57 protein-coding genes, 1 other RNA gene and 1 riboswitch (2 of these 59 running past the window's edge) are annotated in these 55,544 nt (G+C 58.1%); of the genes, 31 read left to right on the forward strand and 27 right to left on the reverse strand.

What is annotated here, in order from left to right:
• Positions 1–771, forward strand: the 3' portion of a protein-coding gene (rarD, locus tag AC2FIP_RS13570) for an EamA family transporter RarD (RefSeq protein ID WP_496703334.1). It extends 132 nt beyond the left edge of the window; 771 of the gene's 903 nt are visible here — the last part of the coding sequence; its start codon lies beyond the left edge, outside the window; it ends in the stop codon at positions 769–771.
• On the opposite strand, the gene AC2FIP_RS13575 is transcribed toward rarD, so the two are convergent.
• Both AC2FIP_RS13575 and AC2FIP_RS13580 read right to left on the reverse strand, forming a co-directional pair.
• Positions 762–1,478, reverse strand: coding sequence for an SGNH/GDSL hydrolase family protein (locus AC2FIP_RS13575; RefSeq protein WP_496786838.1), 717 nt, complete (start codon positions 1,476–1,478; stop codon positions 762–764). The two genes, rarD and AC2FIP_RS13575, sit on opposite strands and share 10 nt — an antisense overlap.
• Positions 1,475–1,885, reverse strand: a complete 411-nt coding sequence (locus AC2FIP_RS13580; protein WP_496692498.1) for a nuclear transport factor 2 family protein — start codon at positions 1,883–1,885, stop codon at positions 1,475–1,477. Before AC2FIP_RS13580 ends, AC2FIP_RS13575 begins: the two co-directional genes overlap by 4 nt.
• 60 nt (positions 1,886–1,945) lie before the next feature.
• Here AC2FIP_RS13580 and AC2FIP_RS13585 point away from each other — a divergent pair, with 60 nt between their 5' ends.
• Positions 1,946–2,629: an RluA family pseudouridine synthase gene (locus AC2FIP_RS13585; protein WP_496786875.1), complete on the forward strand. Its 684-nt coding sequence runs from the start codon at positions 1,946–1,948 to the stop codon at positions 2,627–2,629.
• 2 nt (positions 2,630–2,631) lie between these two features.
• Here the strand turns inward: AC2FIP_RS13585 and AC2FIP_RS13590 are convergent, their stop codons facing one another.
• A complete protein-coding gene (locus AC2FIP_RS13590) occupies positions 2,632–2,817 on the reverse strand; it encodes a hypothetical protein (protein WP_496786840.1) in 186 nt (61 codons plus the stop codon).
• A gap of 103 nt (positions 2,818–2,920) precedes the next feature.
• Between AC2FIP_RS13590 and AC2FIP_RS13595 the strand changes: the two genes are divergently transcribed.
• The 4 genes from AC2FIP_RS13595 (at position 2,921) to AC2FIP_RS13610 (ending at position 5,898) form a co-directional block, all read left to right on the forward strand.
• Positions 2,921–3,613, forward strand: coding sequence for a helix-turn-helix transcriptional regulator (locus AC2FIP_RS13595; protein WP_496703342.1), 693 nt, complete (start codon positions 2,921–2,923; stop codon positions 3,611–3,613).
• A 117-nt stretch (positions 3,614–3,730) separates the two neighbouring features.
• Positions 3,731–4,402 carry a YiaD family glycine zipper/OmpA-like lipoprotein gene (locus AC2FIP_RS13600; RefSeq protein WP_142637036.1) on the forward strand — a complete coding sequence of 224 codons (672 nt, stop codon included), beginning with the start codon at positions 3,731–3,733 and terminating at the stop codon, positions 4,400–4,402.
• A 115-nt stretch (positions 4,403–4,517) separates the two neighbouring features.
• Positions 4,518–5,060, forward strand: coding sequence for an NADPH-dependent FMN reductase (locus AC2FIP_RS13605; protein WP_496786842.1), 543 nt, complete (start codon positions 4,518–4,520; stop codon positions 5,058–5,060).
• Between the two features lie 49 nt (positions 5,061–5,109).
• Positions 5,110–5,898: an HTD2 family dehydratase gene (locus tag AC2FIP_RS13610; protein ID WP_496786844.1), complete on the forward strand. Its 789-nt coding sequence runs from the start codon at positions 5,110–5,112 to the stop codon at positions 5,896–5,898.
• Here AC2FIP_RS13610 and AC2FIP_RS13615 read toward each other — a convergent pair.
• Positions 5,890–6,369 (reverse strand): GNAT family N-acetyltransferase, encoded by a 480-nt coding sequence (locus AC2FIP_RS13615; RefSeq protein WP_496786845.1) that lies wholly within the window; start codon positions 6,367–6,369, stop codon positions 5,890–5,892. The genes AC2FIP_RS13610 and AC2FIP_RS13615 overlap by 9 nt on opposite strands.
• Positions 6,366–7,406, reverse strand: a complete 1,041-nt coding sequence (locus AC2FIP_RS13620) for an NAD(P)/FAD-dependent oxidoreductase (RefSeq protein ID WP_496786846.1) — start codon at positions 7,404–7,406, stop codon at positions 6,366–6,368. The genes AC2FIP_RS13615 and AC2FIP_RS13620 overlap by 4 nt, the downstream gene beginning before the upstream one ends.
• Positions 7,407–7,455: 49 nt before the next feature.
• On the opposite strand from AC2FIP_RS13620, the gene mnmC2 reads away from it, so the two are divergent.
• Positions 7,456–8,121, forward strand: coding sequence for a tRNA (5-methylaminomethyl-2-thiouridine)(34)-methyltransferase MnmC2 (gene mnmC2, locus AC2FIP_RS13625; protein WP_496786847.1), 666 nt, complete (start codon positions 7,456–7,458; stop codon positions 8,119–8,121).
• On the forward strand, positions 8,118–8,987 hold the full coding sequence (locus AC2FIP_RS13630) for a DMT family transporter (RefSeq protein WP_281973084.1): 870 nt from the start codon (positions 8,118–8,120) through the stop codon (positions 8,985–8,987). Before mnmC2 ends, AC2FIP_RS13630 begins: the two co-directional genes overlap by 4 nt.
• Here the strand turns inward: AC2FIP_RS13630 and AC2FIP_RS13635 are convergent.
• Complete coding sequence (locus tag AC2FIP_RS13635; RefSeq protein ID WP_496786849.1) at positions 8,961–10,925, reverse strand: lytic transglycosylase domain-containing protein; 1,965 nt, start codon at positions 10,923–10,925, stop codon at positions 8,961–8,963. The genes AC2FIP_RS13630 and AC2FIP_RS13635 overlap by 27 nt on opposite strands.
• Positions 10,926–11,058: 133 nt before the next feature.
• Between AC2FIP_RS13635 and dapA the strand changes: the two genes are divergently transcribed.
• Positions 11,059–11,931, forward strand: coding sequence for a 4-hydroxy-tetrahydrodipicolinate synthase (gene dapA / locus AC2FIP_RS13640; protein WP_496750408.1), 873 nt, complete (start codon positions 11,059–11,061; stop codon positions 11,929–11,931).
• A gap of 99 nt (positions 11,932–12,030) precedes the next feature.
• On the opposite strand, the gene AC2FIP_RS13645 is transcribed toward dapA, so the two are convergent.
• The 6 genes from AC2FIP_RS13645 to pdxR form a co-directional block, all read right to left on the reverse strand.
• A complete protein-coding gene (locus AC2FIP_RS13645) occupies positions 12,031–12,903 on the reverse strand; it encodes a dimethyl sulfoxide reductase anchor subunit family protein (RefSeq protein WP_496706771.1) in 873 nt (290 codons plus the stop codon).
• Entirely contained in the window at positions 12,903–13,652 is a 750-nt protein-coding gene (locus AC2FIP_RS13650) for a 4Fe-4S dicluster domain-containing protein (protein ID WP_496786850.1), read from the reverse strand. Before AC2FIP_RS13650 ends, AC2FIP_RS13645 begins: the two co-directional genes overlap by 1 nt.
• Positions 13,649–16,462 carry a molybdopterin oxidoreductase family protein gene (locus AC2FIP_RS13655; protein ID WP_496786851.1) on the reverse strand — a complete coding sequence of 938 codons (2,814 nt, stop codon included), beginning with the start codon at positions 16,460–16,462 and terminating at the stop codon, positions 13,649–13,651. The genes AC2FIP_RS13650 and AC2FIP_RS13655 overlap by 4 nt, the downstream gene beginning before the upstream one ends.
• Positions 16,463–16,549: 87 nt before the next feature.
• Complete coding sequence (gene pta / locus AC2FIP_RS13660; protein ID WP_496697652.1) at positions 16,550–17,563, reverse strand: phosphate acetyltransferase; 1,014 nt, start codon at positions 17,561–17,563, stop codon at positions 16,550–16,552.
• A gap of 5 nt (positions 17,564–17,568) precedes the next feature.
• A complete protein-coding gene (gene xsc, locus AC2FIP_RS13665) occupies positions 17,569–19,347 on the reverse strand; it encodes a sulfoacetaldehyde acetyltransferase (protein ID WP_142637005.1) in 1,779 nt (592 codons plus the stop codon).
• Positions 19,348–19,473: 126 nt separating this feature from the next.
• Positions 19,474–20,934 (reverse strand): MocR-like pyridoxine biosynthesis transcription factor PdxR, encoded by a 1,461-nt coding sequence (gene pdxR, locus AC2FIP_RS13670; RefSeq protein WP_282021956.1) that lies wholly within the window; start codon positions 20,932–20,934, stop codon positions 19,474–19,476.
• Between the two features lie 135 nt (positions 20,935–21,069).
• Between pdxR and AC2FIP_RS13675 the strand changes: the two genes are divergently transcribed.
• On the forward strand, positions 21,070–21,378 hold the full coding sequence (locus AC2FIP_RS13675; RefSeq protein WP_282021955.1) for an ArsR/SmtB family transcription factor: 309 nt from the start codon (positions 21,070–21,072) through the stop codon (positions 21,376–21,378).
• A complete protein-coding gene (locus tag AC2FIP_RS13680; RefSeq protein ID WP_282021954.1) occupies positions 21,371–22,402 on the forward strand; it encodes a permease in 1,032 nt (343 codons plus the stop codon). The genes AC2FIP_RS13675 and AC2FIP_RS13680 overlap by 8 nt, the downstream gene beginning before the upstream one ends.
• Before the next feature lie 42 nt (positions 22,403–22,444).
• Here AC2FIP_RS13680 and AC2FIP_RS13685 read toward each other — a convergent pair whose 3' ends face one another.
• Both AC2FIP_RS13685 and AC2FIP_RS13690 read right to left on the reverse strand, forming a co-directional pair.
• The gene (locus AC2FIP_RS13685; RefSeq protein ID WP_142636997.1) at positions 22,445–22,834 is read right to left on the reverse strand and encodes a hypothetical protein; all 390 of its coding nucleotides are present in this window, start codon (positions 22,832–22,834) and stop codon (positions 22,445–22,447) included.
• Between the two features lie 51 nt (positions 22,835–22,885).
• Positions 22,886–23,644 (reverse strand): DUF1013 domain-containing protein, encoded by a 759-nt coding sequence (locus tag AC2FIP_RS13690; protein WP_142636995.1) that lies wholly within the window; start codon positions 23,642–23,644, stop codon positions 22,886–22,888.
• 130 nt (positions 23,645–23,774) lie between these two features.
• Between AC2FIP_RS13690 and AC2FIP_RS13695 the strand changes: the two genes are divergently transcribed.
• The gene (locus AC2FIP_RS13695; protein WP_496692574.1) at positions 23,775–24,404 is read left to right on the forward strand and encodes a ribonuclease T2 family protein; all 630 of its coding nucleotides are present in this window, start codon (positions 23,775–23,777) and stop codon (positions 24,402–24,404) included.
• A 141-nt stretch (positions 24,405–24,545) separates the two neighbouring features.
• On the opposite strand, the gene AC2FIP_RS13700 is transcribed toward AC2FIP_RS13695, so the two are convergent.
• The 4 genes from AC2FIP_RS13700 to AC2FIP_RS13715 form a co-directional block, all read right to left on the reverse strand.
• Entirely contained in the window at positions 24,546–25,085 is a 540-nt protein-coding gene (locus AC2FIP_RS13700) for a thermonuclease family protein (RefSeq protein WP_496786853.1), read from the reverse strand.
• A gap of 121 nt (positions 25,086–25,206) precedes the next feature.
• Positions 25,207–25,800, reverse strand: a complete 594-nt coding sequence (gene recR / locus AC2FIP_RS13705; RefSeq protein WP_142636989.1) for a recombination mediator RecR — start codon at positions 25,798–25,800, stop codon at positions 25,207–25,209.
• Positions 25,801–25,864: 64 nt separating this feature from the next.
• A complete protein-coding gene (locus AC2FIP_RS13710; RefSeq protein ID WP_496692484.1) occupies positions 25,865–26,209 on the reverse strand; it encodes a YbaB/EbfC family nucleoid-associated protein in 345 nt (114 codons plus the stop codon).
• A 223-nt stretch (positions 26,210–26,432) separates the two neighbouring features.
• Entirely contained in the window at positions 26,433–28,184 is a 1,752-nt protein-coding gene (locus AC2FIP_RS13715; RefSeq protein WP_496786854.1) for a DNA polymerase III subunit gamma/tau, read from the reverse strand.
• Positions 28,185–28,340: 156 nt separating this feature from the next.
• Here AC2FIP_RS13715 and AC2FIP_RS13720 point away from each other — a divergent pair, with 156 nt between their 5' ends.
• Complete coding sequence (locus AC2FIP_RS13720; protein ID WP_496786855.1) at positions 28,341–28,841, forward strand: protein-tyrosine phosphatase family protein; 501 nt, start codon at positions 28,341–28,343, stop codon at positions 28,839–28,841.
• A 1-nt stretch (position 28,842) separates the two neighbouring features.
• On the opposite strand, the gene AC2FIP_RS13725 is transcribed toward AC2FIP_RS13720, so the two are convergent.
• On the reverse strand, positions 28,843–29,247 hold the full coding sequence (locus tag AC2FIP_RS13725; protein ID WP_496694146.1) for a hypothetical protein: 405 nt from the start codon (positions 29,245–29,247) through the stop codon (positions 28,843–28,845).
• 83 nt (positions 29,248–29,330) lie between these two features.
• A riboswitch (cobalamin riboswitch) is annotated at positions 29,331–29,550 on the reverse strand.
• A 139-nt stretch (positions 29,551–29,689) separates the two neighbouring features.
• Between AC2FIP_RS13725 and AC2FIP_RS13730 the strand changes: the two genes are divergently transcribed.
• A complete protein-coding gene (locus AC2FIP_RS13730; protein ID WP_496786856.1) occupies positions 29,690–30,547 on the forward strand; it encodes an alpha/beta hydrolase family protein in 858 nt (285 codons plus the stop codon).
• A gap of 24 nt (positions 30,548–30,571) precedes the next feature.
• Here the strand turns inward: AC2FIP_RS13730 and rsgA are convergent, their stop codons facing one another.
• From rsgA to AC2FIP_RS13745, 3 genes are all read right to left on the reverse strand, one after another.
• Complete coding sequence (gene rsgA / locus AC2FIP_RS13735) at positions 30,572–31,600, reverse strand: ribosome small subunit-dependent GTPase A (protein WP_496786858.1); 1,029 nt, start codon at positions 31,598–31,600, stop codon at positions 30,572–30,574.
• A 158-nt stretch (positions 31,601–31,758) separates the two neighbouring features.
• Positions 31,759–31,857, reverse strand: an RNA gene (gene ffs / locus AC2FIP_RS13740) — signal recognition particle sRNA small type.
• Between the two features lie 39 nt (positions 31,858–31,896).
• Positions 31,897–33,756, reverse strand: a complete 1,860-nt coding sequence (locus AC2FIP_RS13745; RefSeq protein WP_496786860.1) for a 5'-nucleotidase C-terminal domain-containing protein — start codon at positions 33,754–33,756, stop codon at positions 31,897–31,899.
• Positions 33,757–33,933: 177 nt separating this feature from the next.
• Here AC2FIP_RS13745 and nudC point away from each other — a divergent pair, with 177 nt between their 5' ends.
• Genes nudC through AC2FIP_RS13760 form a run of 3 tightly spaced genes read left to right on the forward strand, consistent with a single transcriptional unit; the run spans position 33,934 to position 35,914 of the window.
• On the forward strand, positions 33,934–34,914 hold the full coding sequence (nudC, locus tag AC2FIP_RS13750; RefSeq protein ID WP_496697668.1) for an NAD(+) diphosphatase: 981 nt from the start codon (positions 33,934–33,936) through the stop codon (positions 34,912–34,914).
• 40 nt (positions 34,915–34,954) lie between these two features.
• On the forward strand, positions 34,955–35,422 hold the full coding sequence (locus AC2FIP_RS13755) for an SRPBCC family protein (protein WP_142636970.1): 468 nt from the start codon (positions 34,955–34,957) through the stop codon (positions 35,420–35,422).
• Positions 35,423–35,446: 24 nt separating this feature from the next.
• A complete protein-coding gene (locus AC2FIP_RS13760) occupies positions 35,447–35,914 on the forward strand; it encodes a GNAT family N-acetyltransferase (RefSeq protein ID WP_496786861.1) in 468 nt (155 codons plus the stop codon).
• A gap of 1 nt (position 35,915) precedes the next feature.
• Here AC2FIP_RS13760 and AC2FIP_RS13765 read toward each other — a convergent pair whose 3' ends face one another.
• Entirely contained in the window at positions 35,916–36,749 is an 834-nt protein-coding gene (locus tag AC2FIP_RS13765) for a prephenate dehydratase (RefSeq protein WP_271949791.1), read from the reverse strand.
• 119 nt (positions 36,750–36,868) lie between these two features.
• Between AC2FIP_RS13765 and AC2FIP_RS13770 the strand changes: the two genes are divergently transcribed.
• The 5 genes from AC2FIP_RS13770 (at position 36,869) to AC2FIP_RS13790 (ending at position 43,233) form a co-directional block, all read left to right on the forward strand.
• The gene (locus AC2FIP_RS13770) at positions 36,869–37,378 is read left to right on the forward strand and encodes a c-type cytochrome (protein WP_496750441.1); all 510 of its coding nucleotides are present in this window, start codon (positions 36,869–36,871) and stop codon (positions 37,376–37,378) included.
• Positions 37,379–37,552: 174 nt separating this feature from the next.
• Positions 37,553–39,457 (forward strand): extracellular solute-binding protein, encoded by a 1,905-nt coding sequence (locus AC2FIP_RS13775; protein ID WP_496697671.1) that lies wholly within the window; start codon positions 37,553–37,555, stop codon positions 39,455–39,457.
• A 9-nt stretch (positions 39,458–39,466) separates the two neighbouring features.
• Positions 39,467–40,552: a microcin C ABC transporter permease YejB gene (locus tag AC2FIP_RS13780; RefSeq protein WP_142636962.1), complete on the forward strand. Its 1,086-nt coding sequence runs from the start codon at positions 39,467–39,469 to the stop codon at positions 40,550–40,552.
• A complete protein-coding gene (locus AC2FIP_RS13785) occupies positions 40,553–41,659 on the forward strand; it encodes an ABC transporter permease (protein WP_142636960.1) in 1,107 nt (368 codons plus the stop codon).
• Positions 41,656–43,233, forward strand: a complete 1,578-nt coding sequence (locus AC2FIP_RS13790) for an ABC transporter ATP-binding protein (RefSeq protein WP_496709407.1) — start codon at positions 41,656–41,658, stop codon at positions 43,231–43,233. The genes AC2FIP_RS13785 and AC2FIP_RS13790 overlap by 4 nt, the downstream gene beginning before the upstream one ends.
• Before the next feature lie 19 nt (positions 43,234–43,252).
• Here the strand turns inward: AC2FIP_RS13790 and AC2FIP_RS13795 are convergent, their stop codons facing one another.
• Together AC2FIP_RS13795 and hemN are read right to left on the reverse strand one after the other, a co-directional pair.
• Positions 43,253–45,181, reverse strand: a complete 1,929-nt coding sequence (locus AC2FIP_RS13795) for an elongation factor G (RefSeq protein ID WP_496786862.1) — start codon at positions 45,179–45,181, stop codon at positions 43,253–43,255.
• A gap of 207 nt (positions 45,182–45,388) precedes the next feature.
• Positions 45,389–46,744: an oxygen-independent coproporphyrinogen III oxidase gene (gene hemN, locus AC2FIP_RS13800; protein WP_496786864.1), complete on the reverse strand. Its 1,356-nt coding sequence runs from the start codon at positions 46,742–46,744 to the stop codon at positions 45,389–45,391.
• Between the two features lie 61 nt (positions 46,745–46,805).
• Between hemN and fnrL the strand changes: the two genes are divergently transcribed.
• Both fnrL and AC2FIP_RS13810 read left to right on the forward strand, forming a co-directional pair.
• A complete protein-coding gene (gene fnrL, locus AC2FIP_RS13805) occupies positions 46,806–47,549 on the forward strand; it encodes a transcriptional regulator FnrL (protein WP_281973102.1) in 744 nt (247 codons plus the stop codon).
• 73 nt (positions 47,550–47,622) lie between these two features.
• Complete coding sequence (locus tag AC2FIP_RS13810; protein WP_142636950.1) at positions 47,623–47,877, forward strand: GlsB/YeaQ/YmgE family stress response membrane protein; 255 nt, start codon at positions 47,623–47,625, stop codon at positions 47,875–47,877.
• Positions 47,878–47,905: 28 nt separating this feature from the next.
• Here the strand turns inward: AC2FIP_RS13810 and AC2FIP_RS13815 are convergent, their stop codons facing one another.
• On the reverse strand, positions 47,906–48,745 hold the full coding sequence (locus AC2FIP_RS13815) for a universal stress protein (RefSeq protein ID WP_142636947.1): 840 nt from the start codon (positions 48,743–48,745) through the stop codon (positions 47,906–47,908).
• A gap of 195 nt (positions 48,746–48,940) precedes the next feature.
• Between AC2FIP_RS13815 and ccoN the strand changes: the two genes are divergently transcribed.
• The 4 genes from ccoN to ccoP are packed head-to-tail and all read left to right on the forward strand — an operon-like array spanning position 48,941 to position 52,375.
• Positions 48,941–50,548, forward strand: coding sequence for a cytochrome-c oxidase, cbb3-type subunit I (ccoN, locus tag AC2FIP_RS13820; RefSeq protein ID WP_142636945.1), 1,608 nt, complete (start codon positions 48,941–48,943; stop codon positions 50,546–50,548).
• Positions 50,549–50,562: 14 nt separating this feature from the next.
• Positions 50,563–51,291, forward strand: coding sequence for a cytochrome-c oxidase, cbb3-type subunit II (gene ccoO / locus AC2FIP_RS13825; protein WP_142636943.1), 729 nt, complete (start codon positions 50,563–50,565; stop codon positions 51,289–51,291).
• Between the two features lie 11 nt (positions 51,292–51,302).
• Positions 51,303–51,515 (forward strand): cbb3-type cytochrome oxidase subunit 3, encoded by a 213-nt coding sequence (locus tag AC2FIP_RS13830; RefSeq protein ID WP_142636941.1) that lies wholly within the window; start codon positions 51,303–51,305, stop codon positions 51,513–51,515.
• Positions 51,512–52,375 (forward strand): cytochrome-c oxidase, cbb3-type subunit III, encoded by an 864-nt coding sequence (gene ccoP, locus AC2FIP_RS13835; protein ID WP_496702629.1) that lies wholly within the window; start codon positions 51,512–51,514, stop codon positions 52,373–52,375. Before AC2FIP_RS13830 ends, ccoP begins: the two co-directional genes overlap by 4 nt.
• 103 nt (positions 52,376–52,478) lie before the next feature.
• Here ccoP and AC2FIP_RS13840 read toward each other — a convergent pair whose 3' ends face one another.
• Entirely contained in the window at positions 52,479–52,661 is a 183-nt protein-coding gene (locus AC2FIP_RS13840; RefSeq protein ID WP_496697681.1) for a hypothetical protein, read from the reverse strand.
• A gap of 100 nt (positions 52,662–52,761) precedes the next feature.
• On the opposite strand from AC2FIP_RS13840, the gene AC2FIP_RS13845 reads away from it, so the two are divergent.
• From AC2FIP_RS13845 to AC2FIP_RS13855, 3 genes are all read left to right on the forward strand, one after another.
• Positions 52,762–53,637: a LysR family transcriptional regulator gene (locus tag AC2FIP_RS13845; protein WP_496709410.1), complete on the forward strand. Its 876-nt coding sequence runs from the start codon at positions 52,762–52,764 to the stop codon at positions 53,635–53,637.
• A gap of 100 nt (positions 53,638–53,737) precedes the next feature.
• A complete protein-coding gene (gene ccoG / locus AC2FIP_RS13850) occupies positions 53,738–55,165 on the forward strand; it encodes a cytochrome c oxidase accessory protein CcoG (RefSeq protein ID WP_281973105.1) in 1,428 nt (475 codons plus the stop codon).
• Between the two features lie 2 nt (positions 55,166–55,167).
• Positions 55,168–55,544: the 5' portion of a FixH family protein gene (locus AC2FIP_RS13855; protein ID WP_496697684.1), read on the forward strand. Its footprint extends 82 nt past the window's final position; only the first 377 of its 459 coding nucleotides appear in the window; the start codon lies at positions 55,168–55,170; the stop codon falls past the right edge of the window.

Raw genomic sequence — 55,544 nt, forward strand, 5'->3', positions numbered from 1 at the left:
GTAGCGCATCGGATCATCTGGTCTGTACCCGTTGCCGGACTATTGCTGATCGCACTGGGGCGGACGCGGGATCTGAAGTCAGCTTTGCGCGATCCCAAGATGCTGGGCATGGCCTGTCTGACGGCTGCATTGATATCGGTGAACTGGGCGATCTATGTCTGGGCGATTGCCAGTGGGCATGCGCTGGACGCAGCGCTGGGCTATTACATAAATCCGTTGTTCAGTATCGCGCTGGGCGCGGTGCTGCTGCGCGAACCTTTGAACCGGACGCAGCTGATTGCTGTTGGGTTGGCCGCAGCCGGGGTGGTGGTTCTTGTTGTAGAGGCCGGAAGCCTGCCTTGGGCGGCGCTGGGGCTTATGTTCAGCTGGGGGTTCTACGCCTTCTTCAAACGCTCACTCCCCATCGGGCCAAATCAGGGGTTCTTGCTGGAAGTGCTGATCCTGCTGATCCCCGCATTGGTTTATGTGACTTGGCTGGGGGTCAACGGCACGGGGCATTTCGGGCTGGTCGCAACCGACACCATGCTGCTGGCCGGGGCAGGGGTGGTGACCGCAGTGCCGTTGCTGATCTATGCCAATGGTGCCAAACTGGTGCGCCTGTCGACGATGGGCATCCTGCAATACATCGCGCCGACCATGATTTTTGTGACTGCCATCGCGGTTTTTGGAGAGCAGATTGACCGTGGCCGCATGATTGCGTTTCCGCTGATCTGGGCCGCACTTGTGGTCTATTCGATCCCGATGATCCGGCAGATACGCGCTCAGGTCTGACGCAGCAATTCGGCGGCCTTCTGCGCCCAGATCGCATAGGCTTTGGGGCTCGGATGATAGCCGTCCGGTGCGGCCAACGCCGGATCATCGGGTAAATCAATGGACAGATGGCGGATTTGCGGGAAGCCGGTCGCAATCTGTTGCAGGCCTTGGTCCAGGCGGGCTGCCTGACGCCCCAGCACCCAGGCAAGCGGTTGAGGCAAGGCGGGAAACCGACCCATCTGGGGAACGGCCGTTACAATGACACGCCGGGCTCCAAGCTGGTCGGTGATCAGGTGCATCAGACGGGATTGGTTTTCGACAAACCGCTTTTTAGTGACGCCACGGGTGACGTCATTGACGCCAAGCGCCGTAATGGCCGCATCAAATTGATCTGTCAGACCGTCAAGGCGTTTCAGCGTATCCAGCGTTGTATGCCCTGTCATAGCCTCGAGCCGCCATTCGACACTGTGGCTTTTTGCTAGCTGTGCGACCAACTGCCCGGACAAAGCCTGCGCCTGGGTGCCAGCGCCAACACCTGCTGCCGAGCTGTCGCCTGCGATTAGCAACCGCAAACGCGGGCCGCGCCCTTCACGGCCTTCGCGCGGCCCGGTCGGTTCGGGCAGGAACCGCGCCTGTCGTCGAACTGAAATCCCCTGTGCCGCCAATAGTGGCAACAGCGGTAGTCTCAGAAACTGATCAGCTCCGATCCGGGCAGGCTTGGTCAACCCAAAGCGTCCTTAAAATTGATAAAGCGAGGGTCTTTTGCCACGCGTGCCATCATCTCGGTGCGCAGGGCTGCAATAGTTTTAAGTGGGCGCATGACCACTTCGAACTTTTCGATCAAGCCTTCATCATTCAGCCGGATCAAGTCCACACCAACCGCATCCAGATCACCAACCTTGCACTGAAATTCCAGCGCCCAGTCTTTGCCGTCACCCATGATCCGACGATAGCTGAAGTCCGAGAATACCTGCCCCACATGCCCTAGCAGAGCCGCCACGGGTTCGCGCCCGGCCCAGGTGCTGTAGTAGGTCGGCGGCAGAAAACGCACGTCTTCGGCCAGAAACTCGTGAATCAGACTGTCATCGCCTTTTGTGATGACATCTTTGAGTTGTTCGATTGTTGGGTGCATTGTTTCTCCTCCGAGTTGTCGCATGATTTGCTGAACTATTCAGTTCAGGCAAGCACGACGTTGCGGGAGGTTGTCGCTTGCGATAGGCAGACCCGCATGAGCGAGACCTACGATCCCCCGAAAACACCGCTGGATGTGCTGCACGAAGATGCGCATCTGATTGTGGTGAACAAGCCCTCGGGGCTTTTGTCCGTACCGGGTCGCGGAGAGCATCTGGCCGATTGTCTGTTGACCCGTGTGCAGGCGGCGTTCCCGCAAGCCCTGCTTGTGCACAGGTTGGACCGCGACACTTCGGGCGTGATGGTTTTTGCCCAAACCCCTCATGCGCAGCGCAATCTGAGCATGCAGTTCGAACAGCGTCAAACTCGCAAGACTTATATTGCCCGCGTCTGGGGCATGGTAGAGTCAAAGTCCGGAACTGTTGATCTGCCGTTGATTGTAGACTGGCCCAACCGGCCGCTCCAAATGGTCTGCCATGAGACCGGCAAACCTGCGGTGACGGATTGGCGCGTGGTCAAACATGAAGGCAACACTACCCGCATACGCCTGTTCCCGAAAACCGGGCGCTCGCACCAGCTGCGGGTTCACATGCTGGCGCTGGGCCATCCGATTTTGGGTGATCCGTTCTATGCAAAAGGTGAGGCGCGGGCCTTCCCGCGCCTGATGTTGCATTCCGAGGAATTGCGGCTGAAGAACCCCGATGGCGGGGCGTCGATGAAGTTTCGCGCCAAGGCCGGGTTCTAGAGTCAGGCGCGGTTGGTCCAAAGCAGTTTGAGATTGCCCAGTGAAAATCGTCTGACCCGTTTCCTAGGAGCGCAGGGCTGTCGGCTGGCCATGATCTCGCGTTCGATTTCAAAGGCGCGCAGGGTATGGTCCTGGGACCAGCGTCCCAGTTGCAGTGTCATCATTACGTGATTGTCGAGGCTGGGCATCAGTAATCTCCTGTGAATTGTTGAACCAGCATCCCGCATCACTCCTGACAGCGCGTTGTCAGGGGGGTGTGCTAAGGTGTCAGCAGAGAAACCGGAGTTTGCCATGCGCCGTTCGTCCCGCCTGTTTGAAATCATCCAGATTCTGCGTGCTGCCAACGCTCCGGTTACGGCTGAGATGCTGGCGCAAAAGCTCGAAGTCTCGGTGCGCACGGTGTATCGCGACATCGCGGCACTGCAGGCCCAACGCACACCGATCGAGGGCGAAGCCGGCGTCGGGTATCTGATGCGGCGAGGCTATGACTTGCCACCGCTGAATTTCGACGCTGAAGAGGTCGAGGCGCTTTGGGTCGGTCTGTCAATGCTGGCACGGACCGGCGACAGTACCCTGCAGGAGGCCGCCAAACGCATATGCCGGAAAATAGAAGGCCTGCGCGCAAGTCCCGACTGGTTGCAGGTCGCGCCTTGGGGGGCTCCGGTTGATGATCCGGCCAAGGGCTGTATCCCGGTCGTGAATTACCGCGAAGCCATCCGGGACGAGCGCAAGCTTCGCCTCACATATGTCAGCTCGCAAGACGTTCGCTCCGAACGGGTCGTCCGTCCGGTTGCCCTGATCTATCACATCGAGTGCACGATGCTGGTTGCGTGGTGCGAATTGCGCAACGGTTTTCGCCATTTTCGGACCGATCGCGTCTGGGCCTGCGAAATGGTTGACGATCATTTCTGCGGCCAAGGGCAGCCGCTGCGGGAGATCTGGCAGGAGCAGAACCAATGGGGTTCCCCTGCCGAGGCCCATTGAACGGCGGGTATTCGCCGATATCACCTGATTGTTGCTTGAGCCTGCGGGGGGGCAGCGCGATATACTGTGCCAAATAATGGGACCCGGCAAACGGGCCTCTGAGCAGAAGGTGATATCATGACGATTTCCAAGCTTGTTGTTTCTGCTGGGCTTTGCTCGGCCTTGTTCTTGGCGGGCTGCACCGACCCCGGAACGCTGAACTTGCCCTCGGACCCCAACCAAAATACCAAACAGGGTGCGCTTTTGGGTGGGTTGGTTGGTGCCGGTGTCGGGGCCATTGCGAACGACTCGGATCCGCTTCTGGGTGCGCTGGCTGGTGGTGCAATCGGTGCAGCAGGTGGCGGCCTTATCGGCAATCAACTGGACCGCCAGGCGGCTGAGTTGCGCCAGCAGCTGGCAAATGACGGCATCACAATCGTCAACGCGGGCGACCGCCTGATTGTTACCGTCCCCAACGACATCACCTTTGACACCGACAGCTCGACCGTGCGGCCTGCATTGCGTTCTGATTTGGTCCGGGTGGGTCAGAATTTGGTGAGATATCCCAACTCGGCCGTTCAGGTCATTGGCCATACGGACAGTGATGGCGAAGCCTCTTATAATCAGGCCCTATCTGAGCGTCGGGCTAGGTCCGTGGCGGATGTTCTGCAAGCCAATGGTGTGAACGGGGCCCGTATCAGCACCATCGGATTGGGTGAGAACCGACCTGCGGCCTCGAATCTCACACCCGAAGGGAAGGCGCGGAATCGTCGGGTTGATATCGAAATCATCCCCAACGGCAACACCTGATGTGACCGGGCACCGTCTAGGTGCCCGTTATTGCACATTGACTGCGCGTCAACTGGGCTTTGGCTGGCGGTGATCAGGGGCTACCTTCTGGAAAACGCCTGAACGGAGACCTTTTATGTCCGAACCGATCCTTCTGAGCCTGTCAGGTTCACTGCGCCAAAATGCTACCAACCGAAAACTGCTTCGCGAGGCGGCGCGGCTGTTTGAGCCGGGCACTCATATCGAGGCCGATCTGAACTTGCCATTATATGACGGTGATCTTGAAGAAGGCGAAGGGGTTCCCGAGACCGTCCAGATTTTGGCGGATCAGATTGCCCGTTCGGATGCGGTCATCATTTCGACTCCGGAATATAATAAAGCGCCGTCAGGTGTGTTGAAGAATGCGCTGGACTGGGTCAGCCGCACCAAGGACAAGCCTTGGGCAGGCAAGCCGGTTGCGGTGATGTCTGCCGCTGCGGGTCGTGCCGGCGGGGAACGTGCACAGATGATACTGCGCAGCTATATGGTTCCGTTCCAGACGCGCATCTTGCAAGGGCCGGAAATTCATCTGGCCGACAGTTCGAACGAATTCGACGCGCAGGGCAAGCTGGTTAACGAACGCTATGAAAACGCCCTTCGGACCTTGATGAAGAACTTGCGGTCAGAGGCCGGTTTCTGAAACTGCCGGTTTGCTTGCCCGTATGGGGCAGGCCGCCTAATCTTGCGCTATGTCGATGGAAATTCAGACAGATGTGATGGACGCAGCCCGTGCTGGCGCGTTGCAGGTGGCGCTTGGGAATCAGGCAACTGTGAGGGGCGGCACTGCGTTGCCGCCGTTCTTTCATCACCTGTATTTCTGGACTCCGCAGCCACCCGGCCAACTTGGGCGCGACGGACATCCCAAGGTCGGGGGCCAGATCTCAGATATGGGCCTGCCCCGCAGAATGTGGGCAGGCGGGCGCTTGGAGTTTTTCGCGCCCCTGATCGCTGGTCAGTTAGCCGAACGGCGATCGCTATGTGAAAGTTCGAGTTCGAAATCAGGACGCACCGGCCCCTTGGGCTTTGTCACGTTGCGCCACGAGGTTTGGCAGGGCGGTGCGCTGCGCCTGACCGAATGGCAGGATCTGGTTTACCGCCAAGACCCCTCGGCAGATACGGTCACCCCTCCCGCACCACTGGCCAGGCAGGATGAAACCGAACATCGCGAGCTGTCCTTCGACAGCACAATGCTGTTTCGCTACTCGGCCCTGACATTTAACGGACACCGTATTCACTATGACATCGACTATGCCCGTGATGTCGAAGGATATGCCGGGCTGGTCGTGCATGGCCCGCTTTTAGCGCAGCACCTGATGTTGTTTGCGGAAGATGTGATGGGCCCATTGGCGCAGTTTTCTATCCGCGCAACCTCGGCATTGATGCATTTCGAAACTGCGAGCCTGTGCCGGAAGGGCAATACCCTGTGGGTGCGTGCGGCAGACGGGCGCCAATGTATGATTGCCGAAGCCTCAGCCTAAATGTTTCTGCATGGTAATCGAGGTCGCCCGGGTGAACCCGGGATGCGCCGTTTCCGCCGTTTTGACAAAGCCCATCCGGGCAAAGGAGGCATGGTTTTCGAACAATTCGACCCGTGTCTTCAGTTCCAGCGTCGCAAAACCTATTTCAACCGCCCGCGCGGATGCCAGATCGACCAGACGCTGTGCCAGCCCCTGACCACGTCGGGTTTCGTCCACAGCCAGTTTGCTCAGATACAGACTGTCCTGTTTGGGTGTCAGAAAGACGACCGCATCCGGGCGATTGCCTATGATCCAAACCTCGTGGTCGCGGGCCTGTTGCCGAAGCGTTTCCTCGGTCAGGCGATGCATTGACGAGGGCGGGTCTATACGCCCCTCCATGAATGCAAAGCTGTGGCGGATCAGGCGTAACACCTGTGGCAATATCGGATCGTCTGGTTGCAGGCGAACTGGGGTGTCGTCGAGGGAGGTCACAAAGAAGCCTCGGGTTGAAAATCTGCGGGGATTTCATCGCGCCCTTCAAGCACCAGTTCGGCCATGACTTCTGCCACTTTGGGCGCCATGCCAAAGCCGATCTTGAACCCTCCATTGGCGATGAATTCTCCGGCGTGCAGCGGATGTGCACCCAGCATCGGCGCACGGCTTTTGCTGCGGGGTCGGATCCCAGCCCAGCGTTCGATCACTTCGGCACCGTGCAGGACCGGAACCGCCCGCGTGGCCCGATCCAGGACATCATCCAGCGCCGCATCGGTGATGGTTGGGTCGTCATAGTCCCGTTCCGAGGTCGATCCGATGGCCAATGTGCCATCCGCATGCGGGACAATGTGAACGGCATCTGCAAACAGCTGGGAAACGTCCCCGGCATCGAACCGCAGCAAAGCCGCCTGTCCCTTGACGCCATTGCCGACCGTTTTGCCAAAGGCGTCGTTCAGTTCTAACAGGCCGGAAAGCCCGGTGGCGTGAATGATCTGCCCTTGATTGGCCGCATCGGTTTTGACCTCAACCCCCATCACCGCCAGCGCCGAAACCAGTGCAGAACATGCCCGCCTTGGGTGCATCCGGGCGCTAAGCGTGTCGTGGATCACAAAGCCAGTGGGGCTGGGAGGGCACCACGACCCGACCTCATCCATTGCAACAACGCGCCATTCGGCCCGCCCCTGCCAAAGCTCTGCGGCGGTGACCGTACGTGCATGGGCCAGATCCAGCGTGCGGCTATCTGCGATGGGCTGCAGCCTACCCAACCGGGCATATCCGGCTGAGACGCCTCCGGTCGCCTCAACCTGTTTCCAGAAAGGTTCGGCCATGATCAGGCTTTCGAATTGAAAAGCTTTCTTGGCATTCCAATTCTCGGGCACATGTGGTGCCAAAGCCCCGACCAAACCGCCGCTGGACCCTGCACCGGGCCCAAAAGGGTCAATGATCTGAACTTTTGCGCCGCGTCTTGCGCAGGCCCAGGCGATCGAAAGGCCAAAAATGCCCGCGCCTCGCACCGTCACATCGACCATTGCCATTCCCCTTTTCCTTGTTCAGTGTCGCGCCGCTTAGCTACAGGATTCCCCGATGGCAGACCAGCGCGCCGAACTGACCTGGAAAGACGGGCAGATACCTGTCTCAGACCGTTTCGACGACCCCTATTTCTCGTTGCAGAACGGGCTGGAGGAGACGCGGCATGTGTTTTTGGCGGGCAATGACCTGCCCGCGCGGTTTGCGCCGGGGTTTCACATTGCCGAGCTTGGCTTTGGCACCGGCCTGAATATGCTGACCGTCTGGGCCGAATGGGAAAAGGCTGGCCAAACGACCCCGCTGACATTCACCAGTTTCGAAGCCTATCCAATGGCGCCAGACGACATGACGCGCGCTCTGGCCGCCTTTCCTGAGTTGTCCCCTTGGGCCGACCGGTTCCTGTCCCAATGGCAGGGCGGTACCTGCGATCTGGGCACCCTGCGGCTTGAGGTTATCGAGGGCGACGCGCGGTCCACCCTGTCCGCATGGTCAGGGCAGGCGGATGCGTGGTTTCTGGATGGGTTTTCGCCTGCCAAAAACCCCGAGCTTTGGGGCGCAGAGCTGATGCAGCAGGTATCCGACCACACGGCGCCCAATGGAACCGCCGCCACCTATACCGCCGCTGGGTTCGTCCGGCGCGGGCTCCAAGACGCGGGGTTCAACGTCACCCGCGCGCCGGGCTATGGGCGCAAGCGTCACATGACGCGGGCGGTCAAGCCATGACCCAACAGAACAACACTCGCGCCGGTATCGCGCTGATGATCGCGGCGACTGTGGTTTTTGCGCTGCAGGACGGTATCTCGCGCCATCTGGCCGGGACGTACAACACCTATATGGTCGTGATGATCCGCTATTGGTTCTTCGCAGCATTTGTCGTCGCTCTGGCGCTGCGTGCGCCCGGCGGTATCGCGGCCACGGCCCGCACCAGCCAGCTTGGGCTGCAGATCCTGCGCGGGGTGCTCTTGGCGGGGGAAATCTGCGTCGCAGTCTATGCCTTCACCATCCTGGGGCTGATCGAAAGCCAAGCCGTATTTATCTGTTACCCCCTGCTGGTGGCGGCGCTCAGCGGACCCGTTCTGGGCGAGAAGGTCGGCTGGCGTCGGTGGTCGGCCATCGGCGTGGGATGTATTGGTGTTCTGATCATTTTGCAGCCCGGGGTGGGAGTGTTCAATCCGTGGGCGGTGATCCCGTTGATCTCGGCCCTGATGTTTGCCGTCTATGGCCTGCTGACCCGCTATGCGGCGCGGCGCGACACTACCGCCACCAGTTTTTTCTGGACCGGCATCGCCGGGGCGGTTGCCATGACGGCCGTGGGCGTGTGGTTTTGGGAGCCTATGCAGGGCGGTGACTGGCTTTGGATGGGCCTGCTCTGCCTGACCGGAGTTCTGGGACACTGGTTGTTGATTAAGTGCTACGAAATGGCCGAGGCCAGCGCCGTTCAGCCCTTTGCCTATTTTCACCTGATGTGGAGCGCCATTCTGGGAATCTCGGTCTTTGGTGAAAGCTTGCGACCCGCGGTTGTTGCAGGGGCCACATTGGTTATTGCCGCCGGATTGTTCACCTTATGGCGCGAACGACGCCAGAGTTGACCCGATCAGTTCCTCGGAAAATGGCACCGGCAACGCCTGCTGCCCCAACCGTGCGCGATACACAGGCAGGCTTTCGGCGACGCGCATGACATAGTTGCGGGTCTCGCTGAAGGGTATGAATTCGATCCAGTCGACGATATCGGCCTCACCCCGGCGCGGGTCGCCATTGCGTTTCATCCACGAGATCGGCCTGCCCGGTCCGGCATTATACCCCGCCGCCATCATCACCACATTGCCGTTGAATTCTGCTGCCAGCTCGGACAGGTAATTCGCCCCCAATTTGGCGTTATATCGCCAGTCCGAAGTCAGTTTTCCGGTTTGGTGGCTGCTTAGAATGCCCATGTTCCGGGCCACAACTTTCGCCGTCGCGGGCATCACCTGCATAAGCCCGCGCGCGCCCGCGCCGCTGATGACAACTGGGTCAAACTCGCTTTCGCGCCGGGCGATTGCTAGCGTCATTTCTTTGGCCATGGGCAGGCCCAGATCTGCCACGGGATGAACCGGGTAATACGCGGCGGGCAGGACAACGCCGGTGGTCGCGGCGCGCTTGGCGATCATCACCGCCAGATGTGGTTCGTTCAGTTCGATGACCAGATCGCCCAGTTGGCTTGCCTGAACGGGGTCGAGCCCCTCAACCAGATGGGTCAGGAACCGCTCGGATAGGTTTGCCTCACCTGCGCGCAACAGCAATAGCCCCGCTTCCAGAACGCTGGAATCGGCAAACTCCGCTTGTTTCCAGTGCGGTGCCCTTCGCGGGTTTGCCAGATCGCTGTCGAAGGGGCGCCCTATCCGTTCGGCGGCAAGAAGCCCGTAGAACGAGGTCTGGTGATCAGCACCCATGGCATAGGCCTCATAAGCCTTTTCCGCATCCCCCTGCGCGGCATAGGCCCGACCTAGCCAATACCCGCCGCGTCCCTTGGAAATCGGTGACTGCACCGCGCCCGAGAAGTTTTGGAAATGCCGCACAGCCGTTGCCGGATCATTCAACCGACGCAGGGCAAGGAATCCGGAAAGCCATTCAAGATCGGCATAAGCATAGCCCATGTCCGGCGTCATATGGTGTCTAGAGGCAATCTTGTATGCGCGGCTCACATCACCGTTGCGCATCTCAAGCCGTGCCAGTCGGCGACGGCCCTCGGCCCATTTGCCTGGCTCGCCCAGAGCATCCGGGCTGGATGACCGCGCCAGCATCAGATCAATCGCGCTGTCATCCAGTTCCTTTTTATCTCGCCAGACAAAGCGGTCAAAGGCAAGCCCTGCCGATCCGGCCACGGATTCGGGAACCGCCCCTACTTTGGCATCAACACCCGGCGCACGTTTTTGCAATGCAATCCGCGCTTCGGCCAGCTTGCGCTGATCGTCATTCACCAATGGCAGCATTTGTCCTGCACTGATCAGATGACCGTCCCACAGAATCCGGTCTAGCCGCGCCGCGTGGTGGGGTTTCAGCAATGTCGCGAAGTTCTCGATATAGTCTTTCTGCAGGCCCGATCCCATCGGCATCGTACGCCAGGCGGTGACGATATCCGCCTGCGCATCACCCTGCCGTCCCTTAGCCTTCAGCGCTACGGCGAAATTCAGCGCCCCTTCCGCCGTTTGCGGGGCAGTGCCGGCGTAGAATTTCAACACCCGGTCCGGGTCAGCCCCGGTAAAGGCGGGTTCGCTTTCGCGCCGTAACCATGCCAGCCCCGGCCAATCCGGCCTGCGGTTCAGAAATACCAGCACATCGCCCGAGCTTCCGAACCCCTCGCGCAGCCAATGCCATACGATGATGTCACGTGACACAGATCCGCGCGGGCCTGCCTCTTGCAGCGCGGCGTTCCAATCGCCCTTGCGCATTTCATACATGCCAGCGCGCAGATCGCCCACCGAGTCGGCTTGGGCCGGCCCGAAGGATGCCAGAATCACCGCTGTCAAAAGCGCCAGAACGCGTGTCATGCCTTGCATTTCCCAACCAACCAAGGATAGAGCCATTTAGGATAAACCTTGCGCCAGCGGGATCAACACACATTGCTAGGAATGTGATTGCCCAAGGCGCAAAAATTGCTAACCGCACAGCAAGGAGCGTGTCATGTTCAAAGGCTCGATGCCAGCCCTCGTTACCCCGTTTTCGAATGGCGAGTTGGATCTGGGCACGCTCAAACGTTTGGTGGAATGGCAAATTCAGGAAGGCTCGACCGGCTTGGTGCCGGTGGGGACCACCGGTGAAAGCCCAACCCTCAGCCATGAAGAACACGAAACGGTGGTGGCAGAAGTTGTCAGTGCCGCAGCCGGTCGTGTCCCGGTGATCGCTGGTGCGGGCTCGAACAACACGGTCGAGGCGATCCGATTCGTTCAATTTGCGCAGCAAGTCGGCGCGAATGCCGCTCTGGTGGTGACCCCGTATTACAACAAGCCGACCCAGAAGGGCCTAATTCAGCATTTCCGCACCCTACATGATTGTGCTGATATTCCGATCATCATCTACAACATTCCAGGCCGTTCCGTCATCGACATGACGCCCCAGACGATGGGTGAGCTGGCCGAATTGCCAAGGATCGTTGGGGTTAAAGACGCAACCGGAGATTTGGGGCGTGTCAGCCAACAGCGCGCCTCTTGCGGGCCTGAGTTTTGCCAACTGTCGGGCGAAGACGCCACGGCGCTGGGTTTCAATGCGCATGGTGGTGTGGGCTGTATCTCGGTCACGGCGAATGTTGCGCCCAAGCTATGTGCCGAATTCCAGCAGGCCACCCTGAAGGGGGATTATGCCAAAGCGCTGACTTATCAGGACCGCCTGATGCCTCTGCATGAGGCAATCTTTATCGAACCCGGTCTGGTCGGGGCCAAATACGCTCTCAGCAAGCTGGGCCTGTGCAGCGAAGAAGTTCGCTCGCCCCTGACCACGCTGGACGACAGCACCAAAACAGCCATCGACGCAGCCATGAACCACGCAGGTCTGCTGTAACCAGGGGTGTTCTTGGCCTGATCCGATCTTCATCTGGCCAAAAATACCTCGGGGGATGAATTGGCCTGTTAGGGCCAAGAAGGGGGCTGGCCCCCTTCTTTACCGTTTGCCGTAATACAGACCCACGACATGCTCGGCCTGCGCAAAGAACAGCCAGCGCGAAACTGCAACGCCTGCCACATGCGACAGCGCAGCCAGAAGAGCGAAGAAGTGGTTGAACGGCAGGATCAGCAGGATGACCGGCAATAGGAAGGCCAGCACAAACGAGATGACCCGCAATTTGTCCGCATGTTTCCTGCCAACCACGTGGACAAATTCGCGCAGAAGATAGTTTGTACCTGTATGTGGAGGCTCAAACGCACGCACTGCCCCGCGCTGCCCCAAACCCGTAGCGGTGCCAAGGTTTGTTCCTGAGTTCGCAAATGCCTTATCCCCTTGCCACCAGTAAAATGTCTGCGCAACGGCAGCGACCACCAACAGAGGGACGGCAAGGCTGACCTGACCGGCCAGAAGCGAGCCACCGGCAAGGCTGAAGCTCAGAAACATAATTGGTGTCAGTTTCATGTTCCAACGTGGGATTGTCTTGAGCTGGGTGTAGATCATTGAGGTGGTGAAAACTGTTGCCAGCGAAAACAACGCGCCAAGGACGCCCAGAACACCCCAACGCTGACCAAAGATGACAGCGCCCAGCGCGTAGAAGCCCATAAGAATCAAGGCGATCACTGCGCACCAACCCTCACGGCTGAGCCAGCTTGACCGCCATTGGGTGAATGCTTTCCACGCACGTTCAGGATGGCCCAGGTGAAAGGTCGAGGCCATCAGCCCACCCACCGACAGGCCAAAGGCCATGGCATAGAATACGAAGGCCACCCACCCGGTGACATCCGGCATCCCAAGGCCCAGAAAAAACAGCAGCCCAAAGCCCAGACCGGACAAGGTGGTGAAGATAATGACGGATGGGGCCGGATGCATCAGAGCTTCTCCAGTGTCTTGTCGAGCCAACCCAGAAAGCCCTTGGGCTCATCGGCTACCGGGGCCAGAAGGGGCGCGAGAATGTCGATCTGGTCCTCGATCTGATCTTTAGGGCGAGGTGGCAGGTATTTGTTGACGGGCTTGGTGCCCATTTCAGGCATCAGATCCATGCCACCACGTTCGGCGACCAATTTGCTGACATCGCTATCTGCGTCGCCCAGATCACCGAAATGGCGGGCTCCGGCGGGGCAGGTCCGCACACAGGATGGCACGCGGTCCACTTCGGGTATGTTCTCGTTATAGATGCGATCCACGCAGAGGGTGCATTTCTTCATCACGCCCTCGGCCATATCCATCTCACGCGCGCCGTAAGGGCAGGACCAGGCGCAAAGCCCGCAGCCGATACAGTCGCTTTCATTGACCAATACGATACCGTCCTCGACCCGCTTATAGCTGGCCCCAGTGGGGCAGACGGTGACGCAGGGCGCGTCCTCGCAATGGAGGCAGGATTTGGGGAAGTGGATCAGCTGGGCGTGACCCTGTTCGGGTTGGACCTCGTAGGAATGTACGCGATTCAGGAAGGTGCCGGACGGGTTGCCGCCATAAGCGTCCTGATCCGACAGGGGCGCCCCGTAGTTTTCGGTGTTCCAGCCTTTGCAGGATATCACACAGGCATGGCAGCCGACACAGGTGTCCAGGTCGATGACCAGACCCATTTTCTTGTCTGTGGATTGGGGGAGCTGGGTCATTTTCCTACCTTCCACGCCAGATCTTTTGGTCCGGTGCCGACCGGTGATTTGATCGGTTTGAATTCGGGCTGGCTTTCTGCATCCGAAGGTGGCGCCGCCTTTTCGATCCTGACCTTCAGGTCGAACCAAGCAGCCTGACCTGTAATCGGATCAGAATTGGCCCAACGCATTCCATCGCCTTTTGACGGCAGCAGTTCGTGGATCAGGTGGTTCAGTAAAAAGCCTTTGGTGGCCTCTGGTGCTTCTTCCTGCAGGGCCCAAGCACCTTTGCGTTTGCCGATGGCATTCCAAGTCCAGACAGTATTTTCATTCAGCGCGGCCATCTCCATGACCGGAACAGTAATTTCCCCGTGCGGAGACGTGACTTTGGCCCAGTCGCCGTCCTGCATCCCGTGTTCGCGCATCAGTTTGGTTGGCACATAAAGCGGGTTGCGCCCGTGTAGCTGGCGCAGCCAGGCGTTTTGGGTGCCCCATGAGTGATACATCGCCATCGGGCGCTGAGTCAGGGCATTGATGGTGAAACCTTCATTGCCCTGCTGATCGGTTTCGTACCAGATCGGCAGCGGATCCATGGTGTCCTTGAGGCGCTGGCGCAGATTTTCCGGCGGTTGCCGGTCCCCGTGGCCTTCGGCGGCCAGCTGGAACTTGCGCATCGGTTCTGAATAGAGCTGGAACAGATAGGGTTGCGGGCTGTCGTAGATTCCCATGCCCACGGCCCAATCCTGATAGGCAGCGTTCCAGGGTTTGTAGTAATCCGCCCCTTCGGGGATATGCGCGACGTAGAAGCCGCCATTTTCGATGTAGCGATTTAGCTGGTCGGGGTTGACCTCGCCACGACCTTCCTTGTCGCCATTTTCGCCTCGAAACCCGGCCAGCGGGCCGATACCGGGCTTTCGCTGATGGTTAACGATATAGTCAGCGTAGTCTTTCCACTTCGGCGTACCGTCTTCGTTGGTAAAGCCTGGCAAGCTCATGCGGTTGGCCAGTTCCACCAGCACCGACTGAAAGCCCCGCACGTCGCGGTCGGGCTCGATCACCGGCCAGCGGATTGCGTCGGCGGCGGCGTCTGCCTCGCAGATCGGGCGGTCGAGCAGCGAGATACAGTCGTGCCGTTCAAGATAGGTGGTGTCGGGCAGGATCAAGTCGGCATAGGCCACCATTTCCGAGGAATAGGCATCGGAATAGATGATGTTTGGGATGACATATTTGCCGTCTTCGGTCTTGGCGGTCAGCATCTCCATCACACCTTTGGTGTTCATGGAGGAGTTCCACGACATATTCGCCATATACATGAACAGCGTGTCGATCTTGTAGGGATCACCGGCGGCGGCGTTTGAGATTACCATATGCATCAGCCCATGGGCTGACATCGGGTTTTCCCATGTGAATGCTTTGTCGATCCGTTGGGGAGTGCCGCAGTCGTCCAGCAACAGGTCTTCGGGCCCGCGGGGGAAGCCTAGATGCGGGCCTTCCAGGGGTCTGCCGGGGCGGCGGTCGCCATGCGGGGTTGGGTGCGCCTCGACTGGCTTGGGATAGGGCGGTTTGAAGCGGAAACCGCCCGGAACTTCGACCGTGCCGAGGATGATTTGCAGCACGTGCAGCGCGCGGCAGGTCTGGAACCCGTTGGCATGGGCCGAGATGCCACGCATGGCGTGGAAGCTAACCGGGCGACCGATCATCTTAGCATGGGTTTCGCCGCGGAAATCGGTCCATTCCTGATCCAGCTCGATCGCCTCGTCAAAGGCGACACGGGCGATTTCCGCCGCGATGGCGCGAATGCGACTGGCTGGGATGCCACAGCGGTCAGCCACGGCCTCAGGGGCGTGCTTGTCGCTTAGGTATTTCTCGGCCATCAGGTGGAAAACCGGGCGATGGGTGACGCCGTCCTTTTCGTAAGTAGCCGACAAGTCCGGGCGCACGCCCGGCTTGTCAAACGCAGTGAGTTCGCCTGTGGCCCGGTCGATCACCAGCGGTTTGCCGTCACTATCGCGCAAGAACAGACCCTTCTCGGGGCCTTCGGATGCGTTCACCAGAACAGGCGCGTTAGTATAGCGGCTGAGGTAATCCAGGTCGATCTTGCCGGCCTTCATCAACACATGGATCAGCGATAGAATGAATAACCCATCGGTGCCGGGGGTGATCCCGACCCAGTCATCGGCCACAGCGTTATAGCCTGATCGGATCGGGTTCACACCGATCACCCGTGCGCCGCGTGCCTTGATCTTGCCGATGCCCATCTTGATCGGGTTGCTGTCGTGGTCTTCGGCCACGCCGAACAGCATGAACAACTTGGTGTGGTCCCAGTCGGGCTGGCCAAACTCCCAAAACGCACCGCCCATCGTATAGATGCCGCCTGCTGCCATGTTGACGGAACAGAACCCGCCATGGGCGGCATAGTTTGGGGTTCCAAAATTCTGTGCCCAGAAGCTGGTGAAGCTTTGGCTTTGGTCGCGTCCGGTAAAGAAGGCCAGCTTGTGCGGTGCGGTTTCGTGCAGCTCGTTCATCCAGCCGACGGCGGTGCTGATTGCCTCGTCCCATTCGATCTCGCGGAACTCGCCCGATCCGCGCGGGCCGACACGGCGCAGCGGTTTGCGTAGGCGCGACGGCGCGTTGACCTGCATAATGCCTGCGCTGCCCTTGGCGCACAGAACGCCTTTGTTCACCGGGTGGTCTCGGTTGCCCTCGATATAGGCGACCTTGCCGTCTTTCATGTGAACGTTGATGCCACAGCGACAGGCGCACATGTAACAGGTGGTCTGCCGGATCTCGTCCGAGACTTTGGGCGAGGTGTCAATCACTGGCTGGTTCATAGGCGCCCCTGTAGTTTGCAGACCGGTATTCCCCCGAGCATTGCCGGGAACCGGAATAAAATTTGTTTTTCACGGACTTGTCGAGACTTATATTCCGTTTTCGCCATGTTGCGCTTGAACAGCAGTCACGGCGATCATGTGAAGGATGTCCTCTGCCGTACAGCCGCGCGATAGATCATTTGCCGGCTTGGCCAGGCCTTGTAGGACTGGCCCGATTGCCTCAACCCCTCCGATGCGCTGTGCGATCTTATAGCCCAGATTGCCCGCATTCAGGCTGGGGAAGACAAAGACATTCGCTTCGCCCTTCAGTGGCGAATCCGTCGCCTTTTGTGCCGCAACCTCGGGGACAAAGGCGGCATCGAACTGCAGCTCTCCGTCGATCAGAAGGTTCGGATCTTTTTCGCGTGCGATCCGGGTTGCCTCGACGACCTTGGATACTTTTGGGTGTTCGGCGCTTCCCGAGGTGGAAAAAGACAGCATTGCCACACGCGCCGTGTTTCCAGTCAAAGCTGAATAGGATGCGGCCGATGCGCGGGCAATTTCCGCCATTTCTTCGGCGTTTGGATCCACCACCAGGCCACAATCGGCAAAGATGCGCGCGCCTTTGACCTCGTGATGATCCTGGCAGAACAGCATGAGAAAAAAACTGGATACCATTGTTGTACCCGGCGCTGTTCCGATGATCTGCAACGCCGCGCGAACTGTCTCAGAGGTGGTTTCAACCGCTCCGCCCACGGTGCCATCAGCGATACCCTGATGCACCAGCATGGCGGCAAAGGTCAGCCTGTTGGTGATCTGTTGCCCTGCCTCTTCAAGGGTCATGCCCTTGTGCTTGCGGCGATTAAAGAGCGCTTCAGCCAGTTCCGAGGAGATTGAGGAATGCGCCGGGTCAAGAATGTCTATCCGAGTGGGATCAAATCCTTCATGCGCATCCAGAAGGGCCGAAATTTTGGCCCCGTCGCCGATCAGGATGATCCGTGCAACGTCCTCTTTTACGGCCCTGACCGCACCTTCCACAACGCGGGGATCATCGCCCTCTGACAGGGCGATGATCTTGTCCGACGCGCTGGCCGTCCCGAGAATGGCGCGCAGCGGTTTCACGCGGATTATACCCCGGCCTGCGGTTCCATGTCGTCATTGCTGATGCCTGCCACCGCGACCGGTTTCTTCATTGCGTCCCGACGGAAGGGCTCGCCCAGTTCCTGGTTGATCATGGCTTCGATCAGCGTGGTGATCCCATTCTTCTGATCCTCAATGGCCTGATTCAGGGCTGCAGTCAGCTCATCCTGTGTGCGGGCCACGACACCTTTCAGGCCACAGGCCTGAGCGATACCGGCATAGGACACTTTGGTGTCCAGTTCGGTTCCGACAAAGTTGTCGTCGAACCACAGGGTCGAGTTGCGCTTTTCAGCACCCCACTGATAGTTGCGGAAAACAATCTGGGTGACTGCGGGCCATTCATCGCGGCCGATTGCGGTCAGTTCGGTTACAGCAATACCAAAGGCGCCGTCACCCGAGAATCCAACGACAGGCACATCCGGGCAACCGATCTTGGCACCCATGACAGATGGCAATCCGTATCCACAGGGGCCGAACAGCCCGGGGGCCAGATATTTGCGGCCCGCTTCAAAGGATGGGTAGGCGTTGCCGATGGCACAGTTATTGCCGATGTCGGACGAGATGATCGCCTCTTTCGGCAGGGCTGCCTGAATGGCGCGCCACGCCATGCGCGGGCTCATCCAGTCGGGCTTGGCTGCACGGGCGCGTTCGTTCCAGGTTGTGCCCGGATCGTCCTGCTCGTGGTCCATCGAAGTCAATTCCTGCGCCCAGCGTGACTTGGTTTCCGCAATCTTCGCTTTGCGTGCATCGCGTCCTTCGTCACCTGCGGTGTCCGACAGCTGTGCCAGGATATTGGTTGCAACGGTGGCTGCGTCGCCAACAATACCGACAGATACCTTCTTGGTCAGGCCAATGCGGTCGGGGTTAATGTCAACCTGAATGATCTTTGCATTCGCCGGCCAGTATTCCATACCATAGCCAGGAAGAGTCGAGAACGGGTTCAGGCGAGTGCCGAGACACAGAACCACGTCTGCTTCTTTTATCAGCTCCATACCGGCTTTCGAGCCATTGTAACCCAACGGGCCAGCAAACAGCGGGTGCGAGCCCGGGAAGGCGTCATTGTGCTGGTAGCCAACACAAACCGGGGCGTCCAGACGCTCGGCCAGTGCTTTCGAGGCTTCGATGCCGCCAGCGGACAGAACCGTGCCCGCGCCGTTCAGGATGACAGGGTTCTTGGCATCCGACAGCAGCGCGGCGGCTTCGGTAACGGCTGATGCGCCGCCAGAAGGCAGTTCAAATTCAACTACGGCAGGCAGTTCGATATCGACAACCTGAGTGAAGAAATCACGTGGAACATTGATCTGTGCCGGTGCCGAGGCGCGCTTGGCTTTGGTGATAACGCGGCTCAGAACTTCGGCCATCCGCGAAGGGTCGCGTACTTCTTCCTGGTAGCAGACGCAGTCCGCGAACATGCGCATTTGTTCCATCTCCTGGAAACCGCCCTGACCCATGGTCTTGTTTGCGGCCTGCGGGGTTACCAGCAGCAGCGGGGTGTGGTTCCAGTAGGCGGTTTTGACGGCAGTAACAAAGTTGGTGATCCCGGGTCCGTTCTGCGCGATCATCATCGACATTTTGCCGGTGGCGCGTGTGTACCCGTCAGCCATCATCCCACCCGAGCCTTCGTGTGCGCAATCCCAGAACGTAATGCCAGCTTTTCCAAAAATATCCGAGATCGGCATCATCGCCGAACCGATGATCCCAAACGCATGCTCGATCCCGTGCATCTGCAGAACTTTAACAAAGGCCTCTTCGGTGGTCATTTTCATCTGATTTGTCTCCGCGGATTTGTGGATGAAGCCGGACGATCAGCCCAGCCTTTGGGTACGGTTGTGGCCCAAGGGACGGAATGGCGTTAGGTCCAAAACGAAATGCGGATTAGGTCCAGACGCGGGCTACTGCGTTTGGATGGCATCCGCGATCAGCTTCACGCCCGGAGCGATGCGGTCGGGCGCGATGGATGAGTATCCGAGCCGGTAGAAGTTCTGTGGCCTATCCGGCCCAGCGAAAAACGGTGCACCAGGCTCGATGTGAACGCTTTGGTTTTGCAGGCTGCGCGCCAGCTGGGACATGTCGACATGTTCAGGGGCGGACATCCACATCGAAGATCCGCCCATCACACCGCGCCCCGCCACCGACAGCCCGTATTCGTCGATAGCCTTGTCCATTGCATCCCGCCGCTTGGACAGCTCTTTGGACATGCGCCGGATCTGTGCATCGTAATGTCCCAGAGACAGAAAATACGCTGCCGTGCGCTGAATGTGGCCCGGCGGGTGGCGCAGCACCAAAGAGCGCAGCGCGCGCGCCTCGCGGATAAATGGCTCGGATCCAACCATGTAACCAAGGCGCAATCCAGGGAACAGCGATTTTGAGAAGCTGCCCACATAGATGACACGTCCATCCCGGTCCATGGATTTCAGCGCGGGTGAGGGCGCCCCCAGAAACGCCATTTCGAATTCATAGTCATCCTCGACCACCATTGCGTCCAGATCCCGGGCACGGTCCAAAAGTTGGCGGCGACGGGTGATCGGCATGGTTGCGGTTGTCGGGCTCTGATGGCTGGGCGTGGTGAAGATGACATCCGTTTCATCGGGCAGCGCCTCGGGTGGCAGGCCATCCTTGTCCACGCCAATGGGTACGACCGCGCAGTCCCAATGGTTCAACAGGCTGCGCAGCGCATAGTAACAGGGGTCTTCGATGACGGCGGTGTGATTGTGAGTCAGCAGAATGCGCGACGCCAGCCAAAGTGCGTTCTGCGCCCCCAGTGTGATCAATATTTCTTCGGGGCGTGCCGAGATTCCACGGCGGGGCAGAGTGTGGCGGGCGATGAACTCGATCAGCAACGGATCGTCCTGATCGACATAGTCGCGGGTCAGCGATTCGAAATCCTTGTGCCCCAATGCCCGCACTGCACATAGCCGCCAGTTGGCATGATCGAACAGGGTTCGGTCCGCCTGACCATAGATAAAAGGATAGGTATAGTCCCGCCAATTCCAGGGCTTGGGCAACACATCCGAATCTACAAACCGGCGGGCCAGCGCCTTGTCCCAATCCACGGTCTCAGTGCCCCGTTGGATGGGCGTGTATTTAGGCGGTACTGGCGCATTTTCCGACACATAATACCCAGATCGGCCCCGGGCGGTCAGGTAGTCATTGGCCAACAGCTCGGTATAAGCCAATGTCACGGTGATCCGGCTGACACCCAGATGCGAGGCCAGTTTACGCGACGAGGGCAGCTTTTCTCCGACATGGAACCGGCCTGACAGGATGCCTTCTGCAATCATCTGCTGAATCTGGGCCTGCAAGGTGCCTTGCCCATTCAGCTCTAGAAAGAACGTATCTACTGAAATCCCCATAAGACCTTATAGAGTGGCCTTATTGATTGAGCAATCTGGACTCACTCTCTTTTCACGAATTCTGATCAGAATTTGTTGACGGTAGCTTTCAATATCTCTATATAACTAGAAAACTAGTTTACTGGAGTTGTGGATATGTGGGAAACCGCTGCAGCAGGATTTTCGGCGATGGGGTCAGAGGCGCGACTGAAAGTCCTCAAGACACTCGTTCGCGCCGGAGAGACCGGGCTCACCGTAGGTGAAATCCAGGAGAGAACCGGCATTGCCCCGTCGACGCTGGCCCATCACCTCCGGTTTCTTGCGGCCGGTGATGTTGTCGAACAGGAAAAGATCGGGCGCACCACGATCAACCGTGCCCGGTATGACCATCTCAGAAACCTCGCGCAGTTCATTCTGTCGGAATGTTGTGCGGACGAAACTGGAAAGGCGGCAAACGATGGCTGACCTTACTCAGAGCCCTCGGGCCCCGTTCAAAACCGTCTTCGACCTGATCAAAACCCCATGGGCGGTGATCGTCGCCATTCTGATCGCGGTGGCGATACTCGACCCAGGCAATCTAACGGAGGTGATAACATTTGCCGGCAAGGCACTGGCCCATACCGGCCAATATATTCTGTTTGCTGTGCTGCTGTTGTCATACCTCAAGGCCACCGGTGCCGAAGTCATGGTGGCCCGAGCCTTTGAAGGCCGCGAAACGCGGATGATCCTTTTGGCTGCCCTGTTTGGCGGGTTGGCCCCATTCTGTTCCTGTGAGGTCATCCCGTTCATTGCTGGTTTACTGGCGCTTGGGGCGCCACTGTCTGCGGTTATGGCGTTCTGGCTCAGCTCTCCGCTGATCGACCCGCCGACGCTATTGATTACGGCTGGCGCATTGGGATGGCCCTTTGCTATCGGAAAAGCCGTAGCCGCAGTGGCACTTGGCCTGTTTGGCGGTTTCGTCGTGCGCACCATGACGCGCAGTGGTGTGTTGACCCAACCTTTGCGGAACTACCAACCAACTGGATGCGGCAGTTGTGGACCTAAGCAAGAGGACAAACCGGTCTGGAAATTCTGGCATGACCCTGCGCGCCGGAATAGATTTCGTAGCGAGTTCTTTCGAAACGGCCTGTTCTTGTTGAAATGGCTGGCGCTTGCCTATGTTCTCGAGGCGTTGCTGATCAATTATGTACCCGCTGATCTGATCGCACGCGCGGTCGGAGGAGACGGCGTGTTGCCCATAATCATCGCGGCACTTGTTGGGATGCCAGCCTATCTGAACTCATACGTCGCGCCGCCGCTATTGGCAGGTCTGATGGAGCAGGGGATGAGCGCCGGGGCCGCAATGTCCTTTATGATCGCGGGTGCGGTTAGCTCGATCCCGGCCATGGCAGCGGTATGGTCGCTGGTCAGGCCGAAAGTGTTTGCGACCTATCTGGGCCTGGGGATAGTCGGCGCAGTGATCGCAGGGATCATCTTTCAGATGATCTGAAGGAAAAACCGCCCGGTGTGGACACCGGGCGGTTTTGCTTTGTCAGCTTGCTTCGCAATAACGCGGAAGTTTGAAGCGATACCTTGGTTCGCCACTTTCCACATAGACCCGCTTTTCGACACAGGCGCTTTGGCCAACGGTCTGGGAAATCGGGGCCTCGGTCGAAGTGATCGACGTCGCGGACCCGTCGGGTAAACGTACCGAGGCAATCACCCCGTTCTTGAGGTCGCCGTTGATAGCGGTGGCGGACAGAACCGGGACGGTCATGAAGGCTTCGTGTTCATGCGTGCCGTCGTCGTTCAGCAACAGCAGGGCTGCGGCAACCGCGATAACGCCTACGACACCGAACACGAGCAGGCCCCAGGTTCTTAGGAAGGCATAGATTGTCACGGCGCGGTGTGGGCCAAAAATGGCAGACAATATGTTCAGCATCAGAGTCTCGTCAAAAAAGCCCCGGCCAGTTTGACCGGGGCTGTCTGCGTATCAGAAACGCGGATCGCTTTCGTCTTCATCCTCGGCCTCGCCTTTGGGCAAGTTGAAGAAACTGTCGGCGTCGATGATCGGCTCTTCTTTCTCTTCGGGGGAGTCATCAGACAACGAGAAGGTCTCGAGACCCTCGATCGCCGTTGGAATTTTGGGCGCTGCGTCCATTTCCAGCGACTGCTCGGTCGAAACCAGCTTGCGGCGCTCATCATCGCTCATGACGCCACCTTCAGCGGCTTTCTTGGCGGCGGCTTTTTGCACGATTGCGTCCAGCTCGGACTGTTTACACAAGCCCAGAGCGACGGGGTCAATCGGTTGCATGTTCGAGATGTTCCAGTGCGTCCGCTCGCGGATCGACTGAATGGTCGGCTTGGTGGTGCCGACCAGCTTGGCAATCTGACCGTCGCTGAGTTCGGGGTGGAACTTGACCAGCCACAGGATCGAGTTCGGACGGTCCTGACGCTTGGACAGCGGGGTATAGCGCGGGCCACGACGTTTTTCCTCGCCACTGGCAGCGGGGTTGAACTTGAGCTTCAGCTTGTGCAGTGGGTTGCCCTGCGCCACGTCAATCTCTTCCTGCGTAAGCTGGTTGTTGGCGATCGGGTCGAACCCTTTGACGCCAGCGGCCACATCGCCATCGGCGATGCCCTGCACTTCCAACTCGTGCATTCCTACGAAATCCGCGATCTGCTTGAAGCTGATCGTTGTGTTGTCTACTAGCCATACGGCTGTTGCCTTGGCCATAAGCGGTTTTGCCATCAGCCCGTCTCCTATGCATACATCTTTCCCGTCGCCGGAATTCGGCGGCCCCGTGATCTTGGGGCAGGTTTCCGTTGTCGGGGAACTTGGGCTGTATATAGTCGCGGCAGGGCAAGAAGGGAAGAGGCGAATGCGCTGGCTGGTTCTATGGGTTTTTAGTGCAATGACGGCGCTGGCCGAGGGTGAAAAACCGGGCGCGTTCGACTACTACGTCCTGGCACTTAGCTGGTCGCCGAACTGGTGCGCGCGCGAAGGCGACGCGCGTGGGTCCGATCAATGCGATGTGCGGCATGATCACGGCTGGATTCTACACGGGCTTTGGCCGCAATTCCATCAGGGCTGGCCATCTTATTGCCGCACGGCCGAGGCCTCGCCGACGCGGACTATGACCCGTGAAATGGAAGATATTCAAGGCAGTTCCGGCCTTGCCTGGCATCAATGGAAGAAGCACGGCACCTGCTCGGGCCTAAGCGCTTCGGACTATTACACCTTGTCGCGGCAGGCCTATGGGTCGGTCGAGCGTCCAAAGGTGTTCCGCCAGTTGGACACATCTGTAAAACTGCCCGCATCTGTCGTGGAAGAAGCGTTTCTAAAGGTCAATCCGGGGCTGGAGCGCGACATGATCACCGTCACCTGCAAACAAGGCTATATCGAAGAGGTGCGCCTGTGCCTGTCCCGCGATCTTGAACCGGTGCCTTGTGGCCGGGATGTGATCAAGGACTGCGCGGCCAAAGACGCGCTTTTTGATCCGATTCGTTAGGGTTTGCGGTAAAGGCGAGATGGTGGGTAATCGCAACTTCTACGTTGTAGCCACCGCATCCTGTTCAATAGCCAGATCGTGCCGAGGCTAAGGCCTACCTTGCTATTCCAAAGTCCTCAGGGCCACTGCGATACCATAAAGCTAGTCGGAATTGCGTTTCGGGTTTACTTCGGAATGGAACGCGCGCATGTTTCCCTTTTGGCGTGCGGCTGCCCGCCAGAGTTTCTTTCGCGCATCGCCCGGCTCTAGATGCGCGTATTCACCGCCGGAAAACTTGGGCCAGTCCAGAGCCAGTCCAAGTTTAACCAATTCTGCGGCGACATCAGTACCATCTGGAAGCGTGCACTTGGCGACGATCCGATCGTAGGAAACCTCTTCTTTGATTTCGGCTGTGATCACCATGCCTTTGCACATCTTGATCAGCGCAAACTTGGATTTCTTGCCCCAGGGATGCTCAAGCTCGGGCGCATCGATTCCGGCAACCCTGACCTTGGTGCCGCTTATCACGATCGTGTCGCCGTCGATTACGTGGCACTTGCCTTTGAGAGTCCGTGTGGTTGGATAAGCCGAGGGCGGCTGCTTTGACGGAACCGGTCGTGCTCTGGTGATCGCCGGTCTTTTAGTTGGCTGGAAGGGCACCACCCTGGATCGTTTGCGCGATGATCCGAACAGGGTCCTCAATATATAACTCAACATATGAAAAACGCATTCTAAATCTGCTTAATCGATGCGTAGAATGTTAGGCTGGATACAGTATTTGTGTAAACTTGATATTTGAATTCGACCAAGTGTCGAAGCTCAACTACAACTCCTTCCGCGCCCTCAGCGCCGCCGTAATCGTCCCGTCATCCAGGTAGTCCAACTCGCCGCCAATCGGCACGCCCTGCGCCAGCGAGGTCAGGCGCACCTGCCCGTCCAGTTGATCGGCTATATAGTGCGCGGTGGTCTGGCCATCGACAGTGGCGTTCAGCGCCAGAATGACTTCGGTGATCCCCTCGGCTGTGACCCGATCCTTGAGGCGAGGAATGCGCAGCTCATCCGGGCCGACTCCATCTAATGCCGACAAGGTGCCACCCAGAACATGATAGCGGCCTTTGAAAACTGCGGCGCGTTCCATAGCCCAAAGGTCGGCGACGTCTTCGACGACGCACAGCTCTCCGGTCGCGCGGACTTCGCTATCGCAGATGTCGCAGATATCCGAGGTGCCTACATTGCCGCAATTCAGGCACTCACGGGCAGTGATGGCAACCTGTTGCATTGCGTCCGCAAGCGGTGTCAGCAGAAGGGCGCGTTTGCGGATCAAATGCAGCACTGCGCGACGGGCCGAACGTGGGCCGAGGCCTGGCAGTTTGGCCATCAGGTCGATCAGATTGTCGATATCGCTGTTCGAACTCACCGCGCTTGCTCCTGCATAAGGGCCGGGCAGTTGGGCCCGGCCGGTATTTCGTCAGGAGTGCCTATCAGAACGGCAGCTTGATGTCTGCGGGCAGGCCCATGCCTTCGGTCAGCTTAGCCATCTCAGCCTGCGACCGTTCAGCGGCCTTGGCCTGAGCATCTTTGATGGCGGCCAGGATCAGGTCTTCGACCACTTCCTTGTCGTCGCCGTTAAAGATTGACGGGTCGATATCGAGACCTTTCAGCTCTCCCTTGGCCGTGGCTGTTGCCTTGACCAGCCCTGCACCGGATTCGCCGACAACCATGATGGTATTCAGCTCTTCCTGCATATCCGTCATCTTGGTCTGTAGATCCTGTGCGGATTTCATCATCTTGGCCATGTCACCCAGGCCGCCGAGTCCTTTGAGCATCGGTATTCTCCTAATATCCGGTTTGACGCCTAAATACGGGCGCGGTCGGCGCGGCACAAGGGCCGAGCTGGCTCCCGCCCGTCGTCAAGACCTTTCCTCTCGTTGGGCCCGGCAGCGCGGGCAAGCCCGCGCTGCCGGGCCCAAGGCCGCTCAGGGGTATCGGCGTCAGCCGATGGCCCGCGGCGGGCGCGGGAGGTTTCCAGTTGGGTAAGATGGGACGGTTTCAGTCTTCCTCGAACGGGTCCCATTCGTCTTCGACCTCGGGCAGCGCCTCGGTTTCCACTTTGGCGGCACGTTCTTCCGGTGTTTCAATCCGCTTGATGCGTGCCTTCGGAAATTGCATGAGCACCGCCTGAACCAACGGGTGTTTCTCAGCCTCTGCTTTCAACGCCAGCTCGGCGGCGTCTCGAATCTCGGCGATGGTCGCAACCTCACCATCGGCCACAATCGACACAGCCCAGCGGTTGCCAGTCCATCGTTGCAGCGACGAACCCAGTCTCGCTGCCAGATCTGTGGGTGCGTTCTGTGTCGGGGTGAATTCGATCCGCCCCGGTTGGTAAGAAACCAGCCGCACCCCGTTTTCGACCTCGACCAGAAGTTTCACATCCCGATTGGTGCGGATCAATTCAACCACGTGGTCAAAACTCGGATACCGTGCCAGCGCCGATTGGATATCATGGGCCAGAGCGGCCGACGGCGCGCCGGCGGGGCTGCTGGTTGCGGACACGTAAGAAGATGATGCCGCTGGTACCGGAGCCTGAGAGGGCACGGCCATACCACCGCCCGGACCACCATTCGGAGGCGGTGGCGGGTTGTCCTGCAGGCGCTTGATCAGCTCTTCGGGGCTGGGCAAGTCGGCAACATGGGTCAGGCGGATAACGGCCATTTCAGCAGCCATCATGGCATTTGGCGCGGCCGATACCTCTTCCAGCGCTTTCAGCAACATCTGCCACATCCGGGTCAAAACGCGCATTGGCAGGGCCTCGGCCATTTGCTGACCACGAGCACGTTCATCAGGGGAAACCGTCGGGTCCTCGGCTGCGTCTGGCGTGATCTTCACAACCGAAACCCAGTGCGTGATTTCGGCCAGATCGCGCAGCACGGATAGCGGATCGGCCCCTTCGGCATATTGCCCGCCCAATTCAGTCAGCGCGCTTGCTGCATCCCCTCGCAGGATCATTTCCATCAAGTCCAATACCCGGCCCCGGTCGGCCAGACCCAGCATCGCGCGCACCTGATCGGCGCTGGTTTCACCGGCCCCATGGCTGATTGCCTGATCCAGCAGCGATGTTGCGTCGCGCGCCGACCCCTCGGCCGCGCGGGTGATCAGCGCCAGGGCATCATCCGCGATCTGTGCATTCTCAGCCGCTGCGATCTTATTGAGCAGGCCAATCATGTCCTCGGGTTCGATCCGGCGCAGGTCAAATCGTTGGCACCGCGACAGAACAGTCACCGGGACTTTGCGGATTTCGGTCGTGGCAAAGATGAACTTCACATGCGCAGGAGGTTCTTCCAACGTCTTGAGCAGCGCGTTGAATGCGCTGGTCGAAAGCATGTGAACCTCGTCGATAATGTAGATCTTATAGCGCGCACTGGCGGCGCGGTATCGGACCGAGTCGATGATTTCGCGGATATCATTCACGCCGGTTCGGCTGGCGGCGTCCATTTCCATCACGTCGACATGGCGACCTTCCATGATGGCGACGCAATGTTCGCACTGGCCGCAAGGCTCGGTCGTGGGCTTGCCTTCGCCATCGGGGCCAATGCAGTTCATGCCCTTGGCGATGATCCGGGCCGTGGTTGTCTTACCGGTGCCGCGGATGCCAGTCATGATGAAGGCTTGTGCAATCCGGTCGGCCTCGAACGCGTTTTTCAGCGTGCGCACCATTGCGTTCTGACCGACGAGGTCAGCAAAAGTTTCCGGGCGGTATTTCCGCGCGAGAACCTGATAGGCGGGGCTGGGCGTGTCGGTCATGTCTGCTCTGTTGGATTCGTGTCAGGTTTGCAGCGTAGAGACCCCCGCCGTCCGCGTCCACCGCGCGCGAAAAGGAATTTCGTTTTGGCAAGTTGCATCAGAGCCGGTAAATCATGAGGGGCTTTAGCCCCATGTGGTGATGCAGGAAAAGGAGCTGTGTTGGAGAGTTTTGCAATTCACCCTCTTGGATTGGGCAAAGGGCAGATCGCTCTGTGCCCACTGCCGGGTGTCACGGGCGATTATGCTGGGGATTTCGCAGTAATCCGGGATTGGGCGCCGGACCTGGTCATCTCGATGATTACTCTGGATGAGTTCCAGCATTCTGGCGGGCTGTCATTCGAGGCGGACCTGCAGTGCGAACGGATTGCCTGGGTCCACCTTCCAATCCGCGATTTCGGCGCCCCCACGCCTGAGGTTGAGGCGCTTTGGCCGCAAGCCAGCGCCGCCGCCCAACATGTCCTTGCCAGTGGCGGCAAGGTGCTGGTGCATTGCCGCGGTGGGTGCGGACGCTCGGGGATGGTTGTGATGCGGCTAATGGTGGAATGCGGCGAAGCGCCTGACCAAGCGCTTCGGCGGTTGCGTGCAGTGCGGCCCTGCGTGGTGGAAACCGAAGCGCAAAAGGACTGGGCCGGGTTGCCGGCCCGAACCCTTCCCTGAATCAGGCAGACACTTGATACGGAATACTGTCGCTGCGCGGCGGCAGGGTCGATACGTCGAGCATCGCACAGGGTGGTTCTGACAGAAAACCAGCGGATTTCTGGATGAACTCCGGCCCGAACATCATGTCGCCATAGGCGTCCAGCTTTTCTGTCGGCGTGTCTGTGCTGGTGCCGCAATAGACCCTGATCTGTTCTGATTGGGCCCGAAAACGGGCCGTGCAGCCTTCGGTGCAATGGGTCAGATCGCTGGTACCTTCGACCTCGAATGTTTTGGATGTCGCAGGCCTTGCCGTCGCCATCGCCTCGGCCATGGCGCGTGCCATTCGGGCAAGGGCGGGGCAGGGTTTCCCGGTCCTCTGACAGACGGTTGCGGTGAATTCGTGTGTTTTTGTCTTCCAGATCATAATGCGCCCTCCGCGCGCAGGACGGAGGGTGAGGATCAGGTGTGACAGCGCGCTGACGACCTGCCCGGACACCCCGCCCGAGTTTCGGTTTCGATACGATGGCAGGTCTCCTGACTTGCGGGTCGTCGCTTTGCCGACCTTCCCAGCCCTGGGGCCAGTGGTATTTCGGCATTGCTCACCGCTTACAGTTGCGGGGGCAGTCGCGGAGTTGGCCCTTTCCGGCATCGCCGGGGCAGACCGCACCGTGTTCCCTTTTCATCCCGCCCCAATTCCGGGGCAAGAACCATCACCACATCGCTAGCGGCTATGCAGACCCCGAGTCAAGCCACCTGTTGGGGTTCAAACCGGACGTTTGGTCATCTTGATGAAATCTTGACTCTGGTGGCCGAAATCGGGCCGATTGTTGAGTGAACCGAGTAGTTCAGAATTTGTCGGAAGCGCCATGCTTGATACCACGCCCTGCGTCCAGACTAAGGACTTTGACTTTGCCTCATGCTCTGCCAGCCTGTCGGCACGGCTGTATCTGCCTGCATCCGAGTCGAAGATCGCCGTGGTGATTCACAGCGCAACTGCAGTGCCGCGCGAATATTACCAGCATTTTGCCCGTTGGCTGGCCGCCGAACAGGGTATTGCCTGTCTGACCTATGACTACAGCGATTTCGGGCATTCGCTGCGCTACAAAATCAAAACCTCCGAGGTGACCATGGCGGATTGGGCCTTGGTCGACATGCCCGCCGCACGGGCTGAGATGCGCAGGCGGTTCCCGGACGCTTTGCAGTGGAGCATCGGTCATTCCCTTGGCGGCTTGCTGGGGCCGGTGCAGCCAGACATTGATCAGATCGACCGGATGATCTGTGTATGTTCGGGGCTGGTTACTCTGTCCGACCATCCCTGGCCCTATCGCGGGCTGGCGTGGTTGTTTTGGCACGGCCACGGGCGTCTGGCAGTGAATGCACTGGGGTATCTGCCGGGCAAAGCTGTGGGGATCGGTGCCGATTTGCCGGGCCCGGTCTATTGGCAATGGCGCAGCTGGTGCACGGCGCCGCAGAATTATGTGCCGCAGATCGGTGACGCTCTGCCCGAAGCGAGATGGGCGCAATCGAATACGCCGGTGGACCTGTTCGCCTTCGAGGACGACCAGATGGTGCCGCCAGACGCAGTCTGGCGGCTTGCCGATCTGTATGGGCCGAAGGCGCGGCGACATCTGCTGTCTCCGAATGAATTCGGAGCGCCTGAGATCGGTCATATTGGCGCTTTTGCCCGCAGAAACCGGGCGGTTTGGCCCCGGTTGATTGCCTGAAAACGAGGCGCCTTTTTGTCACGCTTAGTGTCTGCTGCGGGACTTTTTGTCGTGCATGACGGATCGCACCATTTTGCCAAAGGCTTTGTCACGTGCCCGTGACTGCGCGAGGGTCTCGGAATTCCTCTGATCTTCGCGCCGAAGCTTGTGCCAGCGCGCCAGCCGGTCGGGCTCAATCACGCCATTGGCAATCGCCTCCTGCACAGCACAACCGGGTTCGGCCTGGTGCTGGCAATCTGAGAACCGGCACCTTGCAGCCAATTCCAGAAGGTCGGAGAAAACCTCATCCACGCCGTCTTGGGCATCCATCAAACGCAGGGCGCGCATTCCTGGCGTATCAATCAGCCACCCCCCGTTTCGCATCGGGTGAAGCGCACGATGGGTCGTGGTGTGGCGACCCCGTGCGTCATCCTCGCGGATCCCCGCCGTTGTCCCGGCCTGACCAGTCATGGCGTTCGCCAATGTGGTTTTGCCGACACCGGATGAGCCGACCAAAGCAGCAGTTTGCCCGGCAGGGCACCAGGACAGGATCGGATCAATCTCTGACGCCTCCAGCGCGTTGACGGTTAGAACGGTCAGAAACCGAGCCAGCGAACTGGCCTGACTGGCATAGCTCTCTGGGTCAGGGCAGCTGTCGGCCTTGGTCAGGACAACAACCGGATAGCATCCGGCCTGATGCGCCAGTGCCAGATAACGTTCAAGCCGGGCCAGATTGAAATCGGCATTGCAGGAACTGACGATATACAGCACGTCCACATTCGCCGCGATCAGCTGAACCTGCGCACCGGTGCCTGCGGCCCGGCGTTGCAAGAGGCTTTTGCGCTCCAAAAGATGCCGAATGCGGTTTTGATCATCCGCAAGGACCCAATCGCCAACCGCAAATTCGCCGGTTGATCGGTCAGGGGTCAGATCAGATGTGCCGCCAAGCGCATTCAGGCCGATCAGGCGATCACGATGGACGGCGTTGATGCGATGCGGTGTGCAGGTAGGGTTCACAGCATGTTGGGCTGCAAAATGAGAGGACCATCCCAGGTCCGAAAGTGTTTTGGACATTGTTCTGCCTGTGTTCAGATACAGGAAACCATCAGGGTGGCAGGCGCGCACCCATCGGTAACGTGTTCAGGCAAGAGCGGGGGTTAGTCCCGGAAACGCTCTGCCCGAAGGGTCATTGCTACAATCATAAAGTCCCTCCTGCGGCAGTCGTTGCGCGTAAGTGAGAGGTTGGACATCGACCCAAGCGGGGCTCGTTGTGGCTGCTTCCTTCCGGATCTGACCAGGTTGGCGAGGCGCTCGCCCGCGCCAACCTCTCGAGGGTGGATATAGGCAGTTGGCCGGAAAAACACAACCCGTCAGAAGGTCAGAAGAATCCGTAAAAAGCCATTTTCGTCGGTTCCAAGGACTTGTGGATCAAATTCCTGAATGTCCTGCAGATGTCGGTGGGCATTTGGACCGGTGCGTAAGATCGCCTGCGTACCCGTGTTACTGGTGATTCTGAAGGGTTCCTGGGCCTCTTCCAGCGGATCGCTGACCAAGGTGCCTGACAGATAATCCAACAGGGCATGCTGGACCGGCAGGATGGGCAAGTCGATACGTTGCGCATTACCCGCAAATGGGAAATGCCCGCCCCCGCTGGCGCGATAATTGTTAAGCGCGACGGCAAATTGCTGATCCGGTGCAATGGGGGTGGCACCGACCAGAACCTCTGAAACACGCCGGTTTTCGGCATTGATCAAGGTGCCCATATCGTCGAAACGCGGAGGTTGTGTCAGATCAATTCTGCAGGACAGCCCGTATAGCACATCAAAGTTGTGACCCACCCGATTTTCGCAAATAAGTTCGGATGCAGATCCGGTCGAAATCTGGTTGAAAACAGCTGCGGACATCTCAAGCCAGTCCACGATTTGGTCACCGGATACAATGACACCCTGCAATTCGTTTGGAAAAACATGCAGGTCAACCACGTTACGCAGGAATATCTCGCCAGGCTTAACATCCGTATAGAATCGCGGCCCGGCCCGACCGCCGAATTTCGAAGGTGAAACCGCCGATAAAATCGGAATATCTGCCAGGTCGGTATCGGACATACACAGACGTAACGCGGCAGCCTGGGCGGCGGCGACCAGCCTCAGCCCACGGTCCTCGGCGCAAAAGCTGAAATAGCTGTGCAGATGGTGCGGGGTGCGGCCGACCGGCTGGCCCGCTCGCCTGCGGGTTTCGGCATGACCAGAGGAAAACAGATGCAACAATTCCGGATCTTCGGGCGCCAGTGATACCATTTCGTCGGGACGCCCCGCAGATATCGGTCGTAGCGCCGCCCGGGCTTCGCCAACGGTCCAGCCGCCGCGCTCTGCCGAGTGAAGTTTCAGGTCGATCACCCCCAGATGTGATCCGGCCGTTCCGGGTAAGACAACTGGTTTGCCATGCACCAGAGTGTTTTCAGAGCCGGCCTTGACGGGATAGGTCAAATGGGAATGACCAGCAATTATTGCGTCGATACCTTCGATTTCGGCCAGCGGAATAATCGCGTTTTCCATATTCCGTTGTGACCTGTCCGGTCCGAAACCGGTATGGGCCAGCGCGATGATCAGGTCGCAATTTTCGTCTTTGAGCTTTCTGACTTTGTTTGCCGCACAAGTCAGGATGTCCTGAGTGGTAAGGGTGTCGTGCAGCTTGTGCGCCTCCCATTGCGCTGTCTGAGGGGGAAGGACCGAAAATACACCAATCTTCAGGGCCATAGGTGTCGGCGCGCCAGGGATCTCTTTGTGCAAAATGACATGATCTTGCCAGATCTGTGGCCCATTCGTGCGCAAGGCATTGCTGCTGAGCACAGGGCAGGGGGCGTCAGAGATAACGTGCTGTAAGAATTGAAGCCCAAATCCGAAGTCGTGATTTCCCAGGCCAATCGCGTCATATCCCAGGCTGCCGAAGGCCTGCATCAGGATGTGCGGCGCATTGGCGGGATCGGCAGCCCAATCCCCCAACGGTGTACCCTGCAGAGCGTCTCCGTTGTCGAAGAGCAAGACGATATCTCCGTCTGCCTCAGCCTCGTTCCGCGCCTGCCGGATCAGGCTGGCCGTTCGGGTCAATCCGATCGTAGGTTCGTCTTGATCCGCGTAATAATCAAAACTGCACAGGTTCATGTGCAGATCGGTGGTCGCCAAAATCCGGATACCTACAGACTGATCAGACAAATGCGAAATTGTTTTCAATACTCTACTTTTGGCAGTTTTATGAATAACAACTTCAACAAAAAGCATAGTAAGTGCAAATTTTTTTATGCACTTGCGGTAATTTGACAGGATCGCCTCGGTTTTCGGTCGTGGAATTGTCGTTGCAACACCGAAGCTGTCATGGCAGCCCTGTGCAGGCGAACCAGAGGAATTTAAATGAAGAACGCGGAACAGGTAACGTTTGGTGGATCAGGGCTGGATCGTGCCGCACATCTTCGTGGAGACGTCGACGCGATGGCAGCAGCGCGAGCACATCCGAAAGCGAAATGCCTGTTGCTGTGGCGCGGAAAGCTGCTGGTTCAAGGAGAGGCCCTTGATCAACTCTGCTTGTTACCTGTCTTGCACGAGCTGATTGCAAATGGTCCCGGTGGGATCGTCCCAGCGCCAGTATTGCTTGGTCTCTCGGATGAAGTTCCGGTTTTTGCCTTTGATATATCCGATTGGATGCCCGAGGGCGTTGATCTGTCCGAGCTTGGGGCATTCTTTGACCGATCAGAGCAACAGCACCCGGATTTGCCTGAAGGTCAGGTTTTTGTCGAATTGCGCCGCATCATGGCGCGCCTTTCCCCACGTGATGCCGAACTTTCGGCTTCCGCCAAGGCGGTCATCGCATGGCATGAAACCCATAGGTTTTGCGCCCGTTGCGGCGCCGCCAGCGAGATGTCGCAAGCAGGATGGCAACGCAGTTGCCCGTCGTGTGGGGGGCAGCATTTCCCACGCACCGACCCGGTCGTCATCATGTTGATCACATATGGGAATTCGGTGCTGATGGGGCGATCCCCGGGATGGCCTGAAGGGATGTATTCGCTACTGGCCGGATTTGTCGAACCCGGAGAAACGCTGGAAGCGGCGGTGCGCAGAGAGGTGATGGAAGAGGCCGGTGTCCCCGTCGGGCAAGTAACCTATCTTTCCAGCCAGCCCTGGCCTTTTCCGGCGTCACTGATGTTTGGCTGTGCAGGCGAGGCATTGTCGCAAGAAATCACTATAGATCCGGTTGAAATCGAAGATGCGATATGGGTGAATAAGGCTGAAATGATGCAGGTCTTTGCTGGGGAACATCCCAGCCTTCTGCCAGCGCGCAAAGGCGCGATTGCGCATTTTCTGCTGCAAAACTGGCTTGCAGATACGCTCGACTGACAAAATACTGGGCGAATAGGCAAGAGAACGATAACCCACCATGCAATTCTCCGCACGTGAAGATATTCAGGCCCCCGTCAACGCAGTGTTCGAAATGTTTGCGGATTTCGAACGGTTCGAGCGGATGGCAATGCGCCGCGGGATCGAGGTCCGGCGTTTGTCAGGGCATATGGGCGTTGTGCCCGGTACATCCTGGGAGACCGAGTTCCGTATGCGCGGAAAGCCTCGGCGCGTGGAAATCAATATGGCCGAATGTGATCCACCGACCCATATGCGGTTCGAGGCGGCAAGCAAGGGAATGAATGGCTCAACCAGGGTCGAGTTTCTGGCCCTGTCGCAACGTAGAACCCGGCTGACCGTGGATATGTCGCTATCGGCCAAATCCCTGCCTGCACGGCTGTTGCTGCAATCGCTCAGATTGGGTCAGTCGCGGTTCCGGCGACAGTTTCAGGCCCGCCTCAGCGAATTCGCGCGGGAAATGGAAGAACGTCATCTGCACGGTTCTTGAGAATTCCGAGACAAGAGGCCCTGAATGTCTGATGTGATATTGCGCAGCGCTGTTGTGGATGACGCCAAAGGTATTTCCGAGGTCCTGCAAGAGATCGTGACCGCCGGTAAGCGCACCAAACCCAGCGATGAGAGTTTTGCCAAAGAGCATTACATCAGCCACCGCGGTAGCATCCAATGCACCGTGGCGGTGCAGGGTTCACAGGTATTGGGCTTTCAGGCGCTGAAACTGGCCTTCGAGGGAAACACTTATGGCGTAACAGCCGGTTGGGGCATCATCGGAACACATATCCGCCCGTCAGCCGCGCGCATGGGGGTCGGGCGGGCCCTGTTTCAGGAAACGCTGCTGGCGGCCCGAGCCGCAGGTCTACTTGCAATAGACGCGACCATTGGAGCGCAAAATGCCGAAGGCCTCGCCTATTACGCAGCCATGGGATTTGTCGATTACCGCTCACATGAAGGGGCGATGTGCAAGAAATACCGGCTGGGTTGAGCTAGCCGCGCGGCTGGACTGCCGGATAGACGCCCAGAATCTCGACATTGGTGGTAAAATGTTCCAGCTCTTCCAGGGCCAGTTGTACATTGCGGTCATCGGGGTGTCCGACAATATCCGCATAGAACTGGGTGGCCGTAAATGACCCGTCGACCATATAGCTTTCCAGCTTGGTCATGTTGACTCCGTTGGTGGCGAACCCGCCCATCGCCTTATACAGCGCTGCTGGGATGTTACGGACCTGAAACACAAAGCTGGTGATCATCCCGTGCGCCCCGCGCCGCGACAGGTCCGCATCGCGTGACATGATCAAAAAACGCGTGGTGTTGTCGTCGCTGTCCTCGATATGGCGGGCCAGGACGTTCAGGTTATAGATCTCTCCGGCCAACTCGCTGGCCAGCGCGGCAGAATGCAGTTCGGCAGCCTCGGAGACCTCGCGCGCGGCGCGGGCATTGTCCGGGCTGACGCGTCCGTGAATGCCGTGCTGCTTCAGGAACCCAGCGCATTGTGGCAGCAGTACCAGATGCGAATGCGCTTCGGTGATGTCGCTCAGCTTGGCACCGGGGACGGCCAACAAATTGATGTGTACGCGAACAAAAGCTTCATCGATGATATGCAATCCGCTATGGGGCAGCAGGCGGTGAATATCGGCCACCCGCCCATAGGTCGTATTTTCGACCGGAAGCATCGCCAGGTCTGCTTTGCCGGACCGAACTGATTCGATCACATCCTCAAATGTGCGGCAGGGCAGGGCCTCCATATCGGGACGAGCGTTTCGGCATGCCTCGTGGCTATAGGCACCGGGTTCTCCCTGAAATGCGATACGTTTTGTCATTTGGTCGATTCCGTGCAACAAGTTCCAGAATTGGGCGTTTAGTCGCGGTGTCTATACCTTGCCTCTTGTAAGGGGAAGCCTTAGACACCCCGCAGACAGCTGAAATGGACTCGCGATCAATGTTCGACACGATGACAGTTACCAAGGCCGCAGCAGGCCTGTTTGGCACCTTCCTGGTGCTGCTTCTGGCCAAATGGGCCGCAGAAGAGCTTTACCACGCCGATGCCCATGGCGAGACGGCTTCGTACATCATCGAAACCGAAAGCGCAGGCGAAAGCGCCAACGGTGAAGAGGTAGTATTTGAAGAGCTGCTGGCCGCCGCCGACGTTGAGAAAGGTGCCAAAGTTTTCCGCAAGTGTACCGCGTGTCACAAGCTGGAAGACGGTGCAAACGGCACAGGCCCTTATCTGTATGGTGTCGTTGACCGCCCTGTTGCAACGGCCAACGGTTTTACCGGCTACTCGGCGCCGATGCAGGCCCATGGCGGCAACTGGACACCCGAAGCCCTGGATGCCTTCCTGACCCGGCCAGCCAGCTATATCTCGGGCACATCCATGAGCTTTGCTGGCCTGAAAAAACCGCAGGACCGTGCCGATCTGATTGCCTATCTGCAGACAATCGGCAACTGATGCCAGACCGGCACATCTGAAATTCAAAGCCGCTGCCCCGTGCAGCGGCTTTTTTTGTATGAAGAAACCTTCACAATGCGCTCACGCATTCTAAACTTGAATCAGTCAACGCTGGACCTTTAGCTTCGTTCAGGCGCAAGACTATAAGAAGTGACGCAACAGGGGATGAGCCAAATGGAATCCAACCGACAGATTGTTCAGGCACGTGCATTGGATTTCAGAGGTTGGTTGACCATACCGATTACCGGCTTTTTGCTGCTTACGCTCTTGACCTCTCAACTGTTTGCCGAAGAGACCATCATCAAAAGCCACGGATTCTCGGAATTTGGCGATTTGAAATACCCTGAAGGGTTTGCCCATTTCGATTATGTAAATCCTGATGCGCCGCGCGGCGGAGAGTTGTCTTATGCAGCGCAAGGGACATTTGATAGTTTCAACCCCTACACGCGGCAGGGCCGCGCGGGTGCGCGTTCTGCGGATCAGTATGAATCCCTGATGGTCGCGTCCTATGATGAAACGGCCACTTACTACGGTCTGCTGGCAGAAAGCCTTGAATACCCGGAAAGCCAGGATTGGGTCATCTTCAACATGCGACCTGAGGCGCGGTTTTCCGATGGAACCCCGGTGACTGCCGAAGATGTTGTGTTTTCGCATAATCTGCTGCTGGAACAGGGGTTAAAATCCTATGCCGACGCCGTCCGCGAGATGATTCCGCGTGCCGAAGCGCTGGATGATCATCGGGTTAAATTCTACTTCGCACCGGATATCCCGCGCCGTGGCCTAATAAGTCAGGTTGCCGGGACATCTGTGTTTTCCAAGGCCTGGTTTGAAGCAGACCCCGAAAACCGGCGGCTCGACAAATCCCGGCTTGAGCCCGGTATCGGATCCGGACCTTATGTTTTGGACAGTTATGACATCAACCGGCGCATCGTCTACAAGCGCAACCCGGACTATTGGGGCGACCACGTTAATGTGAATGTTGGCCGCAACAACTATGACTCCATCCGGATCGAATATTTCGCGGACTCGATTGCTGCGATGGAAGGGTTCAAGGCGGGCACGTTCACACTGCGCCAGGAAAACAATTCAAAAAGCTGGGCAACGGCCTATGATTTTCCTGCCATAGCAAACGGAACAGTGGTTCGGGTAGAGCTGGAAGACGGGGATGTCCCCAACGCTTCGGGCTTTGTCATGAACCTGGACCGACCGCAATTTCAGGATCCCAAGGTGCGCGAAGCCGTCCAGTTAGGGTTCAACTTCGAATGGACGAATGAAAGCTTGCAATATGGCCTGTTTCAGCAGCGCGACTCATTCTGGCAGGGAACTCACCTAGAGGCGACGGGGCTGCCCGAGGGGCGTGAACTGGAGGTTCTGCAAAGCCTGGGCGATGCGCTGGACCCTGCGGTACTGACCGACCAACCGGTCGTTGCCCATGAATCCCGCGCCGAGCGTCAGAATGATCGTCGCAATCTGCGCGCCGCGATGAAGCTGCTGGATGAGGCCGGTTGGCAGGTGGGCGAAGACGGTATCCGCCGCAATCAAAACGGTGAAGTACTGGCCATAGAATTTCTGTCAGACCAGCCGACTCTTGATCGTATCATCCAGCCATTTGTCGCTAACCTTAGGACGATGGGCATAGATGCGACCTACAATCGTGTGGACAATGCGCAATTCACCCTGCGCCGCCGTGACCGGGATTTCGACATGATTTTCGGCGGGTACCCAAGTTCGCTGCAACCTTCGACGGGACTATACCAGCAATTCGGAACCGAGGCGGCCTCGTATTCCGTATTCAACCCGTCCGGTGCGTATGGCCCGGATATTGAACCGTTGATCGACAACATCGTGGCAGCGACCAACAGCGAAGAGTTGTTTGCCAATGTTCGCGCCCTGGACCGTGTTTTGCGGGCCAAGCGGATCATGGTGCCCACTTGGTATTTGGGCAAATACTGGGTTGCCTATTGGGACATGTATGAATACCCGGAAAACCTGCCGCCTTATTCATTGGGTGTCGAAGACCTGTGGTGGATCAACGCCGAGCAGGAAGCCCAGTTGAAATCCTCCGGCGCCTTGAGGTAATCCGCCCAAATGGGAGCATATATTCTAAGACGCCTGCTGCTGGTCATTCCCACACTGCTGGGAATCATGATCGTCAACTTCACCCTTGTGCAGTTTGTGCCAGGCGGCCCGATTGAACAGATCATCGCCCAGATGGAGGGTGGTGGAGATGTATTTGAAGGTATCGCTGGCGGTGGTGGCGATATCGAACAGCAGACCGGCGGCACAAATGACCGCTATATCGGCGGGCGTGGCTTGCCGCCTGAATTCATCGAAGAACTGGAAAAAGAATTCGGGTTCGACAAACCGCCCTTGGAACGGTTTCTGAATATGATGGGTAATTACCTGACTCTGGATTTTGGCGAGAGCTATTTCCGGTCGATCAGTGTGACCGATCTGGTGCTGGAAAAGATGCCGGTGTCTATTTCGCTAGGGCTTTGGTCGACGCTGATTGCCTATCTGGTGTCGATCCCTCTGGGTATTCGCAAGGCGATCAGGGACGGATCAAGCTTTGACACCTGGACCAGTGGCGCCATCATCGTGGCCTATGCCATCCCGGGATTTCTGTTCGCCATTTTGCTGTTGGTGCTATTTGCCGGTGGGTCCTATTGGCAGATCTTTCCGTTGCGGGGGCTTACCTCGGACAACTGGGACAGTCTGAGTGTATTTGGCAAGATTGCCGATTACTTCTGGCATATCGCGTTGCCGATCCTAGCGCTGACCATCTCGGCCTTCGCAACGCTCACCTTGCTGACCAAAAACTCGTTTCTGGACGAGATTAAAAAGCAATATGTCATGACCGCCCGCGCCAAGGGCCTGAGCGAAAGCCGGGTGCTGTACGGCCACGTGTTCCGCAATGCGATGCTGATCGTAATCGCGGGTTTTCCGGCCGTCTTCATCGGTGTTTTTTTCGGAGGGTCAATCATCATCGAAACCATCTTTTCGCTGGATGGATTGGGTCGCCTTGGGTTCGAGGCGGCGGTCGCGCGCGATTACCCGGTTATCTTTGGAACGCTGTTCATCTTTGGCCTGATGGGTTTGGTGGTCGGCATCATCAGTGATCTGATGTATGTGTTGGTTGATCCGCGCATCGACTTTGAAAAGCGGGAGGGGTAAATGGCGCTTTCCCCCCTGAATCAGCGCCGGTGGCGCAACTTCCGTCGCAATGGCCGGGCGTTCTGGTCGCTGATCATCTTCTCGATCCTGTTCGGCCTGTCGCTATTTGCTGAATTTATCGCAAATGACAAACCGATCCTGGTGAAATACCGCGGTGAGCTTTATACGCCGATCTTCAATTTCTACCCAGAGACCGAGTTTGGCGGTGATTTCCAAACCGAAGCAATCTATCGCGACCCCGAAGTGCGTTGTCTGATAGACAGTGGTGGTTTGGATCAGTGCTTTGACGATCCTGACGGTATTATCGAACAGATCGAGGCCGGATCCTTTGCCGCCGACGGGTTCGAGCGCGGCTGGGCCATCTGGCCGCTGATCCCATACTCTTTCAAAACCAGCGTTGATCGGCCGGGCGCAGCCCCACTGCCGCCCAATGGTCAGAACCTGCTTGGCACCGATGACACCAAGCGCGATGTGCTTGCACGGGTGATCTATGGGTTCCGTCTGTCCATTCTGTTCACGCTGATGGTCACAGGTGTTGCCAGCCTGATCGGTATCTTCGCAGGCGCCATTCAAGGTTTTTTCGGCGGCTGGCTGGATTTGATCTTTCAACGGATCATCGAGATTTGGTCGGCCACCCCATCGCTTTATGTGATCATCATCATGTTCGCTATTCTAGGGCGCAGTTTCTGGTTGCTGGTGTTGCTCATGATCCTGTTCAGCTGGACCGGATTGGTTGGCGTTGTTCGAGCTGAGTTCCTGCGGGCGCGAAACCTGGAATATGTCCGGGCGGCGCGGGCGTTGGGCGTCAGCAACAGGACGATCATGTTTCGCCACATGCTGCCCAATGCAATGGTCGCCACGCTGACCTTCATGCCCTTCATCGTTACCGGAACGATTGGCGGGCTGGCCTCGCTGGATTTTCTGGGCTTCGGCCTGCCGTCCTCGGCCCCGTCACTTGGCGAGCTGACCTTGCAGGCAAAACAGAACTTGCAGGCCCCTTGGCTGGCCTTTACCGCCTTTTTCACCTTTGCCATCATGCTGTCGCTTCTGGTCTTCATTTTCGAAGGCGTCCGCGATGCGTTTGATCCCAGAAAGACCTTCTCATGAGCCTGCTGGATGTAAACAACCTCAAGGTTTCGTTCCGGCAGGACGGGCAGGTCAGTGCGGCGGTCAAGGGTGTGTCCTTCACGGTGGATCGTGGGGAAACCGTGGCTTTGGTAGGGGAATCCGGGTCCGGAAAATCTGTGACCGCCTTGTCGACCGTCTCGCTGTTGGGAGACAGCGCGATTGTCGAAGGTTCGGTGAAATATGACGGGCAAGAGATGATCGGGACGTCCGAGCAACATCTGATGGATGTGCGCGGCAACGACATCAGCTTCATCTTTCAAGAACCGATGACATCGTTGAACCCGTTGCACACGATCCAGAAGCAGATGGCAGAATCGCTGGCGCTGCATCAGGGGGTGGTGGGCGACGCGGCCCGTGATCGGATTGTCGAGTTGCTGACGAAGGTTGGTATCCGGGACCCGAAGGATCGGTTGGACAGCTATCCGCACCAACTTTCGGGCGGACAACGGCAGCGCGTGATGATCGCCATGGCGCTGGCCAATAAGCCGGACATTCTGATCGCAGATGAACCGACCACGGCGCTGGACGTGACCATTCAGGCACAGATACTCGAGTTGCTGGCAGACCTGCAGAAAGCCGAAAACATGGGGATGCTGTTCATCACCCATGACCTTGGCATCGTGCGCCGGATCGCCGATCGAGTTTGCGTCATGAAGGACGGAGAGATTGTCGAAGCCGGTGCAACCGCGGACATCTTCGAGAACCCTCAGCATCCCTATACCCGGAAATTGCTGGCGGCCGAACCGTCGGGCCAACCCGATCCGGTCGCCGCGGATGCAGAAGAGGTCGCCCGCACCGATCACCTGAAAGTCTGGTTCCCGATCCAGCGCGGCTTTCTCAAGCGAACTGTCGGCCATGTTAAGGCGGTGAATGACGCCAGCCTCAGCGTGCGCGCCGGCGAAACCGTGGGGATCGTGGGCGAAAGCGGGTCGGGCAAGACCACGTTGGCGCTGGCCATCATGCGGCTGATCGCGTCCGAGGGTGGTATCACCTTTCGCGACCAGGATGTGCGCCGTTGGTCCACACGCGAATTGCGCCGGTTGCGCAAGGATATGCAGATTGTGTTTCAGGACCCGTTTGGCAGCCTGAGCCCGCGCATGACCTGTATGCAAATCATCGCCGAGGGTCTGGCAATCCACAAGGTTGATCCACACCGCGCCCCGCGCGATCTGGTGGCGGATGTGATGACGGAAGTGGGGTTGGACCCGGCGTCGATGGACCGGTATCCGCACGAGTTCTCGGGCGGGCAGCGGCAGCGTATCGCCATCGCACGTGCGATGGTGCTACGTCCCAAACTTCTGGTGCTGGATGAGCCGACAAGCGCGCTGGACATGACGGTTCAGGTGCAGATCGTAGACTTGCTGCGAGATCTGCAGCGGAAATACGGGTTGGCATATCTGTTCATCAGCCATGACCTAAAAGTTGTCCGGGCGATGTCACATAATGTCATCGTTATGCGGAACGGTGACGTGATTGAAATGGGCGCTGCCGAAGACCTGTTCGAAAACGCGCAGACAGATTACACCCGCGAATTGATTGCGGCAGCGGGCTGAAGCCCGCTCTCCGTGTTTTTCACGCGTTTGCGGTTTCCCGTGTTGCCGCTTTCGGTATCGGGCCGCGCAGTTCTTCATAGTGATCAAAGCTTAACTTTACCCAACCGGTGCCGCGCGTGGCGCTGGCCAGGGTGCGATGCAACTCATCCTCGGCCACGGCAGGGAGTTGGGCATTGAAAATCTCCCAGCCCGAAGCGTTGGGGTTGCCTTCGAATCCCAGCACTTGACCCTGTAAGGAACTGATCGTGGGGACAAGGTCGCCGACAAAATCGGATGGCAGGTGAATCTCTGCGTTCAGAATGGGTTGCAGGACCACCGGTTTGGCCTGAGGCAGCGCCTCGCGTACGGCGTTCTTGCCTGCGGTGCGGAAAGCATAATCGGAACTGTCCACATTGTGGTGTTTGCCGTCACTCAGCGTGATTTTGACATCAACAACAGGGAAGCCCTCGGGCCCCTGCTCCAGCGCGTCCTTGGCCCCGTGTTCAACTGAGGGAATATAGTTGCGCGGCACCGAACCGCCTTTCACGATCTCTTCGAACTGAAACCCTGATCCGCGCGGCATGGGCGTGACCGAGATCACGACATCTGCAAACTGACCCGCACCACCGGATTGCTTGCGGTGACGGTGGCGGTGTTCGATGGGCGCACGGATGGTTTCGCGATAGGCGGTCTCGATCGGGTCGGCCACGATTTCAATCCCGAAATCTTCGGCCAGTTTGGCGGTGATCCGGCGCATGTGCTGCGGGCCTTGAGAGCCCAGCACCGCATGGCCGGTCAGCTCATCCTGTTCCAGATGGAGACCGGGGTCGATCTCGACCAGACGGGTCAGAGCGTTCGACAGGCGCACGTCATCTCGCTCATGCGCGGGTGATACGATCTGACGTTGGGCGACTGGATGTGATGATGCCCATTCCGGCAACGGAGATTCGGATTTGCTGTCGTAAATATTGCCTGGGATCAGGTGATCGGATTTCACGGCCAGCCCGATCTGACCTGCCTCCAGCCCGGAAATCTGGGTCTTGGCGTCAAGTGTCGTCAGATTGCCGACTGTCTCACCTCCCAAAGCTTCATGCGCACGCACGCCATCTCCCAGGCCACGAAGGACGATGATCTTGCCGATATGTTTCTTCACGTCCGCGAATCCCGCAATGGCGCGGGCAGTCTCGGTGGCCTCATCGCGGTTGGCGGCAATGTTGAACTCAGGAGCTTCGTGCCGCAGGGCTTTCATCAGGCGGGTCAGGCCATTGCCATGGCTGGCCGCGCCCAGACAGGCGGGGATCAACTGGTGGTTCTGCAAAACCTGCGCGGCCAGATCGTAGATCTCGGCACTTGCGGGCTGTTTGTCTTCGATCAGCTGCTCCAACAGGTGATCGTCAAAATCCGACAGCGTCTCTAGCAGCTCGGTGCGGGCTTCTTGTTCGCGGTCCTCGACCGAGTGCGGCAGTTCGATCAGGGCCGAGGGCTGGCCTTCCTGATATTTCCAAGCCCGCTCCGAGATCAGATCGACCGCGCCGACTATTGTCTCGCCGTCGCGAATAGGGACCTGACGTAGGGCGATGTGGTGGGAGCAGTAGGTCTGTAGCGCGGCGATGATATCCCGGATACGGCCATTTGGGGCATCCATCCGATTGATGAACAGGAAACAGGGAATGCCCGCCTCTTCAACCAGCCGCAGATAGGGCGCGCACAAGACAGCCGCGTCTGGGTCCGGCGGGACAACCACAACCGCCGCATCCGAAATCGCCATGGCTGGTCCGACATAACCCAGATTGTCGCTGCCCCCGTCCACATCGATCGCGCACCAGGGCTCGTCCAAGTAAGAAAAACCGTGCAAGTGCACGGTTCCGGAGACATCGAATGTGGTGGGTCGGTTGTCGAGGCGGCTTATGGCCTCGACCAGGGTTGTCTTGCCAGATTGGCTGGGGCCGAGGACGGTGAATACGCGCATGAGTGATGTCCCTCTTTTCAGGTTGCAGTAATACCTGCACGAAAAGGGCCGACCCACACGGCTGCGTGGGCGAGGACTGACTGCGAATTCACCTGCCTCAGGGTTCGGATCGTTCCGCCCAAGTGTGAAGACAACCAGAGGCTCGCGTCAAGCCCCTGTACTGGTATCTAAGCGGCGGGCCGCACAACCGGGCCCACCTGTAAGCGATCAGATCGCCGAGCTGTGGCCTGCCTTGCTCAGGTCATAGGCGTCAAAGCTGCGGGCAATCATTCGGGTCAGCGGCCGGGCCTCGGGTGGGATGAAGAGGCCATCCTTGGTGACGTGTAGCAGATTGTTGAAGTCGGTATTGGCCCTCTGGTACATCTCGTTCAGCTCTTGGGCGGATATGTTGTGGTCACGCAGAATCTCAGCCGAATTGATCTCAAAATCACACATCAGCGCTTCGATCAGACGTGCGCGCAAAATGTCCTGCCCTTTGAACAAATGTCCGCGCGAGGTTGCAAAGCGCCCCTCGCGGATGGCTTTCGTATAGGCCGATGTTGCCGGTGCGTTCTGGGCGTAGCCCTGAGGAAACCGCGAGATCGAGCTTGCGCCCACACCGATCAGCACCTCGGCCTGATCATCCGTATAACCCTGAAAGTTCCGTTTCAGTCGCCCGGCCCTGAGCGCATGTGTCAGACCATCATCCTGCGTGGCAAAGTGGTCAATTCCGATCTCTGCGTAATCATCCCAGAGGAACAGTCGACGGGCTGTCTCGAACAGCTCCAGACGTTGCTCGGGCGTGGGCAATGCGTCCGAAGGAATCAACTGTTGCCGTTTGGCCATCCACGGCACGTGGGCGTATCCATACAGCGCAACGCGGTCGGGGTTCAGTGACAGCAGTTTCTGTACGCTTTCTGTCATCCTTGATTTGGTCTGATGCGGCAGACCGTACAGGATATCAGCGTTCAGGCTGGTAATGCCGCGGGCACGGATCATGTCCACAGCTGCGCGCGTGGTGTCATAGCTTTGGACGCGACCGATAGTTTTCTGAATCTCATCGTCGAAATCCTGCACGCCGATCGAGGCACGGTTCATGCCCGCTTCGGCCAACGCGTCCAGTCGGGCCTGGTCAATCTCGTTCGGGTCGATTTCTACCGAGAATTCAGCACCCGGGCCCAGCGGTACAACATCCAGAATGCGTGTGGCCAGATCCCGCATCAGATCGGGATTCAACAGCGTTGGTGTGCCACCGCCCCAGTGCAGACGCGACAGGGTGACGCCTTGAGGCAGGCGCGCGGCCAGCAGATCAAGCTCGGCCTTGAGGACGTCGACATAGGCGATGACCGGGTTGTCAGTTTGCGTCCCCTGTGTTCTGCAGGCACAAAACCAACACAGCCTGCGGCAGAAGGGCACGTGTATGTACAACGAGACGGAGCTGCCGGGTTTGATGCCGGTAATCCAGTCTTCGTAAAGGTTTACCCCCAAATCATTGCTGAAGTGAGGGGCTGTTGGATAGCTTGTGTAGCGCGGTACTTTCGCGTCAAATAGTCCAAGCTTTGCAAGTTGTGGTTTAACTATCATGGCGATACCGTTAGAGGACGGCACGCCTAGCAACCTTGATAGAGATCAAGTGGGAACGCGCATGACACAGATTTTCAAAATCGATCATACAAACTGTGAAGATTGTCCAATCCGCCACAGAGCAGTCTGCGCGCATTGCGATGTTCATGAGCTGGAGCTTCTTGAAGGTATTAAATATTATCGCAGCTTCGAGGCTGGGCAGACAATCATCTGGTCCGGTGATCAGATGAATTTCGTGGGCTCGGTCGTGTCGGGGATCGCTTCTTTGACTCAGACCATGGAAGATGGGCGCACGCAGATGGTTGGCCTTTTGCTGCCCAGCGATTTCGTCGGTCGTCCCGGTCGAGATTCAGCGCCTTACGACGTCGTGGCAACGACTGACATTGTCATGTGCTGTTTCCGTAAGAAGCCGTTCGAAGAACTGATGGGTGCTACTCCGCATATCGCGCATCGTTTGCTTCAGATGACATTGGATGAGCTGGACGCTGCCCGTGAATGGATGCTGGTGCTGGGGCGCAAGACTGCGCGCGAAAAAATCGCAAGCCTGTTGTCCATCATCGCGCGCCGGGATGCGTCGATTGGGCAGAACGGAAGTTCCAGCCCAATCGTTTTTGATCTTCCGCTGACGCGCGAGGCGATGGCAGACTACCTTGGCCTTACACTGGAAACCGTCAGCCGTCAGATATCCGCCTTGAAGAAAGACGAGATCATCTTGCTAGAAGGCAAGCGCCGTGTATCTGTTCCGGACATGGGCCGGTTGATGGAAGAGGCAGGCGACGATTCCGATGGCGGATATCTGGTGTGATTCACATACGGCGTGACCCGTTGTCTTAACCGTGGTTTAGTGGGACCAGTGAAACTGCGTCAGGAGTTAAGTCATGGGATTCAGCAGCCTTTTGGCCATGCTGCTTATTGGTGCCATCGCGGGATGGTTGTCCGGAAAGATCATGGAAGGCCGGGGATTCGGCTTGATTGGTAACATCATCGTTGGCGTTGTCGGGGCATTTCTGGCCGGGCTAATTTTCCCAGCCCTTGGTTTTGCCGTTGGCGGCGGTCTGGTCTCGTCAATTATTTTCGCCACCATTGGGGCAATCATTCTGCTTTTCCTGATCGGCCTTGTGAAACGCGGATAAGAGCCGCCCGCTGGGCGGCTCTGCCGTTTCAATGTGCCATGAACACCGGAACAGTCGATTGTTCCAGCATATTGCGTGTCGCGCCGCCCAGGATGGCTTCTCGGAATCGGGAATGCCCATAGGCGCCCATGACGATCATATCTGTTTCGGTATCCGTCGCATGGCGGTTCAGGATGTCCGATACACGCGACATTGTTTTGCTGAGCACGTCGATTTCGCACTTAACTCCGTGGCGCGACAGCATCTGGGACAACAACCCACCGGGGTCCGAGCGATCCGGCCCATGCGTTGGTGGGTCGATCACCACGATCCGCACCTGATCGGCCCCGATCAGGAAGGGTAGGGCGCAGCGAATTGCGCGCATGGCTTCGACGCTTTCGTTCCAGCCGACCAAGACAGTACCGGGCTTGTCAAAAGGCGTCGTGTTTTCGGGAATGACCAGAACCGGAGCGTGACCTTCGAACATGGCTGCCTCGACGATAGGCTCTGCTTCGACGCTGCGGTCTTTTCCGTAAGGTTGCGGCAAAATAACAAGGTCCGAGAACCGCGCCCGATGGGCAACGTGGCGACCAATATCGGCAATCTGGGCCACGCCGCTTTCCGCAGACCAGCGTACGCCGGAACTGTTCAGATAGGTCTCTGCATAGTGCAGGGTGTCCTCGGCCTCTGCTTTGGCGCGGGACAGGGTCTCCTGCAGAATCAGCGCGTTGGCGCCAGCATAGTAATAGCCGGTCTGACTGCGATCGACCCCCAGGCACAGGGCTTCGGCATGCGCATCCTGGGCTGTGGCCAGGGCTGCCATCTGTGCCAGCGCCGGGGCCGATTGTTCCGTTTCCGTTAGAACTGTGAGAAGGGACTTATACGCCATCTTGACCTCTTGCCTCCAGGGCCGTTCCGTCCGCGACATTCCGGCCAAATCATTTCTGTAGCCTTGTCATAATATTCGCTATTCTGTCTTGATACAGATCAAAGCAGTTTGGGCTGTCCTCGGACAAAACAACGACCAGTCAAATGGGTTCCGCGACAAAAAAGAATCGCGCGGAGCATGGCAAAGGGACGCAATATGTCAAATTACATCAAGCTGATCGTGCTTGGTCTGATCGTGCTGTTTGCAGCGATCGGGACCAATTATGCACGCGATTTGGCGTATCAGGTGCATGCAATTCTGGTGATGTTGATCGCCGCGGGATTGTTCATCTGGACGCTTAGAAACACGGATGAGCCAGATATCCTCATAGATCGTTCAGGCGAATACATGGACGATGTGGTCCGTTACGGCGTAATCGCGACGGCCTTTTGGGGCGTGGTTGGTTTTCTTGCCGGGACATTCATCGCCTTTCAGCTGGCCTATCCGGTGCTGAACTTTGAATGGGCACAAGGATATCTGAATTTTGGCCGATTGCGTCCGCTACATACATCGGCGGTTATCTTTGCCTTTGGCGGCAACGCACTAATCGCAACGTCCTTCTACGTCGTCCAGCGGACCAGCGCCGCGCGCCTGTGGGGCGGCAATCTGGCATGGTTCGTTTTCTGGGGCTACCAGCTGTTCATTGTGCTGGCTGCGACCGGGTATGTGCTGGGCGGAACCCAGTCCAAGGAATACGCCGAGCCGGAGTGGTATGTCGATCTGTGGCTGACCATCGTCTGGGTGGCCTATCTTGCCGTGTTCCTGGGAACAATCGTCAGGCGGAAAGAGCCTCATATCTATGTGGCGAACTGGTTCTACCTGGCCTTTATCGTTACGGTCGCCATGCTGCATCTGGTCAACAACATGACTATCCCTGTCAGCATCTGGGGTTCGAAATCTGTCATCGTCTGGTCAGGCGTTCAGGACGCAATGATCCAGTGGTGGTACGGCCACAACGCTGTGGGCTTTTTCCTGACAGCCGGCTTTCTGGGTATGATGTACTACTTCATCCCGAAACAGGCCGAGCGACCGGTGTTCAGCTACAAGCTGTCGATCATCCACTTCTGGGCGCTCATCTTCCTGTATATCTGGGCCGGACCGCACCACTTGCACTATACCGCGCTGCCCGACTGGGCCTCGACACTGGGCATGGTGTTCTCGATCGTGCTGTGGATGCCGTCCTGGGGTGGCATGATCAACGGCCTGATGACCCTATCGGGTGCGTGGGACAAGCTGCGTACGGACCCGGTGATCCGGATGATGGTGATTTCGGTCGGCTTCTATGGCATGTCCACTTTTGAGGGCCCGATGATGTCGATCCGAGCGGTTAACTCTTTGAGCCACTATACCGACTGGACCATTGGTCACGTGCATTCGGGTGCGCTGGGTTGGAACGGCATGATCACCTTTGGTGCGCTGTACTTCCTGGTTCCTGTCTTGTGGAAGCGTGAGCGTCTGTATTCGTTGCAAATGGTCAGCTGGCACTTCTGGCTCGCCACTATCGGCATCGTGCTCTACGCCGCGTCGATGTGGGTGACAGGTATCATGGAAGGCCTGATGTGGCGCGAAGTGGATGCCAACGGTTTCCTTGTGAACTCGTTCGCCGACACCGTGGCTGCCAAGTTCCCGATGTATGTGGTGCGAGCTCTGGGTGGGGTCATGTTCCTCGCTGGCGCGCTGATCATGTGCTACAACCTGTGGATGACTGTGCGGAAAGCGCCGGCCAAAGAGGCCAGCCTGACCGTCGCGGTCCCGGCTGAATAAGGAGGGCCGGAGCAATGGCAATTCTCGACAAACATAAGATCCTCGAGACCAACGCGACCCTCCTGCTGATCTTCAGCTTCCTGGTCGTGACCATCGGTGGCATCGTGCAGATCACCCCGCTGTTCTATCTTGAGAACACCATCGAAAAAGTGGAGGGCATGCGCCCTTACACCCCCTTGGAAATGGCGGGCCGTGACATCTATATCCGCGAAGGCTGCTATGTCTGCCACAGTCAGATGATCCGCCCGATGCGGGATGAGGTCGAGCGCTATGGCCACTACTCGCTGGCGGCTGAATCAATGTATGATCATCCGTTCCAGTGGGGGTCCAAACGCACCGGCCCTGATCTGGCCCGTGTCGGTGGTCGTTATTCTGACCAGTGGCATGTGGATCACCTGCGCAACCCGCAGTCGGTGGTGCCTGAATCTGTAATGCCGAAATACGGCTTCCTCGAGCATCGCAAGATTGACGGTAAGTATATCGGTGATGTCATGAAGGCGAATGCGCTGGTAGGCACGCCCTATACCGAAGAGATGCTGGAGAACGCCGTTGCGGATTTCCGGGCGCAGGCCGATCCCGACAGTGACTATGACGGCCTGCTGGAACGCTATGGTGACAAGGTCAGCGTGCGGAACTTCGATGGTCAGCCCGAGCTGACTGAAGCGGATGCGATGGTCGCTTATCTGCAGATGCTGGGAACGCTGGTCGATTTCTCGACCTTCACCCCAGACGCGAACCGGTAAAGGAGGGTGTGATGGAAGAATATACACTCTTACGGCAATTCGCGGATAGCTGGATGTTGCTGCTGCTCTTTGTTTTCTTTGTTGGGATCATAATCTGGGTTTTCCGCCCGGGATCCAGCAAGGAATACAAGGACACCGCGAATATCCCGTTTCGGCATGATGATGCACCAGCGCCCCTGCGGGGCGACGACAATCCCGCCACATCCAAGGAGGCGCGGCAATGAGCAAGACACCTGAAAAACAGCCGGGTGATCCGAGTACAACCGGCCACAGCTGGGATGGTATCGAAGAATTCGAAAACCCGATGCCGCGCTGGTGGTTGTGGACATTCTACGCCACCATCTTCTGGGCGGTAATCTATACGATCATGTATCCCGCATGGCCCTTGGTTCAATCCGCCACTGCTGGCGTTTTGGGCTGGTCCTCTCGCGCTCTGGTACAAGAAGAGATGATTGCGTTTGAAGAGGCGAATGCCCCTTGGAACGCCAAGCTTGTGGAAACATCGCTTGAAGATATCTCGGCAGATCCCGAACTGCAGCAATACGCGGCGAATTCCGGGGGCGCGGTGTTCCGTACCTGGTGTGCGCAATGCCACGGCTCAGGCGCGCAGGGTGCACCAGGATTCCCGAACCTGCTGGATGACGCCTGGCTGTGGGGCGGTTCGCTTGAGGATATCGAGACCACAATCGCCTATGGCATTCGCAACGAGGAAAGCGACGATGCGCGCTATTCCGAAATGCCTGCATTTGGCGAAATCCTGGAACATGACGAGATCACCCAAGTGGTTCAATACGTGATGTCCCTGACCAATGCGCAGACTGATGACGTAGCTGCGCAGGCAGGCAAGGTTGTCTTCGAAGATAACTGTTCGTCCTGTCATGGCGAGGATGGCACTGGTGACGTCTTTCAGGGCGCACCCAACCTGACCGATGCGATCTGGCTCTATGGTGGCGACGCAGAGGCATTGACTGAGACCGTGACCAATAGCCGTTTCGGTGTAATGCCTGCTTGGGAAAACCGCCTTACGGACGCGCAGATCCGCGCTGTGACGGCCTATGTCCACCAGTTGGGTGGCGGTCAGTAAGGCCAAAAGAATACCTTCGGACGGTTCGCCGCCCGAAGGTTAAGGCACCGGCTGTTCTCTCTGTTCGCGCGTTTCCTGAACAGCCGGTGCTACTATTATCAGACTACAGGCCCCCATTGGTGCAGTCCAGATGCGCCTTTTCGCGCGGGCCAGACTTTTCAATCCACCAGTGATGGTCCGGCAGCCAACTGCCGCGCGCAAGGTCGCGGCAATCTGTGCCAATGCCTTTGCCGTCAGCCTCTGTTTTGGTGGCTACCATGAAACTTCGTGCCAGTATCGCAAGCATCTGATCCCTCCTGGATTGTGTTGCCGCTGTTATCAGGATTGATCTTTAGCCTGATAAATGCGACTCAATTACCATTCCAATATGTAAGTAGGACTTACAGATGAACTGGATGGATATGCCGCCGCTTGCGGCTTTACGCGCCTTTTCTGCCTTTGCTGAGACTGGAAATGTTGTTCAGGCAGGGGCGTCGCTGAATGTCAGTCACGCAGCGATCAGCCAACAACTGCGTGCGCTTGAAAAACACCTGGATCTGGCCCTTCTGGACCGATCCGGTAAATCCATGACCCTGACGGCCGAGGGTAAGGTTCTGGCGCGTGCCCTGCATTTGGGATTTGGGGCCATAGGTGCGGCGGTCACTGACCTGAAGCGTGCAACCGAGGATCGCCCGGTCCACGTATCGCTGACGGCCTCTTTCGCAGCTTCGTGGCTTATGCCGCGCTTGCCCGCATTTCAGGCCGAGCATCCAGGCATTCACCTTGCGCTGGATCCTTCGCCCCGGTTGGTCGATCTGCGCCCGGGCGGCGTGGATCTGGCGATCAGATATGGGGCAGGGGACTGGCCCGATGTGACGGCCGAACTGCTGTTGCAAAGTCCGATCGTGATTGTCGCTGCGCCATCCCTGTTGACTGGGCGGGCACCTGTGACACCCAAAGCACTCAGCCGTCTGCCCTGGCTTGAGGAGTTCGGCACAACGGAGGCAACGCAATGGCTGGCCCGTCACGGCGTGGACCACAGCCCCGGCGCTGGCCGCATCGCCTTGCCGGGAAACCTGCTGCTTGAGGGAGTGCGCGCCGGGCAGGGTGTGACGGCCACCGTGCGGCATTTTGTCGAAGCGGATATCATTGCGGGTCGATTGGTCGAACTGTTCCGCGAACCCGACGGGCGCGGATACCATATTGTCACTGGTAATATGCCGCTTCGTCCTGGGGTGAAGATATTTATCAGGTGGCTCAGGCGGCAAGCTGGTAAGATGTGACAAAAGGTGTCTTTACGATGCGCTTTTGACCCATGTCAAAGTGGCTGCCCGTATGATCTGGAAGAAGACGCCGTAGAACAGCTACATCTGGAGCCAGCCCGTGAGCGATTCCGACCCCGCCCCCAGCCTATACGCAGCGCGCGAACCGATCTTTCCCCGCCGCGTGTCCGGCCCGTTTCGCAACCTGAAATGGTTCATCATGGCGGTCACGCTGGGGATCTACTATGTCACACCCTGGATCAGATGGGATCGCGGTCCCAGCCTTCCGGACCAGGCGGTGCTGCTGGATCTGGCCAACCGGCGCTTTTACTTTTTCTGGATCGAGATCTGGCCGCACGAGTTCTATTTCGTGGCCGGGTTGCTGATCATGGCCGGTCTGGGCCTATTTCTGTTTACATCGGCGCTGGGGCGCGTGTGGTGCGGCTATGCCTGCCCGCAGACCGTCTGGACTGATTTGTATATCTTGGTCGAGCGCTGGATCGAAGGTGATCGAAACGCCCGTCTGCGCCTGCATCGTCAGAAAAAGATGGATTTCCACAAAGCCAGGCTGCGCGTCACCAAATGGGTCGCCTGGCTGTTTATTGGTCTGGCAACGGGTGGTGCCTGGGTGTTCTATTTCGCGGATGCGCCAACGCTGGTCCGTGACCTAGTGACCGGAAATGCACATCCGGTCGCCTATACAACCATATTGATCCTGACGGGGACGACCTTTTTGTTCGGTGGGTTCGCACGCGAGCAGATCTGTATTTACGCCTGTCCCTGGCCGCGCATTCAGGCCGCGATGATGGACGAGGATACCTTGGTGGTTGGGTATCGCGAATGGCGCGGTGAACCGCGCGGCAAAGGCAAGCGGACCGCGGATTCCGATCTTGGGGACTGCATTGATTGCATGGCCTGTGTGAATGTCTGCCCTGTCGGTATCGACATCCGCGACGGTCAGCAGCTTGAATGTATCACCTGTGCGCTGTGCATCGACGCCTGCGATGACATGATGGCCAAAATTGGCAAGCCGCGTGGCTTGATCGACTACATGGCGTTGAGCGACGAATCGAGTGAACGCGCCGGTCATCCGCCCAAGAATGTCTGGAAACACATCCTGCGGCCTCGGACCATCATGTATACGGGTATGTGGTCTGCGGTTGGCTTCGCGCTTTTGTTCGCCCTGTTCATCCGGTCTGACATTGATCTGACCGTAGCGCCGGTGCGAAACCCGACATTTGTAACCCTTTCTGACGGCACTATTCGTAACACTTATGATGTACGACTGCGGAACAAACATGGCGAGGACCGCCCATTCCAACTGACCCTGTCCGGTGATCCGGCCCTGAAGATACAGATCGAGGGGGTTGAAGGTGAGACTGTCAATGTGACGGCGGATACGGCACAGTTGACCCGTGTTTACATCGTCGCATCGGGCGACACCGGGCCAGCAACTTTGGATACGACGCCGGTCCGCATCTGGGTCGAAGACCTGCAGAGCGGTGAGCGCGCCTATAAGGACACCACGTTTAACGGACGAGGGAACTGAACATGGCTGAACGTAAATTCACCGGCAAACATGCGCTGGCTGTGTTCGTTGCATCCTTTGGCGTGATCATCACGGTGAACCTGGTTCTGGCCTATAGCGCGGTGAAGACCTTTCCGGGGCTCGAGGTCAAGAATTCCTATGTCGCCAGCCAGGAATTCAACGAACGCCTAAAGGAACATCAGGCGCTGGGCTGGTTTATCCGCGCCGAGATTTCGGGCGGCTTGCTGATCCTGCATATAACCGATCAGACGGGCGCACCGGTCAAGGTGGCTGACCTGCAGGCCGTTGTGGGCCGCGCGACCCATGTAAAAGATGATTTTGCTCCTGATTTCACATTCGACGGGACTGCATATGCGACTCCGGCATCGCTGGGTCCGGG

The organism is Ruegeria sp. CDSB114 (assembly GCF_059611025.1).

Coding starts and splice junctions, on each gene's coding strand:
- AC2FIP_RS13680 (WP_282021954.1), top strand. CDS start 21,371: ATGGCTGACCTTACTCAGAGCCCTCGGGCCCCGTTCAAAACCGTCTTC.
- hemN (WP_496786864.1), bottom strand. CDS start 46,744: ATGATAGTTAAACCACAACTTGCAAAGCTTGGACTATTTGACGCGAAA.
- AC2FIP_RS13675 (WP_282021955.1), top strand. CDS start 21,070: ATGTGGGAAACCGCTGCAGCAGGATTTTCGGCGATGGGGTCAGAGGCG.
- AC2FIP_RS13830 (WP_142636941.1), top strand. CDS start 51,303: ATGGAAGAATATACACTCTTACGGCAATTCGCGGATAGCTGGATGTTG.
- AC2FIP_RS13845 (WP_496709410.1), top strand. CDS start 52,762: ATGAACTGGATGGATATGCCGCCGCTTGCGGCTTTACGCGCCTTTTCT.
- ccoN (WP_142636945.1), top strand. CDS start 48,941: ATGTCAAATTACATCAAGCTGATCGTGCTTGGTCTGATCGTGCTGTTT.
- AC2FIP_RS13810 (WP_142636950.1), top strand. CDS start 47,623: ATGGGATTCAGCAGCCTTTTGGCCATGCTGCTTATTGGTGCCATCGCG.
- AC2FIP_RS13595 (WP_496703342.1), top strand. CDS start 2,921: ATGCGCCGTTCGTCCCGCCTGTTTGAAATCATCCAGATTCTGCGTGCT.
- AC2FIP_RS13725 (WP_496694146.1), bottom strand. CDS start 29,247: ATGATCTGGAAGACAAAAACACACGAATTCACCGCAACCGTCTGTCAG.
- AC2FIP_RS13620 (WP_496786846.1), bottom strand. CDS start 7,406: ATGGCAATGGTCGATGTGACGGTGCGAGGCGCGGGCATTTTTGGCCTT.
- AC2FIP_RS13695 (WP_496692574.1), top strand. CDS start 23,775: ATGCGCTGGCTGGTTCTATGGGTTTTTAGTGCAATGACGGCGCTGGCC.
- AC2FIP_RS13840 (WP_496697681.1), bottom strand. CDS start 52,661: ATGCTTGCGATACTGGCACGAAGTTTCATGGTAGCCACCAAAACAGAG.
- mnmC2 (WP_496786847.1), top strand. CDS start 7,456: ATGGCAGACCAGCGCGCCGAACTGACCTGGAAAGACGGGCAGATACCT.
- pdxR (WP_282021956.1), bottom strand. CDS start 20,934: ATGGGGATTTCAGTAGATACGTTCTTTCTAGAGCTGAATGGGCAAGGC.
- AC2FIP_RS13760 (WP_496786861.1), top strand. CDS start 35,447: ATGTCTGATGTGATATTGCGCAGCGCTGTTGTGGATGACGCCAAAGGT.
- AC2FIP_RS13630 (WP_281973084.1), top strand. CDS start 8,118: ATGACCCAACAGAACAACACTCGCGCCGGTATCGCGCTGATGATCGCG.
- AC2FIP_RS13655 (WP_496786851.1), bottom strand. CDS start 16,462: ATGAACCAGCCAGTGATTGACACCTCGCCCAAAGTCTCGGACGAGATC.
- AC2FIP_RS13730 (WP_496786856.1), top strand. CDS start 29,690: ATGCTTGATACCACGCCCTGCGTCCAGACTAAGGACTTTGACTTTGCC.
- AC2FIP_RS13645 (WP_496706771.1), bottom strand. CDS start 12,903: ATGCATCCGGCCCCATCCGTCATTATCTTCACCACCTTGTCCGGTCTG.
- AC2FIP_RS13580 (WP_496692498.1), bottom strand. CDS start 1,885: ATGCACCCAACAATCGAACAACTCAAAGATGTCATCACAAAAGGCGAT.
- ccoO (WP_142636943.1), top strand. CDS start 50,563: ATGGCAATTCTCGACAAACATAAGATCCTCGAGACCAACGCGACCCTC.
- AC2FIP_RS13815 (WP_142636947.1), bottom strand. CDS start 48,745: ATGGCGTATAAGTCCCTTCTCACAGTTCTAACGGAAACGGAACAATCG.
- AC2FIP_RS13770 (WP_496750441.1), top strand. CDS start 36,869: ATGTTCGACACGATGACAGTTACCAAGGCCGCAGCAGGCCTGTTTGGC.
- xsc (WP_142637005.1), bottom strand. CDS start 19,347: ATGAAAATGACCACCGAAGAGGCCTTTGTTAAAGTTCTGCAGATGCAC.
- AC2FIP_RS13785 (WP_142636960.1), top strand. CDS start 40,553: ATGGCGCTTTCCCCCCTGAATCAGCGCCGGTGGCGCAACTTCCGTCGC.
- AC2FIP_RS13775 (WP_496697671.1), top strand. CDS start 37,553: ATGGAATCCAACCGACAGATTGTTCAGGCACGTGCATTGGATTTCAGA.
- nudC (WP_496697668.1), top strand. CDS start 33,934: ATGAAGAACGCGGAACAGGTAACGTTTGGTGGATCAGGGCTGGATCGT.
- AC2FIP_RS13590 (WP_496786840.1), bottom strand. CDS start 2,817: ATGCCCAGCCTCGACAATCACGTAATGATGACACTGCAACTGGGACGC.
- AC2FIP_RS13790 (WP_496709407.1), top strand. CDS start 41,656: ATGAGCCTGCTGGATGTAAACAACCTCAAGGTTTCGTTCCGGCAGGAC.
- AC2FIP_RS13755 (WP_142636970.1), top strand. CDS start 34,955: ATGCAATTCTCCGCACGTGAAGATATTCAGGCCCCCGTCAACGCAGTG.
- AC2FIP_RS13605 (WP_496786842.1), top strand. CDS start 4,518: ATGTCCGAACCGATCCTTCTGAGCCTGTCAGGTTCACTGCGCCAAAAT.
- rsgA (WP_496786858.1), bottom strand. CDS start 31,600: ATGTCCAAAACACTTTCGGACCTGGGATGGTCCTCTCATTTTGCAGCC.
- AC2FIP_RS13650 (WP_496786850.1), bottom strand. CDS start 13,652: ATGACCCAGCTCCCCCAATCCACAGACAAGAAAATGGGTCTGGTCATC.
- dapA (WP_496750408.1), top strand. CDS start 11,059: ATGTTCAAAGGCTCGATGCCAGCCCTCGTTACCCCGTTTTCGAATGGC.
- AC2FIP_RS13715 (WP_496786854.1), bottom strand. CDS start 28,184: ATGACCGACACGCCCAGCCCCGCCTATCAGGTTCTCGCGCGGAAATAC.
- AC2FIP_RS13780 (WP_142636962.1), top strand. CDS start 39,467: ATGGGAGCATATATTCTAAGACGCCTGCTGCTGGTCATTCCCACACTG.
- AC2FIP_RS13690 (WP_142636995.1), bottom strand. CDS start 23,644: ATGGCAAAACCGCTTATGGCCAAGGCAACAGCCGTATGGCTAGTAGAC.
- AC2FIP_RS13765 (WP_271949791.1), bottom strand. CDS start 36,749: ATGACAAAACGTATCGCATTTCAGGGAGAACCCGGTGCCTATAGCCAC.
- AC2FIP_RS13610 (WP_496786844.1), top strand. CDS start 5,110: ATGTCGATGGAAATTCAGACAGATGTGATGGACGCAGCCCGTGCTGGC.
- AC2FIP_RS13600 (WP_142637036.1), top strand. CDS start 3,731: ATGACGATTTCCAAGCTTGTTGTTTCTGCTGGGCTTTGCTCGGCCTTG.
- AC2FIP_RS13710 (WP_496692484.1), bottom strand. CDS start 26,209: ATGCTCAAAGGACTCGGCGGCCTGGGTGACATGGCCAAGATGATGAAA.
- ccoP (WP_496702629.1), top strand. CDS start 51,512: ATGAGCAAGACACCTGAAAAACAGCCGGGTGATCCGAGTACAACCGGC.
- AC2FIP_RS13795 (WP_496786862.1), bottom strand. CDS start 45,181: ATGCGCGTATTCACCGTCCTCGGCCCCAGCCAATCTGGCAAGACAACC.
- AC2FIP_RS13635 (WP_496786849.1), bottom strand. CDS start 10,925: ATGACACGCGTTCTGGCGCTTTTGACAGCGGTGATTCTGGCATCCTTC.
- AC2FIP_RS13685 (WP_142636997.1), bottom strand. CDS start 22,834: ATGCTGAACATATTGTCTGCCATTTTTGGCCCACACCGCGCCGTGACA.
- fnrL (WP_281973102.1), top strand. CDS start 46,806: ATGACACAGATTTTCAAAATCGATCATACAAACTGTGAAGATTGTCCA.